The organism is Chitinophaga pinensis DSM 2588, from assembly GCF_000024005.1.
Lineage (GTDB): Bacteria > Bacteroidota > Bacteroidia > Chitinophagales > Chitinophagaceae > Chitinophaga > Chitinophaga pinensis.
This window is the reverse complement of record NC_013132.1, coordinates 2,018,358-2,076,028: the sequence shown is the minus strand read 5'-3', so window position 1 is coordinate 2,076,028 and position 57,671 is coordinate 2,018,358. Positions and strand designations below refer to the sequence as shown.

Here is a 57,671-nt window from a genome sequence, read left to right as displayed (position 1 = left end):
ATTTTGGGTAAGACAAAAAAAATGTAAGATTGCCGTATCAACTTAATGCGAACTAAACATGGAAAATATTTTTTCCGCTGAGGGCCTGTTTACTATAGACTCGCTGATCAGCCTTTTGACTTTAAGCGTACTTGAAATTGTACTGGGCATTGACAACATTGTTTTCATTTCTATCCTGGCAGGCAAACTTCCTGCAGAAAAACAGAAAAAAGCACGTCGTCTTGGTCTGACACTGGCGATGTTTGTGCGCATCCTGCTGTTATTGTCTATCAGCTGGATCATGTCTCTCACCACCCCTCTTTTTAATGCCGGCGAATGGATAGGTATTCATTCCGAAAAATGGCTGGAAGCAACGGCTATTTCCGGCAGGGATCTTATCCTGTTGATAGGCGGCCTGTTCCTGATCTATAAAAGCACTGCGGAGATCCATGAAAAGCTGGAGGGAGGAGAACACAGCTCCGGACCAGTTAAACCTGCGAGTTTTACCCGTACGATCATCCAGATCCTGCTGCTGGATATTGTATTTTCCCTTGATTCTGTGATCACGGCGGTGGGTATGGCCGATCATATCCAGATCATGATCGTTGCGGTTATTATTGCTGTAGGCGTCATGGTGGTAGCGGCGGAAGGCATCAGTAATTTTGTGAATAAACACCCTACGGTGAAAATGCTGGCGCTTTCGTTCCTCTTACTGATCGGTGTTTCACTGATCGCAGAAAGCTTTGAGCAGCATATCCCTAAAGGGTATATCTATTTTGCCATGGCATTCTCTGTATTTATTGAGATGCTGAATCTGAAGATGAAATCAAAAAGTACAAAACCTGTACAGTTGCATCAGCCAAGGCTGAAAGACAGCGATCAGTAGCACTGGCCTCCGGTCTCATCTCCCGGAATTTGCTTACATTTAGCGCGTTATTCTTATACCCTACAACCTGAGAATAGTCCTGCTGTAAGCGGATTGGAGTGCAACGAACATTATGAGGTACCTGTTATATTTTATTTACGTCGGATGGCATTGGGGCATTGACCTGGCTATTTTCATTATCAGGCATGAAATCCGTGGAGAGAAGAAATATGGCATCCGTACGATTGGCACAGAAAGTCTGGCGACAGAAGTATCAGCAGAAGACAGGAAACATGTAGCCATGTATGAACCTGTGAATTATTATACTGCCACCTGGCTGCTTGATCATGTACAGGCGACAGACCTGTCCACCACACTGCTCGATGTAGGTTGTGGCAGAGGAAGGGTGCTCGCGATGGGTGCTGCATATGGCTTCCGGGCGCTGGCGGGCATTGACTTCTCTCCCCGCCTCTATCAGGCATCTATCCGGATGCGTGACACCTTGTATGACCGATATAAAAACATCCAGATCAATATAGCCTGTGAAGATGCCCGGGAGTACACCATTCCTGAGCATGTAGGCGTTATTTTTATGTTTAACCCCTTCGATGAAACCATCATGGAGGCATTCATAGGTAAGGTGAAAGAAAGTCTTCAGCGGCGGCAGCGCCCCCTGAAAATACTCTATGCCAATCCCCAGTGTAAGCAGCTATGGTTGGATGCCGGTTTCCAGGAAACCGACTCCTTTGTCAAGATGGAGATTCTTAAAGGTTGTATATTGGTAAATACACTTTCCTAACACTATTCATCTTCGCGCAGGCGCTCATCTGTATAGGTGATCTTCGTACGACCGTGCGGCCATGGCGTACCGTTTTCATCTACGCTGACAAATACCATTTTATCCACAGTCAGAATCACTTTCTGTGTGATCTTATTCCTGACCTGGCAGGCCAATGTCAGGGAAGTTCTGCCAAAATGAGTCGCCTTTATCCCCAGCTCTACAATATCGCCCTGTTTGGCTGAGCTTACGAAGTTGATCTCCGACATGTATTTTGTTACACATCTGTTGGTACCCAGCTGAATGATACTGTAAATAGCTGCCTCTTCGTCTATCCAACGCAGCAGACTGCCTCCAAATAAAGTTCCGTGTGCATTCAGGTCTTCAGGTTTTACCCATTTACGTGTATAGAAATTCATTGCTCAATAATTTAACCGTCCCCGGATATTAAGCGCAAAATTAAAATACAACGAGACAAATTACGAATGAATTTCAGGGCAGGTCTGCTGGCGAAGAAAATACGCGCATAAAAAAAACCGCTGCGAGAGCGGTTTTTTTCGTTGTCCTACCAGGATTCGAACCTAGACAGTCTGAACCAAAATCAGATGTACTACCATTATACTATAGGACAAACTATATCTTTAAAATATCTTCTTTCCTTTTAGCCACAAACCGATGTTTTCGTTTCCTGAAGAGATAAACAGATCAATATCTGTCTTAGTCCCTTTGTACTGCGGCTCACCGTGTTTTGGGATGGCGAAATTAGTATTTTTTCCTAATCTACAAAAAAAAGTTTTAAAAAATTAGGATTCGCCGACCACTTTTGTCACTTTCTCAGTGATTGCAGCAGGTGGAATCCACTCCATACAGGCATGATCACCGCGAAAACAGGGCTTATTACCAAATATGGAACAAGGACGACAGGAAAGGCTTTCCAGTTGTACGGCATTGTCCTCTGTTTGTCCGAAACCCATAAAGCCGGCAAAAGGATGCGTAGCACCCCAGACGGAAACGACCGGTACGCCAAAAAGAGAAGCCAGGTGCATATTGGCGGAGTCCATGCTGATCATGGTATCCATATTGCTGATGGTAGCCATTTCTTCCGGCAGACGGAACCTGCCTGCTACGATGATTGCTTCCGGATACTTTACAGCCAATGTGGTCAGTTGTGTGACTTCTGCGGCGCCCCCTCCCATCAGCAGTACTTTTGTCTGCTTCTTTTTCACGAGTGCCGCCAGCACTTCCTCCATTTTAGCCAGGGGATATGTTTTCTCCTTATAGGTGGCAAATGGCGCCAATCCGATCCACTTATCTCCGTTTTTGGGTCCGGTGACTTCCTGTATGGCCGCTGTTAACTCCTGACGGCCAAATACAGGCTGTTTTGGATAAATAGTAACCGGGAGCCCCAATTGCCTGAAAACGGTCGCATATCGCTCTATAGTGCTGGTTAAAGGTATCAGTACTTTTTCTTCCGGACGGGCAAGTGCTTTCTTTTCGGCCCTGCCTTTATCGATCGCAGCTACTTTACGGCCACTCAGCCGGAAAAAGGAACGTACGATCTGTGAGCGCAATACATGGTGAAGGTCAGCAACGGCGTCAATTTTATGCGCCTTGCTGATTTCCCGGAAAAGCCGGTACAGACCTTTAAATCCCTTGTGTGTGCCTTTCAGATCGGCCGGAAAAAAAGTCAGCCGGGGAATACCGGCACAAAGTGCACCCCAGTTCCTGTTTGATACGAAAATGATCTGTGTACCAGGGTTTTGTTCCAATACCTGCTGCATCACGGGAATTGTCATTGCTACGTCTCCCATGGCAGAAAACCGGATCGCCAGTATTGTTCTCAGTTTTTCAGGCATAAGTTATTTCCCCTTGTAGAGCACCGGATTTAAGGTAGGATCGTTGTACATCTTCATCTGCTTGTACACTTTCATATATTTTTTGCCGGCAGCAATGTCTTCCAGCAGCTGTGTAATAGCACCTCCCAGATCCTGACGTTGTTCCAGCAGAATATCCAGTTTACGCTGACAGGTATCCCGGTGTTCCGGTGTAGCATCCGGACGGGTCGCCTCTTCACGCATGTGGTAGATTTTGAGTGCCAGGATAGACAGTCTGTCGATGGCCCATGCCGGACTTTCCGTATTCATGGTAGCGCCGGCACCAGGAGTTATATTTTTATATTGATCGAGGAAATAGCTGTCGATATACTCCACTACATCAGTACGTTCCTGGTTGGAACGGTCAATCCAACGCTTGATTTCCAGTGCTCTTGCCGGGTCAATCAATGGATCACGGATGATATCTTCCAGGTGCCACTGCACGGTGTCAATCCAGTTTTTCAGATACAGCAGGTATTCAAAAGCTGATTTTCCATAAGGATTGTGGATAGGATGATGCACACTATTGTGCACATGATAATCAGCAATACACTGATCAAATATTTTATTGTACAATTCTGTAGACATGAGGCAAATGTATATAAATTGATGAAATTGTTTATAATAGACACTCAGACTACCGTTTCCATCCGCTGAAATCCGCTGCTGTTCAACCTTAACATTCAAGTAACATGTACTGCTTACATTTATTTTCCATTATAGCAACCATATATCAAACTCTATGTCTGATAACCCATCCAGGATACTCTTTGGTCAATTATTTGAAGCCAACAGGGAAAAGGTGTACCGGTTCGCATTCAAACTTACCGACGACCGGCAACGGGCGGAGGAAGTGACACAACAATGTTTCATCAAACTATGGGAAAACATCCATAAGGTGCATAAAGACCAGGATGTATTCCCCCTCCTATTCGTATTTGTAAAACATATTGTGATTGATGAAACGAGAAAACTATACCGTGAGAGAAAATCATTATCACAACTGTCATCCAACCAGGTCTCTTCTGACAGGGGGGATGAAGATACGCTGATGCGCAAAGAATTCACTGAACAGGTTCACAAACTGATCGAACAGATGCCGGAACAACGCCGGAACATTTATCTGCTTAGCCGCGACAAAGGGAAAAGTCACAAAGAGATTGCAGACCAGTTAAGTCTGTCGCCCACCACCGTAAGAAATCACCTCAACCTCGCCCTGCAATATATCAGGCGGGAAATGATGGCCCATTACGATATGTAAGTCAATCAACCCATTCCGATATGTACCGTAAACCCCTTACTGCCCTGACCTTATCTTTACTGCTCATTGCCTGTAAAAAAGATGATGTGGTCAAGCCAGAGGCCCCTACCGGACCTGTTACCCGGCAGGAGATCAATACCTGGATACTGGATAGTATGCGATATTTCTATTTGTGGAATAACGGACTGCCAGCCCTGGCGGATAGTCAGCCTGCTGCCGCAGCATTCTTTGCCGGACTGAAAGACAAGACAGACCGTTTTTCTGTCATCTATCAGCAGGATGATCCTTCCAGTCTTCCCAAATCCATGCTCTACTCCTTTGGCATTACCTTCAATGTCATCAGTTACCCGGCAGCGCCTGGCGGTGCAATCGGAGTGACCGGGCTGGTCGTACCAGGTTCCGGCGCAGCTATACTGGGTATAAAAAGAGGAGATTTTTTTACGGCCATCAACGGCACTACCCTGACAATTGCCAATGCGGCTTCGCTCAGTGAGGAGATATTGAATAGCGGCAATGCAGTACTCGGCATGGCCACCATCAATGGCAATACCGTACAGAAAGGAGCAGATATCCCCCTCACCGCACGGACCATCCGCGAACAACCGATCTACAAACAAAGTATACGGCACATCAACGGAAAGACCCTTGCTTATCTGTTTTACAATGCTTTTGACGATTATTACAATGCGAATGTGCTGAGTGCTTTTAAACAGTTTAAAGATGCAGGCGCAACAGAGCTCATACTGGATCTGCGTTATAATGCCGGAGGCAGCGTAGCCGGAGCTGCTTTACTGAATGCCCTGATCGCACCAGGGATTAATGAGAACAGTGTGTTTGCAAAATACAGCGGAAATAACAACATGGGACAGCGTACGGTTTCCTATAAATCAGCGCTTTCTGTGCCTGAAAGTGGTGGTCCTTTAGCCTTCAGCGGGCTATCATCCGGCAGACTGTCTCTACAACGTGTATTTATTCTTACTGGTCCGCAAACAGCTTCTGCTGCAGAACTGACGATCAACACCCTGAAGTCTTATATGCAAGTAGTCCAGATCGGATTGGGCACATTAGGAAAAGATAAAGCCGCAGTTATTATCACGGACATGCGTTCTCCACAACGCATCCCTTATACCATGCTGCCACTTACCTACAATCTTGCCAATGCAAAAGGCGAAGGCGGTTATGTCAATGGTATTACACCAGATTATCGCATAGATGAATTATCCGTATTACCACTATCACCCGTAGGAGATCCAGGAGATCCGTTGATTGCAAAAGCAGTTTCGATCATATCAGGAGGTGGCAGAGAAGGGGGATATCCGAAGACAGTGGTGCAAAGATACTTTGATGCACAAGCGACAGTTGCTGATAAAAATATGTTGAAAATACCAACAGCGATCAGATAAAAAAAGGTATGCTGTAGATACAACATACCACTTCGTGAAACATTCTAGGAGATGTTATCAGCGGATAACATCATATTGTATAAAGGGGTTAATGTCCGTCTTTAAAGTCGAGCTTTTTACCCGCATTGATTTTAGTAAGCTGCTGCTTCAGAATAGAAACGCCATTTGCCTCTCGTTTGTCTTCCTTTTACAGATACGATCTGACGCTGTCCTGGCAGGAAGGTGGTAGAAATATCTGTGAGCGCAAGTGCATCGCCCAGGTATTCACCTGTAGCTCTGTTTTTAAGTCTGATGATATATTGAATCGGCACTTCATTTTCAGTAACCGCAATTGTTTTCTGTTCAGGGTGTAGCTTATTCTTCTCCAGATTATCCCAGGATACCCCTGTGTCTTCATACTCTGCTCCGTTGAATCTGAATAAGAGTGCATCTACATATACATCATCTGCCTGTAATTCAACGGGCAGCTGATTAAAGAGAAAAAATACGCCTGAGTCGGCAGGTATATTTTCAGCACTACCGGTAATAAAACTCTGAATACCCAGTTCTGCACTGTATGCCAGTTTTAACGGCACACGATCGCCGGGAGCAGCAGTCAGCACAGTATCCAGTAAAAGGATATCAGTGCCTGCTTTTTTAAATGATATTGTACTTGGCAGGTTGGCGGCGAGCATCAACGGAGATGTCAGTCCTTTGGTTGTGCCTGCGGTAAGAGAATCTATTATTTTGTCCCCAACATAAATATCAACAGTAGTGGTACCAGGCAATGCGAGTAATTCTGCTGTAAAAGAAGCAAAATAAAATTCATTAACAGGTTCCCCTTTTCTGCAGGCTGCCAGTAACACAACGGCAGCTAATAAAATTACCTTTGAAATTCTCAGCATGTTTTTGTTTATTTTAAAGAAAGTGTGGAGAGCAATGCTCTCCACACTTATAACGAGATGACTATATCTTAGTTTCCGAAACGAGAGAAACCAACAGTCCAGTCAGCACCACCAAAGGTGAATGCACCTGCGTTGTACGTGAAAGCTTCGCCAGTAGACTGAGGGAAGAAACCAGCAGCAGTAGTTCCGAATGGAGCAACCAGTTTGATGTCAGTGTTAGGATCAGCAGATACGTAACCACCGTTCAGGTTTGTAGCCAGTGCATACAGTGTAGCTGAAGTCAGACATGCACTTGAACCTTCGATAGTGAAAGGACCATATGGGCTTGTGAAAGCGTGTACCAGGTTGTTGTCCAGTACAGACAGACCTCTGAAGTAAGCACATGGAGTGTTGCTCGCTGGAGCACCTGAACCAGAACCTACGCTGGCATCCAGGGAGATACCAGTGTTGAAACCCATGAAGATTGAATTTCTCACGTCAAAACGGGAGCTTCTTCTGAAATGAGCACCACGACCGTATCTACCAGTACCAGATGGAGCACCTGTTGTAGTAGAAGCCAATGTAGCGTTAGGCAGACCGATGATGGTCATGTGGTTAATAACTGGTTTAGTGATCGGAGTTTTGGTTGAATCACCTGTAGCCAGGTTATCACACTCGATACCGTTAGACTGGCTCTTGTCAGCGCGAGTCTGGTCAGACAGACCTAATGCATAGTTGATAGTACCGCTGTAGCTATTATCGAAATCGTACATGTCATCCAGTGGATAAGCAGCGATCAGATAAGAAGCGTTAACAGAACCACCGAAGAATTCGAATGCATCATCTTTTGATTTGTAAACCTCAACATGGTGAACTGTAGTACCGGAACCAACACCAGCAAGTGTCAGACCGTTCAGTTCGTTGTCAGTAGACAGTTCGTAACCAGCATACTCGATTCTAACATAAGTCAGCACACCTGAGTTGTCGTTAGTAACTGTACCACCATAATAAGCACTAGCAGGAGGTGTACCACCGATACCTTCTACGAGCGCAGAATCACCCTGGTTGATGTTAGCTTTACCTAAAACTACTACACCACCCCAGTCACCAGAAACAGGAGATGCCTGGTCAGAAGTGAAGAGAATTGGAGCTGTCTGAGTACCAGCAGCGTTGATTTTAGCACCACGGGTGATAACCAGTGTACCACCTGGAGCGCCTTTAATACCCTGAACCAGCGCACCTGGAGCGATAGTCAGTGTAGCGTTGTTAGAAACGTACACGATGCCGCTCAGTTTGTAGATCTTACAGTCACCGAGATACAGGTTAGAAGTGATTACACCTGAGATGGTACTGTCACCACAAGTGTGGGCTGCAGCAGCAGCAGTCAATGGACGATCGTTTACGACATTGTTTTCTTTCTTACAAGCAGTGCTGAAAGCGATCAGCGCTACTGCAACGGAAAGAATCAGAGATTGTTTTCTCATGGGTTCTCGTTTTGAGTTTGTTTGTTTTTTGGTTTGTGTCTGAGTTTTACCTGATCAGGGTTTTATCTCGGGTTTACGCGTATGCAAAAGACTTAAAAATTATATGTCAAGGTTGCACTGAAAGTCCTGCCTGGCTTAGCCTGATAATCTATACGGTCTGTGTCTTTCTGATAAAGCAGGTCTTTAATGCCGGGGTCTTTTTTATAGTTGCTGATGGCTTCGTCTTTATAAAAGTTGCGATATACGATGGAGTAGCTATTTAACAGATTCGAAACATTCAGGCGCAACAGCATTTTCTGTTTCAGCAGTTTAATTCCCAGCTGTGCATCCAGTGCTTCCAGCGGGCGTTCAAACAATGACTCACTGTAGTACTGCGCAGGTCTGAACATTCTGTTACTCACATAATTGTATACGAGACTGAACGAAGCCGGTTTTACATCATAATAGAATCCTGCATTCACCATGTAGTTGCTTGCTCCCGTCTGTGGTCTTTTCTCTTCTCTTCTGACAGCTTCCGTAGGCAGTACCTTATTTGGATTGTTTGGATCCAGTCTGTTGAAATCTATATCCAGCGGTGTAACACGTGCATCCAGTGCTGTAAAGTTTCCATATAGCGTGATGTTTTTAATCACTGGTACCTGTGTAAATGCCAGGTTTTTTCTTACCTCTATTTCCAGTCCATAGTTTTTGGCAGTTTTATTATTCTTCAGATGGTATAACCTGATATCTCCCTGTTTGTAGATTTCCATCGGATCTCTGAAATTCTTGTAGAAAAGAGATACGGAAATGATTTCACCAGGACCAGGATACCATTCGTAACGAAAATCAAAATGCTGTACGGTTGTTGATTTTACCAATGCACTTTCATATGCGCCACCCAGCTCAAAGTCATATTCGCGGAAGAAGGACAGTTCTCTCAGGTCAGGACGAATAATGCTTTTCGCATAGGACAAGCGCAGATTCATTGCTGGAGTCAGGCTATAGGTCAGATTCGCTGAAGGGAACAAATGCCAGTTTGGTTCGCGGTTTGTCAGTGAGCTATAGTCCAGTTGTGCGCCAGGTCTTGAAGCATTGATCTCTCTGAACACAGAATCAAGTACACCGTTGATGCCATTGAGGTTAAAATACTCTGCTCTTACCCCCCACACCAATCTCCATTTTTCGTTGATCTTATTGTCCAGCATTGCATACATACTATGCAGTGCGGCTGTTTTATGAAAATCATCTCCGAAGCGGCCCATGTAAATTTCACCAGCTCTTTCAGGTGAGAACGCTTCAGACAATGGTGGAAAATCATCTGTTTTAAATCCTTTGGTACCGGTGTTCAATACATAGAACAATCTGTTTTTACTCCATCCTGCATATCCGGCTTTAAATGTATTGTCCGTCTGGAAGTTTCCTGTACCCAATTTAAATGGTGCCGATACTGATATATCCCAGTTATAATCCTTTTCATATGCACGACTCCACCACCGGAGTACACCTTCACTGATACCACTACTGATAGGCGCTCTTACATTGAATTCATTGGAAGGCAACTTTGAATCTGTGATTGTTTCAGCTAACAGCTGGTGATTGTCTGGTCTTGATTTGTCAAGAGAAACATAACTTCCCAGCCATTTTAATTTGACACCATGTTTTCCCAATGCCTGTTCACCTTTGAACTGCGTTTGCCAGAGAGAGGTCTGATTAGTCAGATCATAGTAACCTAACATGTGTCCACTAGGATCAACGTGATCACCAACACCTATCAGCAACTGCTGGTCCAGTGTACGGATGTATAAACTTTGTAAACTCAGTTTAGTCCGCTCACTTCTGTAACCTACACCCAGTAATCCACCCAGGTTGGTTGTAAAACCATAGCGTTTTCCGGTGAATCCATTATCAAAACCATCTCTGGTCATGACGATGTCCTGTGTCTGAAAAGTGTTTCTGTAACTGGCTGAAGCAACAATACCCAGTTGTTTCGAACCTGAAAGCTTCATTACTTTTCCACCTGACAACTGATAGTTCTGGGAAACTGGTGCTTTCATTTCATATACACCCCAGTTATTGCTGAATTGTTTAAAATCCTTATTGCTGGCGTCAAATTTATTGATGATGTCTGTTGTATTATTCCATTTGGTTTGACCCAGCAGATTGCGATGATCAGCAGCTTTTCCCCAGTATTCTTTTCCTTCCAGTTTTAGTGTGCGGAAATTCTCACCGGTAGTCAGGTTATTCACACTACCACCAACACCTATATTCAGAAAATTCTGTGTAGGCATATCAAGTGTATTCACCTCTACCAGACCACCACCAAATTCTGCACTACGATCGGGTGTTAATGTTTTCACTACCACCACATTTTCCACAATATTGGCGGGCACGATATCAAAGCTGAAGTTCTTTCTGTTCAACTCTGTGCTTGGCATAATCTGGCCATTCAATACAGCCTGATTATAACGTTCACTTAATCCGCGAACAACAACATATTTATTATCTACAGTAGAGAGACCAGTTACACGTTTCAATACTTCGCCGATGTTCTTATCCGGCGTACGGCTGATCTGCTCAGAACTGATACCATCAGTGATGGCGGCGTTATTTTTCTGTATAGCATATAAGCCTTCTACAGATGCGCGTTTATAAGTTCCGGTAACAGTCACCTCTTTCAGGCGGGAACTACTACTTTTAAGAATGATATCCAATGGGGTGATATCACCTTCTTTTACGATCACCTCTGTTACCTTACGCGTATCGTAGGACACAAAGCTGAATGTAACAGTATAAGTACCAGGCGTCAGGTTCAGTTCATAAGAACCATCAACATTGGACACTACTCCTGATCCTCCATCTACCTGAATAGTTACACCCGGTAATGCTTCATTTTTATTATCAACGATCTTTCCTTTCACACGTCCTTTCTCTTTCACAGCAGACTTTTCCTGCTTCCCTTGTTTCAGGGCGACGGTATTGTTAGCAAATGCGATATCGATAGGCGCATAGGCGTCCAGGTAACTTAATACCTGCGATAATGGCTGTCCATTGAACTTCACTGCATCCAGTGAACAATGTGCCAGATAATCCGGATCGTAAGCGAACGTATAAGATGTTTGTTGTTCAAGCGATTTAACAACAGCTGCTGCATTTGTGTGTTGCAGATTCACAGACACTTTATCCCCTAATGATTGATAAGATTGTCCCACCAGTACAGCAGGGAAACCCGCTGCACTAAAACATAACAGGAAAGCTTTCCAACTGTGCATAACTCCCCCATTACAAAATCTGTTTGTAGATTTTTGCATACTTTAGAAATTGCTATTTGATAGTAAATAAATACAGGCTAGGGTATCCCCGATAAATTATGTTGTGACCTTTTAATTTTTTCCCGTAGTTATCTCATACGTGTTATCATCTTTTTTAATCACCTGAAAACCGTGCACATATTGTATGGCTTCCAATATGTTCTGTACCGGTGCCCCTGCTCGGAATACGCCGGATACCTTGTGCGATCCTGCTACTTTTTTACTGACTACGATCTTACATCCATAGCGGGCTTTTAATTTTGCGAATACATCTTCCAGTGCAGCTTTATCAAATACGAGTTTACCATTTCTCCAGTCCATTACTTCTCTGATACTGAATGCTGCGGGATGGGATAAGTGAGTTCCATCATAACGCACCATTTCTCCGGGTTTTAATATCAGGGAGAAAGATTGGCTGGTAACGGCCACCTTTCCCTGTACCAGGCTGACCTGGATACTGCCATCTGCGTAGTTGCCGGTGGAGATATTAAAGGAAGTACCGAGCGCTATCGTTTTCAGGTCACCGGTGTGTACACTGAAGGACCTTGTCGGATCCTGCGCTACTTCAAAGAACGCCTCACCCTTCAGCCAGACTTCCCTGCTGGTATCATTATAGTTATTGGGATAAATTACTGTCGAATGGGGTGCGAGCCATACGCGGGACCCATCGGTCATTGTCATCAGCTTGATACTTTTATCATTGTTGGCAAGGGTATCCCATGTAAGCGCCAGGGTCGCTTTTCCACCGTTACGCTGTCTCGTCTGGAACAACCAGGTGCAAACGCCCAGCAACATCACAACGGCTGCTGCGATACTATACCATCTGTTATATATTAATGTGCCTTTCTTTTCTTTTATGGTAATCTGCGGTACGGATACTTCTCTTTCCTGCGGGATTTCATTTTCTACTTCCGCATACATTGCCTGAAACCATTCATCTGCTTCCGGCGTCTCTGACTGATCAAGATAAGCCGCGACCTGTTCAGCCTCCGCAGCTGTACAGTCACCTTTGAAGTATTTTTCCAGTAATTGCTTATCTATTTTCATTTCCGGTATTCGTAGTCCTGATTATTTCAATTTACAAAGAGAGTACGCCGGAAAAAAGGGGATGTACCAATCTCAAAACCGGACTTCATAATTCCTTAACATTGACCGGATTTAAGCCCTTTAAGGGCATAAAAAAAGCGTATGGTAGATACCATACGCTTGTTGTTAAGATTGTCATGTGAATGTTCGAGAATGCAAATCGTATAGGCTTTTAATGGTCATTAAAGAGTTGAAAGATTTCTTCAAATCTTCTTCACCTCACCTAATGAGAAATAATCGCCTTATAATTATTTATGATGAATGTCTTTTTTGATGTCGTTTGTCGGCATATAGTCTTCTAATGTTAACCTTCGTTTTTCTGTACGCGATACCTATCTTCAAACAATGTTGACGAACAATCATTCTTACATGCCCTTATCTGGATGTCTGAACTTATATTCTTCCTAACTACTCCTATGCTAAACGGGCTTCCAATTGTAGTGTTAATATGATAGGTTCCCTCCCCATTTTTCACTGCTTCCTGTGGTAAAGCAGCGCTCTCAGTTGACAAAGGGTTTTCTATTCATACGTGTCGTTGCGTCAAGGGTTACACACAAATCAATCCTCTAATTCGGAAGTCTTCCTGCAAATTACATCAATTCACTGAAAGTTCCACAGCAGTAAGATAAATTTTCAACCATTTTACATACAACTTTTGTGTAAGAAAGGACTATTTATTGTCCATTCTAGTTTTCCGTTGTCTGCTAGGCGGTTTTTTGTGTCTTCATGGCCAGATAATACAACGGGAAACCAATAACAATGATCAGCAAACCTAACAAAGCGTAGCTACTTTCAAACATCAGCAGTAATAATGCCAGTGCAGAAGCTACTACAATATAGATCATAGGTAATACAGGATAACCAAATGCCTTATAAGGACGCGGAATATCCGGACGCTTACTACGTAACACAAATATACCAGCAATTGTGATAACATAAAATATAAGTACGCCAAATATTACCATTGCCAGCAAATCATTGTATTTACCGGTCAGGCAAAGCAATGAAGCCCATAAACATTGTATCCACAGACCATTTGCCGGCACGTTGTATTCATTTAATGCGCCTGATTTTTTAAAGAACAGTCCATCCTGCGCCATTGTGTAATAAATGCGCGCGCCTGCCAGTATCAGTCCATTGTTACAACCGAAAGTAGATACCATGATCATCACAGCGATCACATATGCACCGCTGTCACCAAAGATCTGTTTTGCAGCAACGACAGCTACACGATCTTTTGCAGCAAAAGCGATGTCATGCATAGGTACTACCGCCAGGTACATCAGATTAGCGCTGACATATACGATGGTCACCAGCAATGTGCCAAGGAACAATGCTCTGCCGATATTCTTCTGTGGATTTTTAATTTCTGCTGCGATGAATGTGATATTATTCCAGGCGTCGCTGCTGAACAATGAGCCTTTCATTGAGATAGCTACTGCACCACATAAAGCCAGTCCGGAGAGTAAGGTAGTAGTTACCTGTCCGCCGTCCTGCGTAAGGCTTACAGCCTGCCAGGCGTTAGTCCAGTTAGCGTTCCAGATCTCCTGTTTAGCTCCCAGCAGAAACCCGAAAATGATCAGTCCGAAGAGCGATAAGAGTTTCGCCAGTGTAAACACCGTCTGAATAATCTTGCCATTTTTGATACCACGTGTATTGATCCACGTTAGTAATATAATAGATATGATCGCCACGACCTGTGCCGCGGAAATCTTCAGAAAACCAAGGTCCAGCAGATAATTCTCCTCGCTGAATGCGGGAATAATATAAGAGGAAAACTTTGCAAAGGCAACCGCTACAGCAGCGATTGTACCCGTCTGAATCACACTGAACTGTGTCCAGCCAAAAAGAAATGCGACTAAAGGATTATAAGCCTCGCGCAGGTAGACGTACTGCCCTCCTGCTTTAGGGTACATACCAGACAGCTCTCCGTAGCTTACGGCTGCAATAATGGTAACTAGACCACCCAGCACCCACATCAGGGTCAGCCAGCCGGCGGAGCCAACATTACGCGTGATTTCCGCAGATACGAGGAATACGCCAGAGCCAATCATAGAACCGGCAACGATCATGGTTGCGTCCAGCAGACTAAGGCTGGGACGAAAAGCTGTGTTTTGGTTGTCCATACATCGAGGATTACAAAAAATCCCGCCTCAGTTTATGAGACGGGATTCCAAGATATATTATTTTTTAATGTTTTTGCTATAGCAACTATTATTTTTTCTCAGTTGCTTCTTTGTTGGCGTCATTTAAGCCCTTAATTACTTCAGTAGTAATGTCATACTTATCATCCTTGTATAAAACGTTGCTGGCGCCTGTACGGTATGACAGGATATAGGCATAACGTTTATCAGCGTTATATTTAGCTAGGAAGTCATTCAGTCTCTTCTGCAGCTCTTCATTGAACTTATTCTCCTGTTCAGCATACTCAGAACGCATGTTCTGTGCTTTACTTTCCAGTTGCTGCTGTTTGTTGTACAAAGCACGCTGTGTTGATTCGCCTTCCGCCTGTGTTACGGAGTTAGCATTTACACGACGTTGGAAATCAGCCGCCTCGTTCTGTAATGCGCGTACGTTAGCATTTAATTCATTGTCGATCGCCTGTTGCTTCTTCTCAAGTTCTGCTTTCTTTACTTTAAAATAGTCGTAGTGAGCTTCAACGGTATCGATATCCACATAAGCAATGATAAAGGCGCTATTAGAAGCAGCACCGCCATCTTTTGCAGCAGCCGCCGGGCTACTGTTACCCTCTTTTTTAGTCTGCTGACAAGCAATAAATGTTCCGGCTGTTAATACCGCTAATAATCCGCTTTTCACAAATTGTTTAGTAGTGCGCATGTTGTTGAGTGGATTTTGAATCCTTGAATACGTTTTAAAATTTGAACGGCTAAAATAAGGTTTTTAGATGATTATACTTAGTCCCTATCTATCTTAACAACACTTTCACATATGAATTTTACTACAGCCATGATTATCAGGCGAACTAATGTATAAATGTGGCGATTTTAAACGAATCTGCCTTCAACGCATTCCCGTAGCCGATAATGGTATATTGTTTCTGGTCGTCCACCTGGAAGGCTTGTCCATTGCCATTGAGCGACAGCGTAGAATCCGGGTAAGTCACGACCAGAAAATGTGGTCCGATAGGCACATCCACGAAATCAGTGGCCGCCAGATAACTGAGACGGCGGAAATAGCGGGCGGTATCCTGCCTGGTATCTGAAGTCGTAAAAGTTTTGATATCAATTGTCAGTCTGCTGGCCCGATTGATATAGGAATCACTCAGATTGATATAACGCATTCTGCCAAAGCCGGCACGGGTGCCGCCTAAAGCGTCTTCCACCAGGAGTGCCTGTGGGTTATTGCCATTATCGAGTGACAGGAATACGGAATAATAATGCCCGTTGCGGAGACTGATCTGCCCACCTACAAAGGGTGAGTCAGGTCTACCAGCCACACGTACCAACAGGTTATAGCGTCTGGCCTCAAATGCATGATAACCAGAACTTTCACCATAGGCAAGGTCCGTGGTCATGGTCGTAGTATCGATCAGCACATCAAACAGTTTTCCTGGTACTGCCTGAAATACGTTGATATTGGAACTGGTAACAGGTATAGATTCGTCACCATTCTTATTGCAGGCGAAAATACCTGCGGTGACGAGTATTAACAATAAACAATAACGCCAGTGCTTCATAATAATCATCCGGTGATTTTAATTGCCGAAAGTTACACGTAAAAAAAATGTCCCGACGTAGTGCCGGGACATTTTTTTTATACATGTGTGTATGTGTTCTATTCTTCTTCGTCAAACTGGAACACTTCTTTAGAAGAGGCCAGGATGTCGTATTCTTCTTTGGAACCTACGATCATGTTTTCGAACTCACGCAGACCAGTACCTGCAGGGATCAGGTGACCGGTGATCACATTCTCTTTCAGGCCAAGCATGTCATCGATCTTACCGTTGATGGCAGCAGAAGACAGTACTTTGGTTGTTTCCTGGAAGGATGCGGCAGAGATCCAGCTGTGAGTACCCAGGGACGCTTTCGTGATACCCTGTAACAGCGGGCTGGAGGTAGCCGGTTTTGCATCGCGGAATTCCACCAGTTTTTTATCTGCACGGCGCAGCAGGGAGTTTTCTTCCCTTACCTGACGCAGGGTAACGATCTGACCAGCTTTCAGCACACCAGAGTCACCTGCTTCGGTAACTACCTTCTTATCGAAGATGTTATCGTTTTCTTCAAAGAATTCGAATTTATCGGTAGTGTCACCTTCCAGGAAGCGGGTATCGCCCGGATCCTCGATGTTCACTTTACGCATCATCTGACGTACGATTACCTCGATGTGCTTGTCGTTGATCTTCACACCCTGTAAACGGTATACCTCCTGGATCTCATTTACCAGGTATTCCTGTACTGCAAACGGTCCTTTGATGGACAGGATGTCAGCTGGAGTGATAGAACCGTCAGACAGTGCAGTACCTGCTTTCACGAAGTCACCGTCCTGTACCAGGATGTGACGCGTCAATGGCACCAGGTATTTCTTGATGTGACCTTCACGGCTTTCGATGATAATCTCACGGTTACCACGTTTGATGTTACCGAATGCTACCACACCATCAATCTCAGATACGATAGCAGGGTTGCTTGGGTTACGTGCTTCAAACAGTTCAGTTACACGTGGCAGACCACCCGTGATATCTCTCAGTTTACCGAGGATACGTGGGATCTTCACGATTACCTGACCAGCTCTTACTGCTTCACCTTCTTCGATAACGATGTGGGAACCTACTGGTAAGTTGTAGGATTTCACCTCTTTATTACCATCTACATAGATAGACGGGATCTTGTTCTTGTCTTTGGTTTCGATAACCACTTTCTCACGGTGACCAGTCTGTTCGTCAGCCTCTTCACGGAAGGTGATACCTTCGATGATGCTATCGAAACGGATGTTACCAGCGATTTCAGATACGATAACGGCATTGTATGGATCCCATGTACAGATCATGTCACCTTTTGCAACTTTCTGTCCGTCTTTCACCAGCAGTGTAGAACCGTAAGGAATGTTGTTAGTGATCAGTAATCTGTCATTTTTCACGTCCACGATACGTAACTCACCGGTACGGCCAATTACCACCTGAACTTTTTCACCTTCGTTGTTTTCGTATGTAGTGGTACGCAGACCGTCGAACTGAATAGTACCATCGAATTTAGCCTGTAAGCCGGTTTCAACAGATGTAGAACCAGCCACACCACCTACGTGGAAGGTACGGAGTGTCAACTGAGTACCAGGTTCACCGATGGACTGTGCAGCGATGATACCTACAGCATCACCACGCTGGGTAATATAACCCGTAGCGAGGTTTTTACCGTAACATTTCACGCACACACCTCTGCGGCTTTCGCAGGTCAGTACGGAACGGATTTCAACGGTATCGATCGCGCTGTCTTCGATACGGTGAGCGATATCTTCAGTGATCTGAGCACCTGCTTCAACGATTATTTCCTCTGTATGAGGATCGAATACGTCGTGCAGGGAAGTACGGCCGAGGATACGGTCATACAGTGGCTCAACCACCTCTTCATTATCTTTCAGTGCGGAAGTCGCAATACCACGCAGGGTACCACAATCTTCTTCATTGATTACAACATCCTGTGCAACGTCCACCAGACGACGGGTCAGGTAACCTGCATCCGCCGTTTTCAGTGCCGTATCCGCAAGACCCTTACGGGCACCGTGCGTAGAGATGAAGTATTCCAATACGTTCAGACCATCTTTAAAGTTAGACAGGATCGGGTTTTCGATGATCTCTGAACCGGTAGATCCACTCTTACGCGGTTTAGCCATCAGACCTCTCAGACCAGCCAGCTGTTTAATCTGCTGTTTGGAACCACGCGCACCGGAGTCAAGCATCATGTACACAGAGTTGAAGCCCTGTTTGTCATTTGCCAGTTCACGGATCAGCGTTTCTGTTACTTTGGTATCCACACGAGACCAGATATCGATGATCTGGTTATAACGTTCGTTATTCGTGATCAGACCCATGTTATAGTTATCCCATACTTCGTCAACTTCGCTGGCAGCGCCATCGATCATGTGCTGTTTCACCTCTGGGATGATCAGGTCATTGATGTTGAAGGACAGACCACCACGGAATGCTGTACGGAAACCAAGCTGTTTGATATCATCCAGGAACTTCGCAGTTTTAGGGATATCAGTATACTTGATGATGTCACCGATGATTTCACGCAGTGATTTCTTTGTCAGCAGTGCGTTCACATAACCAGCTTCTTTTGGAACGTGCTGGTTAAAGATTACACGACCTACGGTTGTTTCGATCAGTTTATTCACCAGCTCACCTTTCTCGTCACGAACATTTGCTTTTACGCGGATGTTCGCATGCAGATTTACTCTCTGCTCGTTGTAAGCGATGATTACTTCTTCCGCAGAATAGAAGGCTTTACCTTCACCTTCTACTTTTTCAGTAGGGGTAGATTTCTTGCCTTTGGTGATGTAGTACAGACCCAAGACCATGTCCTGTGAAGGCAGGGTGATCGGCGTACCGTTCTGCGGGTTAAGAATGTTATGTGAAGACAGCATCAGCAACTGTGCTTCCAGTATCGCAGCATTGCTCAGCGGTACGTGCACAGCCATCTGGTCACCGTCAAAGTCGGCGTTGAACGCAGAACACACCAGCGGGTGAAGCTGAATCGCTTTACCTTCTACCAGTTTAGGCTGGAATGCCTGAATAGACAGACGGTGCAGGGTCGGAGCACGGTTAAGCATTACCGGGTGTCCTTTCAGTACGTTTTCCAGGATATCCCAAACTACTGCTTCTTTTCTGTCAACCAGCTTTTTCGCTGATTTCACCGTTTTCACGATACCTCTTTCGATCAGTTTACGGATGATGAACGGTTTGAACAGTTCAGCAGCCATATCTTTCGGCAGACCGCACTCGTGCAGTTTCAGTTCAGGACCTACCACGATAACGGAACGACCGGAGTAGTCCACACGTTTACCTAACAGGTTCTGACGGAAACGACCTTGTTTACCTTTCAGTACGTCAGACAGGGATTTCAGTGCGCGACCACCTTCTGCTTTCACCGCATTTGATTTACGGGAGTTATCGAAGAGGGAGTCAACTGCTTCCTGCAGCATACGTTTTTCGTTACGTAAGATCACTTCTGGCGCCTTGATCTCGATCAGACGTTTCAGACGGTTGTTACGGATGATCACCCTGCGGTACAGGTCGTTCAGGTCAGAAGACGCGAAACGGCCACCATCCAATGGAACTAACGGACGCAGTTCTGGTGGTACTACAGGGATGTATTGCATTACCATCCATTCAGGACGGTTTTCAACACGACCATTTGCTTCACGGAAAGCTTCCACCACGCTCAGACGTTTCAGCGCTTCCGCTTTACGTTGCTGGCTGGTTTCAGTTGCCGCCTGGTTACGTAGCTGGTAAGAAAGGCTATCCAGATCGATTCTGGCCAGCATCATTTCTACCGCTTCAGCACCCATTTTAGCAATGAACTTGTTTGGATCCTCGTCAGGCAACAGCTGGTTGTCTTTCGGCAGGGTATCCAGTATATCAAGATATTCTTCTTCAGTTAACAGATCGCCGTAGTTCAGGCCTTTCTCCTGTTTAGCGCCTGCCTGTATGATCACGTACCTTTCGTAGTAAACGATGGTTTCGAGTTTTTTAGAACTCATACCCAGCAGGTAACCGATCTTATTTGGCAATGATTTGAAGTACCAGATGTGAACAACAGGCACAACCAGACGGATGTGACCCATTCTTTCGCGACGTACTTTTTTCTCAGTTACCTCCACACCGCAACGGTCGCACACGATACCCTTATAACGGATACGTTTGTATTTTCCGCAATAGCACTCATAGTCCTTTACGGGGCCGAAGATCCTTTCACAGAATAAACCATCACGCTCCGGCTTGTAAGTACGGTAGTTGATGGTTTCCGGCTTCAGCACTTCCCCGTATGAGCGCTCCAGGATTGAATCCGGAGAAGCCAGACTGATGGTAATGCTGCTAAAGTTTGATTTAGGACGATTTTCTTTCTTGATGGCCATTGTATGTTGTTTAAAGAAAATTCACATGTAATTCAGTGCGCGGGTCATAGACTAGTCCATGGACCGTGTCTGACTATCTAAAGCCTAAGGCCCATAGTCCCAGGCGGCTGCCAGGGACTATGGACCATCACTTATGGACAAATATTAATCAAATTTCAAATCCAGACCCAGACCGCGAAGTTCATGTATCAATACATTGAAGGACTCCGGTACGCCTGCTTTTGGTATGTTATCGCCTTTAACGATAGACTCATATGCTTTGGCACGGCCTACAATGTCATCAGACTTAATGGTTAACAGTTCCTGCAGGATATTGGATGCACCATATGCTTCCAGTGCCCACACCTCCATCTCACCAAAACGCTGACCACCGAACTGCGCCTTACCACCCAACGGCTGTTGTGTAATGAGACTGTACGGTCCGATAGAACGGGCGTGCATTTTGTCATCAACCATGTGGCTCAGTTTCAGCATGTAGATAACACCCACGGTAGCTTTCTGGTGGAAACGCTCACCGGTTTCGCCATCATACAGATAAGTATGGCCAAAGCTTGGTAAACCAGCTTCGTCGATATATTCAGCTATTTCTTCAGTAGTAGCACCGTCGAAGATAGGTGTCGCAAATCTTACACCCAGTTTCAGACCAGCCCAACCCAGTACAGTTTCGTAAATCTGACCAAGGTTCATACGGGAAGGTACGCCCAATGGGTTCAGTACGATATCTACCGGTGTACCGTCTTCCAGGAATGGCATATCTTCATCACGAACGATCTTCGCAACGATACCCTTGTTACCGTGACGACCCGCCATCTTATCACCCACTTTCAGCTTACGTTTGCTAGCCAGGTAAACCTTAGCCAGTTTCAGTACGCCAGCTGGTAACTCATCACCAATTGAGATGTTGAACTTCTCACGTTTGTAACGTCCGAGTTCTTCATTGTACTTGATGTTGTAGTTGTGCAACAGTGTGTTGATCTGATCGTTGGTTACCTCGTCGGTAGTCCAGCCGAGCGGATTCACGTTCTGGAAGTCGATGTTCGCCAGGTTCTTGGAAGAGAATTTAGATCCTTTGGAGATCAGTACTTCACCGTAAGTGTTGGTGATACCCTGAGAAGTTTTATCCTTCAGGAGTGTCAGCAATTTACCCATGAGTACTTCCAGCAGGTCTTCTTCATTCTTCTGGTGTACTTTTTCCAGTTTCTCCAGCGCCGCTTTTTCACGGGTCTTAGAGTTTTTATCTTTCTTAGCGCGGCTGAACAATTTCTTGTCGATTACCACACCTTCTGTGCTTGGAGGTGCCTTCAGGGATGCATCTTTCGCATCAGAAGCCTTGTCACCGAAGATCGCACGGAGCAGTTTTTCTTCAGGAGAAGGATCAGATTCACCACGAGGAGTGATCTTACCGATCAGGATGTCACCTTCTTTGATGTGTGCACCAACACGGATGATACCGTTCTGATCCAGATCTTTCGTTGCTTCCTCACTTACGTTTGGAATATCTGGTGTCAGTTCTTCTTCACCCAGTTTAGTATCACGTACTTCCAGTTCGTATTCATCGATGTGGATAGAGGTGAAGAGGTCTTCACGTCCTACACGCTCAGAGATTACGATCGCATCCTCGAAGTTGTAACCTTTCCATGGCATGAACGCCACTTTCATGTTACGACCCAGTGCCAATTCACCACCACGTGTAGCGTAACCTTCTGTCAGGAAGTCGCCAAACACGAGCTGCTGCCCTTTCTTCACTGCTGGACGCAGGTTGATACAGGTGCTCTGGTTGGTTTTAACGAATTTGGTCAGCTGGTATATTTTCAGGTCATCCTCAAAGGAAACCAGTTTCTGCATTTCATCACGCTCGTAACGAACATGAATTTCGTTTGCATCCACGAATTCAACCACACCTTTACCTTCAGAAGTGATCTGCAGACGGGAGTCGCGTGCAGCCTTTCCTTCCAGACCAGTACCTACGATAGGCACCTGTGGGTTGATCAATGGTACTGCCTGACGTTGCATGTTCGATCCCATCAACGCACGGTTGGCGTCATCATGCTCGAGGAACGGAATCAGGGAAGCACTCAGACCTACGATCTGGTTAGGTGCAACGTCCATGTATTCCACTTCTTCTCTGTCCAGGATAGGGAAGTCACCGGTTTCACGGGATTTCACCTTATCATTTACAAAGTGACCTTCTTCATCGAGTGGTGCGTTCGCCTGTGCGATCTTCACGGAATCTTCTTCTTCAGCGCTCAGGAATCGTACATTATCCATGTCTACTTTACCTTCATTCACCTTACGGTAAGGTGTTTCGATAAAGCCCATGTCGTTTACTTTCGCGTGTACGCAAAGAGTAGAGATCAGACCGATGTTCGGACCTTCCGGTGTTTCGATCGTACAGAGACGGCCGTAGTGGCTATAGTGTACGTCACGCACCTCGAAACCTGCTCTTTCACGGCTAAGACCGCCGGGACCGAGGGCGGAGATACGACGCTTGTGCGTGATCTCAGACAGCGGGTTAGTCTGATCCAGGAACTGGCTCAGCTGGCTGGTACCGAAGAAGGAGTTGATTACAGAAGAAAGTGTTCTTGCATTGATCAGATCTACCGGCGTAAATACCTCGTTATCGCGAACGTTCATTCTCTCACGGATGGTACGGGCCATACGAGCCAGACCAACACCAAACTGCGCATATAACTGTTCGCCCACGGTACGCACCCTACGGTTACTCAGGTGATCGATATCATCGATCTCCGCTTTACTGTTGGTGAGCTGTACCAGGTACTTAATGATCGCGATGATGTCTTCTTTGGTCAACACTTTCATGTTGAGAGGCGTAGGCAGACCGAGTTTTCTGTTGATCTTATAACGACCAACATCCCCGAGGTCATAACGCTTGTCAGAGAAGAACAATTTATCGATGATACCCCTTGCTGTTTCATCATCCGGCGCATCGGCACCACGCAATTGGCGGTAGATGTGCTGAACAGCTTCCAGTTCGGAGTTAGATGTATCTTTATTTAAAGTATTGTAGATAATTGAGAAGTCGCCGCTCACCTCTTCTTTCTGCACGAACACACTTTTCACGCCCATATCCACGATGGTTTCGATATTCGCTTCATCGAGGATACTATCACGCTCAAGCATGATCTCATTACGTTCAATGCTCACCACCTCACCGGTATCTTCATCTACGAAATCTTCCACCCAGCTTCTGAGTACACGTGCACCCAGCTTCTTACCGGCGTATTTTTCCAGGCTCTTCTTATCTGCTTTCACCTCGTCAGCCATTCCGAAGAGCTGGAGGATATCTTTATCTGTCTCGTAGCCGATCGCACGCAGAAGGGTAGTTACAGGGAACTTCTTCTTACGGTCGATGTAAGCGTACATTACATTGTTAATGTCGGTTGCAAACTCCATCCAGGCCCCTTTGAACGGAATCACCCTTGCAGAGTAGATTTTCGTACCGTTTGGATGTATGGATTGTCCGAAGAATACACCAGGAGAACGGTGGAGCTGCGATACTACCACGCGCTCTGCGCCGTTAATCACGAATGTACCTCTAGGCGTCATGTAGGGTATATTCCCGAGGAATACATCCTGCACAATCGTCTGGAAGTCAACGTGTTCCTCATCGTTACAGCTCAGGCGCAATTTAGCCTTCAGCGGTACAGAATAGGTAAGCCCACGTTCAATACATTCCTCTATCGTATATCGCGGAGGGTCTACAAAGTAGTCCAGAAACTCCAGATTGAAGATATTGCGGGTATCTGTAATCGGGAAGTTCTCCTTGAATACTTTAAAAAGGCCTTCATTGTTACGTTTGTCTGGTGTGGTTTCTAACTGGAAGAAATCCTTGAAAGATTGGATTTGGATAGCCAACAGATCCGGTGTCTCAGTAACTTGTTTGATCTTTCCAAAATTTACTCTTTCGTTTGCTTGGGCTTTTTTTAGAGACATATTCGAAGTTAGCAGTTATATTAACTTATATAATATTGTGAAGTAAATCACAACATGAATCGGGGAAATTAAGACATCTTTGTCAAATACCCTCAAAATTTCTGTCTTCGCTTGTTGTGTCAGATCCACCGACCTGGTGATTCCCTCTTATTGACGCTCCAAAAAGACACTTTCCCAAAGGGAAGAAGGCCAAAAGTGCCAGAAGCACTTTTGACCTTTATAAAGAGGTATCTTTAAGCAAAGATTACTGAATTTCAACTTCAGCACCAGCTTCTGTCAGCTTAGCTTTCAGATCTTCTGCTTCAGCTTTGGAAACGCCTTCTTTCAGTGACTTAGGAGCACCGTCTACCAGTTCCTTAGCTTCTTTCAGACCAAGACCAGTCAGGTCTTTAACGATCTTAACTACGTTCAGTTTGCTAGCACCTGCATTTTTCAGGATAACGTTGAAGGCAGTTTTTTCTTCAGCAGCAGCTGCGCCACTACCGTTGTCACCAGAAACTACAACTGCAGCAGCAGCTGGTTCGATGCCATATTCGCTTTTCAGAAAATCTGCGAGTTCCTGAACTTCCTTAACAGTTAAACCTACTAATTGTTCGGCTAATGCTTTAACGTCTGCCATTGTATAGTGTTTTTAAGAATTTTAAGTATTGTAATTATTTATATTGTGACTTGGAAGCCATTGTTGTTATTTAAGCCGGTAAGGGCTTTTAGCTGATTACTCAGCAGCAGGTGCTTCAACTTCTGCACCAGCGCCTTCTTTCTTAGCTTTTTCAAGCAAGCCAGAGAGTACGCGTTTTGCAGGAGATTGCAACAGACCAATAACGTCTCCGATGAGTTCGTTTTTGGTTTTGATTTTAACCAGGTTAGCCAGTTGAGCGTCGCCAGTGTAAATTTCATCACCTACGAAAGCAGCTTTCAGCTCAGGTTTCTCAGTTTTCTTGTTTTCTTTACGGAAAGCAGAAATGATCAGAGCAGGCTCTTTCGGGCTGTCAGAGAACATCAGGGCAGTTACACCGTTCAGTGCATCATAGATACCTGTATATTTCTCAGCATCCAGAGATTCCAGCGCCTTGCGGATCAGGGTGTTTTTAGCCACCTTCATTTCCACGTTCTTGTCGAAACAAACCCTTCTCAGGTTGTTCACCTGTGCAACGGTCAGAGACTCGGTGTTGGTGATGTAGAAGTTGTTATATTGAGAGAACTTACCTTTCAGCAGTTCAATCACTTCATTTTTTTGATCTTTGTTCATAGCTTTTTGTCAGTTTGTTGATCTGCCAACCGGCCAATCATTAGTTTTGAACTGATTTTGTGTCAACTGTAATGCTCGGGCTCATTGTGCTCGCCATTGACAGTCCTTTCAGGTAAGTACCTTTCGCTGTAGCTGGTTTCAGCTTGATGATAGCGTTGATCAGCTCCTGGGAGTTCTGCTCAAGTTTATCAGAAGCGAAAGAAACGCGACCAATAGAAGCGTGAATGATACCTGCCTTATCCACTTTAAAGGTGATTTTACCACCTTTAACCTCATTAACAGCTGCCGCTACATCATTAGTAACAGTACCTGTTTTAGGGTTAGGCATCAGGTTACGAGGCCCCAGGATCTTACCCAGTTTACCGATCTTCGGCATTACAGCAGGCGTAGCTACGATAACGTCGATATCAGTCCAACCAGCTTCGATTTTCTGGATAAACTCGTCCAGACCAACATGATCAGCACCAGCCTCTTTTGCAGCAGCTTCTTTATCAGGAGTGCAAAGAACCAGTACACGTTTAGTTTTACCAGTACCGTGGGGAAGCGTTACGGAACCACGGATAGCCTGGTCTGCTTTCTTGGGATCAACGCCCAGACGGATATGAATATCGACAGAACTGTCGAATTTGGTGCAGTTAATATCTTTTACAAGTGCGGAAGCTTCTTTCAGGCTGTAAACCTTGTTTTTGTCCACCTTTGTATCGGCTGCTTTTCTTTTCTTAGTTGCCATTGCAAAATGTTTTAAAAGTTAACCTGCTTGTACAGGGTGACACAATTAGTTACTCCAAGGAGCGTTACCTTCAACAGTAATACCCATAGAACGGGCAGTACCAGCGACCATTTTCATAGCGCTTTCTTTGGTGAAGCAGTTCAGGTCAGGCATCTTGTCTGTCGCGATTGCTTCTACCTGTGCCCAGGTAACTTTACCCACCTTGTTACGGTTAGGTTCTTTAGAACCACTCTGCAATTTGGCAGCTTCCAGCAGCTGTACAGCAGCAGGAGGCGTCTTGATTACGAAATCAAATGATTTGTCAGTGTAAACTGTCAGCAACACAGGCAATACCTTACCCATTTTATCCTGAGTACGGGCATTGAACTGCTTACAGAACTCCATGATGTTCACACCTTTGGAACCCAGCGCTGGACCAATTGGAGGAGCCGGGTTGGCCGCGCCACCCTTTACCTGCAATTTCACGTACGTAGCGATCTCTTTTGCCATGTTATAAAGTTTAATTTGGTTAGAACGTCTCGTTTCTGGCGAAACTCCCAAAACTAAAAGGAGAAAATTTACCTTTTAAAGGGGATGCAAAGGTATACAATAATGTATTAAATCTCAAAAAGAATTTGCTTTCGGGCATTCTTTTTGCTATTATAATCAGTTCGGGGTAAAAATTTTACAATTCTATAACAAAACTATTTTATCTTAACCCTGTTCGGTAAAAACCAGAGGGCAGCATTCCGTCTTAATGGTTAGCAACAAATCTAATTTAATTTAATGGAATTCCCATCCATGTCGTCTTATAAAATAAAGATTTTCTGAACAGCTTGCCGGTCCTGATATATTTCTCCACAAAAGCCTGTTCCTCCTCCACTCTCTTCTGTAATACCGACAACGACTCCTCCAGCTCCGTAATGTTATGCTTCAGCGAAGGCTCCTCCCTGTTCAATCCCGCCAGCCCCTGCTTACTCTCCGACAATTTCTTACTGATCGCATCCACCATTTGCTTTATTGCCTGATCCGCCTTCGCCGGCTTAAACTGGTTATTCTTGAACTGCACATATTCATTAAACAGGTTTACCGCCCTGTTATACCTGCTGCTACTCGCGTTGAATTCATCCACCGCCCTGTTCTGCGCCACCACCTTCCGGTTATCCGCAATAAACGTTACCAGGTTCTTATAATATACCAGCTCGTGACTGATCATCTGATTGGTAATTCCCATCCCCTCTATCCTGTTAATCACCAGCTGGTATTTCAACAGATCATCTTTCATCGTGTTATAAGTCTCCAGCGAGTCCTTATAATGAAAGATACTTCTGCCTGCCGCAGCCGTCCAGCTGTTATCTCTGAACTCTTCATTCCGTACCGGATGCTCCAGTAACTGCCACAGCGGGTCAAAAGGCATGTGTGTTCTGATAAACGCAGCAGGCGCCACCAGGAAATAGCTGTCTACCGGCTTGCGGACGAACTTATTATTATTCACCACACCAGCCCCCCAGGTCGGATCGCTCATATACCACACACTGTCTGGCTTTACCGCTACCCACGCATGACTCGCATTATCTATCCTTCCCTGTGTTTTGGTATAACCGCCGATCAACTGTACAGGAATACCTGCTTCTTTACAAGTCAGATAATAAAGGTTTGCATACCCCTGGCAAACTCCGGTCCTGGTAGCCAATGTCTTATTGGCTGCATCAAGGGTATCTTTATAATAACCGGGATTGTACATGTTTGCTATATCATAACTGATATTCCATACGATCCAGCTATAGAGATGACGTACAAATTCTTTGTTAGAAGCAGTATGCGCTCTCAGGTACTGACTAAGTGCTGCAGGTGTACGACTATCTCCTTCCGGAATATTCAGTGAAGCAGATGCAGGGGGTTCAGTGCTGACTCTTTCTTTAGGCTGGGCGGATACGGAAACAGAAAATGATATAATAACAGCTAACAATAGGTATACAGATCTCATATATATAACGAAAGTAGTCACGAAGGTAGGGATAATCAATGATTTAGCGCCTTCAAACAGCAACCTTCTCCGTTTTTAAGCGTTATTTCTAAATAAAAAAACTCCACCAATTATGAGACGTCTATTGTTATTTTCAGCCTCAGCTATCGCCATCTGCCTTTCTCTCAACACGAAGGTACAGGCACAATCTGCCGAAGAAAAAGCCTGGATGGAATATATGAAGCCAGGCCCTGTTCACGAGATGATTGCAAAATCAGATGGTGATTGGACTTATGAAATGTCTATGTGGATGGACCCAAATCAGCCACCCACAAAAGGCAATGGTACAACCACCAACAAAATGGTCCTGGGTGGTCGCTACCAGGAATCTGTACACAAAAGCACAATCATGGGTATGCCATTCGAAGGACATGGACTGATGGCGTACGACAATGCAAAGAAAATATTTCAGAGTAGCTGGATTGACAACATGGGCACTGGTATCATGAACATGGAAGGTACCTGGGATGATGCCACCAAATCCATCACTTTCACGGGTAAAATGTATGAGCCTATGAGTGGCAAAGACATGGGCGTAAAAGAAATATTCAAGATTATTGATGACGACCATCACCATATGGAGATGTACATGGTGAATGATGGCAAAGAAGTGAAGACAATGGAAATCGACTTTACCAGAAAGAAATAACTGATCGGTTTATAGCAATAAAAAAACGCCTCGTTTAAAACGAGGCGTTTTTAATATGATTACTGAAATAGTTAGCTGATTTTTTCTACCTGCATGAAGTTCAGTTCTACAGGAGTTGCACGACCGAAGATCTTTACAGTTACTTTCAGTTTCTTCTTGTCTTCGATTACCTCTTCGATAATACCGTTGAAGTCGTTGAAAGGACCATCAATGATCTTGATTGTTTCACCAACGATGAAAGGTTCGCTCATGGTCAGTCCATTATCAGACATTTCATCTACTTTACCTAACATCTTGTTCACTTCAGCCTTACGGAGGGCGATTGGCTTATCTTTACCCAGGAAATGAATAACGCCTGATACGTTGCGGATGGATTGGATAACTTCGTCAGTCATTTTACCATCGATCGCTTCGATCATTACGTACCCTGGGTAGAAGTTTTTCTCGCGCATCACCTTTTTACCTGCCTGCACTTTGTAGACTTTCTCTACTGGTAAAAATATCTGGGTGATCACGTTACCCCAATCGGAGCGGCGTACTTCGATATCCAGGTATTCTTTAACCTTTTTCTCTTTACCACTCACTACGCGCAGAACGTACCACTTGGTGTCCTGGGTCGGAATGTTTGTTTCTTCTGCAGGGTTATTGGATGCATCGATCATTATGAAATTATTTTATAGCATTTTATAGTACTGAGTCATCACGAGATGCGATAGGGCATCCATACCCCAGACAAGCGCAGTGATAACTACAGTAGCGATTAATACGATCATTGTGGAAGACTGCAGTTCCTGCCATGTTGGCCAGGATACTTTATGCACCAGCTCGTGATAGGACTCCCGGAAGTATGCTCTAACCTTGTTCATTGGTTTTAAAAATTAACCGTTTGAAAACATGAAAGGTGAAAAGCCTTCACTTTTCACCATTTTTTAGCACGGGCACTAGGATTCGAACCCAGATCAAAGGTTTTGGAGACCTCTATTCTACCATTGAACTATGCCCGTGTATAAGACCATTAGCTTTTAGCCTAATGAAATCCGGAGAACAAATTTACAAAATTTAAATCTATTATCCAGCTGCAATTTACTAATTGCTAATGGCCTTTAATTATATCAAAGTGATTACTTGATGATTTCAGTAACCTGACCAGCACCTACGGTACGTCCACCTTCGCGGATAGCGAATTTCAGACCTTTTTCCATAGCGATTGGAGCGATCAGTTTAACGATCAGACCTACGTTATCACCAGGCATTACCATTTCAACACCAGCTGGTAATTCAACTTCACCTGTTACGTCAGTTGTACGGAAGTAGAACTGAGGACGGTATTTGTTGAAGAACGGAGTGTGACGGCCACCTTCTTCTTTGCTCAGTACGTATACTTCACATTTGAATTCAGTGTGCGGAGTGATGGAACCAGGTTTAACGATAACCATACCACGACGGATCTGAGATTTTTCAATACCGCGGAGGAGCAGACCAGCGTTGTCACCAGCTTCACCTTCATCCAGTAATTTTTTGAACATCTCAACACCAGTACATGTAGAAGTCAGTGGTTTTTCGATCAGACCAACGATTTCAACTGGCTCACCAACTTTAATCTTACCACGCTCGATACGACCTGTAGCAACAGTACCACGACCAGTGATAGAGAATACGTCTTCTACAGACATCAGGAACGGCAGATCAACCGGACGAGGAGGCAGTGGGATGTATTCATCTACTGCGTTCATCAGTTCATCAACTGCAGATACCCATTTTTCTTCACCAGCCAGAGCGCCGGTTGCAGAACCTTTGATGATTGGTGTGTTATCACCATCGTAGTTATATTTGCTCAGCAGTTCGCGGATTTCCAGTTCAACCAGTTCCAGCAGCTCAGGATCATCAACCAGGTCTACTTTGTTCATGAACACAACGATACGAGGAACGCCTACCTGACGAGCCAGGAGGATGTGTTCTTTAGTTTGTGGCATCGGACCATCTGTAGCGGCAACCACCAGGATAGCACCGTCCATCTGCGCAGCACCAGTGATCATGTTTTTCACATAGTCAGCGTGACCAGGACAGTCAACGTGCGCGTAGTGGCGGTTAGCTGTCTGATACTCAACGTGTGCTGTATTGATGGTAATACCTCTTTCTTTTTCTTCAGGAGCGGCATCGATCTCATCATAACCTTTCTTCTCTGCCAGACCTTTGCTTGCCAAAATGTTGGTAATGGCAGCAGTCAAGGTAGTCTTACCGTGGTCAACGTGGCCGATGGTACCAATGTTTACGTGGGGTTTATCCCGCTTAAAGGTTTCTTTTGCCATTGTATTTTTTTTAGATGGTTTGTAAAGATTGTATTGATAGTTGTTTTTAAAAAACGGTTTTACAAACTTGTATCGCTGATGAGAATTGAACCCACGACCTTCCCGGTATCGACCGGTACGCTCTGCCACTGAGCTACAACGAAATCCGGATCCCGGATGTTTGGAAATCCGTTGAGCTGTTGATGAGAATTGAACTCACGACCTCTTCCTTACCAAGGAAGTGCTCTACCCCTGAGCTACAACAGCATTGAAAATCTTATTAAGAACTTTCATCTCACATAATACTAATGAACAAAGTCCTTCAGTATTATTAGTGAGCGGGAGACGAGGTTCGAACCCGCGACCTACAGCTTGGAAGGCTGTCGCTCTACCAACTGAGCTACTCCCGCATATAATTATATAATGGTAAACATTAAAAAGAACTTCTCACCCTACACTTCCTCTCCTCTATTTATGGAGAACCTGCACTTAACAGACAAGTTCCGCCTTTGCGAGGGGCAAAGGCGGAACATTTGCGCTACGTGGGCAGGAGAGGATTCGAACCTCTGAAGTCGTAGACAGCGGATTTACAGTCCGCCCCATTTGGCCGCTCTGGAACCTGCCCATTTTTCCTTAAACTCCTTTCCCAAATCTCGTCCGTCCGGACCATTTTTGCTTCGGAATTTATCCGGAGCCAGCAGAGGGATTCGAACCCCCGACCCACTGATTACAAATCAGTAGCTCTGGCCAACTGAGCTATGCTGGCTTATCTTATATAAGAATCTTATAAATGATATCCGTTATAAGAGGGTGCAAAGATAGTTGATTTATTTTAACTTCCAAATCTTTTTTTATCTTTTTTTCAGCACCTGGATACAACCTTTTTGAGACTTGTATATTCGGCTAAAACACCCTACTGTAAAGAACTTTACTACCTTCGCCGATCCCTTTTTTCGATCGGGATGGCAAAGGTAGTAATCAGATATTTAATTCCAAAATATTTTTAAGATTTTATTGAAATTTTTTCTCTTTCGTTTTCTTAATCTGGTTAACAACCGAGTCAAAGGCGAGATCAAATGACTCCTCGAAAGATTTAGATTCGTGCTTTACAAATAAGTCTTGGCGCGGGATGTGGACTTTTATTTCGGCTATTTTATCCTTCACCTGATGAGCTATTCCATCAAGCTTTAAAAATACCTCCACGCTGATGATCCGATCATAAAAAGTGTTGAGTTTCTGAAGTTTTTTACTCACATGGTCAATCAATTTGGAGTCAGCGTCGAAGTGTACTGTTTGAATTTGAACGTTCATAGCACTAATTTTTAGTTTTAACAATCTTGTACATGCTCGTAACATTACGTCCATAGGCTTTCATTGCATTAATGGTCATGAATATCGACTAATGAAAAAAGTATACAAAGAACTCATTACTAATTTAATGAACTTTCAACTCTTTTGCATAACCATTTAGTAATATTTTGTTAAAGCTGCCCGAACTCCTCCTACTCTCCCTTAGGATGCGCTTTCCTGTACGCGTCCTTCAGCTTCTCAATACTGTTATGCGTATACACCTGCGTGGACGCCAGACTGGCATGCCCCAGCAACTCCTTCACTGCATTCAGGTCTGCACCATTGTTCGTAAGATGGGTGGCAAATGTATGCCGCAGTATATGCGGACTCCTGCGACTGATCGTCGTAATCTCGTGATCAGTGAGGTAACCTTTCACAACGTTATATACATAACGGGGGTATAACTTCTTTCCGCTACGGGGATTCACCAGCAAAACCTCCTTATCGGGCATCTCCAGCGCTTTATCGCGCATGACCCGGTATCCCTTTATTTCGTCCCGCAGATTTTTACTGATGGGAATAATACGCTCCTTATTCCCTTTTCCCAACACTTTCAATGTCAGATTGGAGATATCAACATGCCGCTCCTGTAAACCGATCAGCTCCGATAAACGTATGCCGGTATGATATAATAATTCAAATATCAACCGGTGCGTCTTGCCCTCCAGGTCATCCGCAAAAATCGGCCTGCCCTCCTGCCCACGGCGCATACTCCGGTTGTCCTCTACCGCTTCCATCCCCTTTTCATCAATAAACCCGGGCAACCGCTTCCCCGTTTTGGGCGCAGTCACTTTCGTCATCGGTGAAGTCACTACTACACCATGACGCATCGCATATTTGAAAAAAGATTTGAGCGTGGAGATCTTGCGGTTAACACTTTTAGCAACAATGCCCTCCTCCATCAGCCAGGCCAGCCAGGTACGGACATGCAAATGCGATATGCCCTGTAGGGACACATCGCCATATTGTGATCTGAGAAAAATAAAGAATTGTGTAAGATCCTGCTGATATGCAGTGAAAGTATGCGCAGAATAGCGCTTCTCCAGTTGAATATAAGCCAGAAATTGATTGGCTACCGGGTGTAAGACTTCACTCAAAATAAAAAAGTTGATGATTGTAAAGTTAAAACAAACCTTACAATCATCAGATATTTTGCGCGGGGAATTACTCCCGATAGAATCAATCTAATTTACCACTGGCCAACTGCTGTTTGTAAACAGCTTTCAGCACTTCAGTACGACGCTTAACGGATGGTTTTGTGAAAGACTGACGTGACCTGAGTTGAAGCAGGATGCGGGCTTTCTCAAATTTCTTTTTGTATTTTTTGAGCGCCTTGTCAATGTTTTCGCAATCTTTGGAATCGATGATCAACATAATTAATAGCCTTTTTTTTCAGGAAGGCAAAAGTAAAACATTCTTTTTAATTATCAAAATAATGTGAACCTACCCCTGTCATACCCGTATCCTCATTATTACTTAAATTAGCCCCATGTTTACAGGAATAATAGAATCATTAGGAGAAGTAATAGCTACCAGGCAGGAAGGCAGCAATATGGTCATCACCATCCGCTCTTCCCTCGCACCTGAACTGAAAATTGACCAGAGTGTCGCCCATAACGGTGTTTGCCTGACCGTCACCCGTGTCGACAACGAGTCCTACGACATCGTCGCCGTGGCCGAAACGCTGATTAAAAGTAATATCGGGCAACTGACCCCCGGCCAGAAAGTCAACCTCGAAAGAGCCATGATCTTCAACGGCCGGATTGACGGACACCTCGTACAGGGCCACGTCGACAGCACCGGCGAATGCGTGTCCGTAACGCCACAGAACGGCAGCTGGGAATTCCGCTTCCGCTACCCGGAACAGTTCGCCGGCCTGATCGTTGAAAAAGGCTCCATCTGCCTCAACGGTATCAGTCTGACCATATATAATGTAACCAATACGGAATTCACCATCGCCGTGATTCCTTACACATACGAACACACAAATATCTCAGCCGTTCAACCCGGGAATACCATTAACCTGGAATTTGATATCCTGGGTAAGTTCGTGGCCAGGCAGCTTGCCGTCAGATCATAGCTCAAACATCCACTTATGCAATTAACCTCCGCCCTTGCCATCCGCCATCCGGTTATTATGGCGCCCATGTTCCTCGTCAGTAATGAAAAAATGGTCCGGGCAGCCATGGACAGCGGGATCGCCGGTACCTTCCCTACTCTCAACTACCGAAAGGAAGGGGAACTGAAACAGGTACTGGACCAGCTGAACCAATACCGGGCACAATTGCCCGCCGGACAAGGCACCTATGGCGTTAACCTGATCGTTCAAAAGACGAATCCGCTCTATGCAAAACACCTGAAAGAATGTGTAGCTGCCGAAGTACCTTTCTATATTACCTCACTGGGCAATCCCCGGGAAGTAATTGCCGCCGCCCATAGCTACGGCGCAAAAGTACTCTGCGACGTCACCAATATTCAGCACGCAGAAAAAGCGGCCCAGGAAGGGTGTGATGGATTTATTGCCGTCTGCGTAGGCGCAGGTGGCCATGCCGGTCCCTACCCTATGCATATTCTCATACCAGCTTTACAAAAAGCCTTTCCGGATAAACTGCTGGTTGCCGCAGGGGGTATCGCTACCGGACAACAACTCGCCAGTGCCATGGTGCTCGGCGCACACGGCGCCTCCATCGGTACCCGTTTCATCGCGAGTGAAGAAGCCAGCGTCAGCGATGCCTATAAAAATGCTATCCTCGACTACGGCATGGAAGATATTGTACTGACTGAACGCCTTTCCGGTACGCCCTGCAATGTCATCAACACACCAGCCGCAAAGAAAATGGGCTATAAGCAGAACTGGCTGGAGAAACAGCTGAATAAAAATGCCAGTACCCGCAAATACTTTAAAATGCTGGTACAACTAAAAGGCATGAAAAAACTGGAACAGGCCATCAAACCTGGTAATTATCAACAACTGTGGACAGCCGGCCAGAGCGTAGAAATGGTGGAAGATATCAGCCAGATAAGCGATATCGTAGGCCGACTGGTACAGGAACTGGAAGAAACACTGGAAAAAACCAGCCAGTTACTTACCCGGTAATAACAAACAGTTTCTTTACTCTCATAAAAAGAGCTTGTCCGCCATCATAGCGGATAAGCCCTTTTTCATTTACTTATATGATCTACTGCTTCACCGATAGTTTGAAACTGCTGCGCAGCAATACCACCCGTATTATGAATGATACAGATAGTTCTTTCTGAATTCAGCGGGCGTCAGACCAGTATTCTTCTTAAAGAAAGCATTAAAGTTGGGCTGCTCCGCAAAACCAATACTGTAACCGATCTCCTGCAAAGACCAGTCGGTCTGTAACAGGAATACCTTGGTTTCGTCCAGCAACCTGTTTTTGATATGGGTACTCACATTCTGCCCCGTATGCTTCTTTAACAAAGCATTCAGGTGATTGGGATGTACCGAAAGATCTGCCGCAAATTCCTTGGCGGTCCTGATTCTGATAGGATGTTCCCTGTTGATACCGCCGGTTTCTTCTTCCAGCAGTCTGAAAAATTCATGCACATGCCGGTATTCCTCTGATACGTTGTCCGGTGGCGGGAAACTGGCCCTTTTCACACTTTCCACCATAATCAGTTGCAGGTAAGCCTGCATCGAATCTCCACTCAGTTTCCCCCCTGTTACTTCTTCCGCTTTCATCCTGGCGAAAAGTTGTTCCAGCACGGGTACCTCCGCTGCGGGAATACGGATCACACTCTTCGATTTATCTGTAAACAGGCTGAATTTATCCATACCGGCTTTCAGTGCGGGAAATTCTGTCAGAAAAGAACGCCTGAACAAACAATAATACCCTCCGGACTCCTCAGAAAGATTCCGCCAGGAAATAATGTCATTAGGATGTATAAATAAGATAGATGGCTCGTCCAGGTAATAAGTATTCAATCCCATCGTAAACACGCCCGCCCCTTTTGTCGTAAACAGGATCTTGTAAAAATCACGGCGATTAGGGGATAGATAGTTCCGGCATTCATGTATCTCCCGGTCGAATACCCTTATAGTCCAGTCCTCAAAATATTCTCTGAATACAGGGATAAGATCGGGAAGATCTCTTAATGTATCTATCGTGCGGCTATCCAGTGTCTGAGATGGCATAACTATATGGTGTTGAATACGAATTTACGCTGTTTGTCACAAATACCCCCCATAAATGGCGGCTTCACCGACCCCTTGCTATACCCAAATGAGCTACCTTGGACTACACCAATACTATTAACGATGGAAGTACAAACAGTTAGCAGCAGAACCTATGGCTTCATGGTATTGTACGACATGCATACCACGTTTTTCTCCAATGTTATCGTAGACATTTCAGAAAAAGATGCCGGCGAACGTTTGGGTACAAAAGCCAACCATATGGCATGGCTGGCCGGCAGCCTGGTACAGGAAAGATTTGAGCTGGCGAAATCTTTCGGCTTAGATAAACAGCAGCAGGCGCATGATTTATTCAAAGATCACAAAGGCATACAGGAAGGCGTGCAATATCCTGCGCTACAAACATTTGAGCAGGACTGGAAGATCATCTCTCCACTGCTGAGAAAAGCACTGCTGGAGGCCGATGATGAAAAACTGGATGAACCTTTTGAAATGCCTGGTATGAAAATGACCCTGTTTGAACTCATTTCCTTCCAGATTTACCGGGAAGCCAATTGTATCGGGCAATTAGCTTTATGGAGAAGATTGTTAGGCTACCCCGCCATGAAATACATGTAAACAGCTTACCCATCAAATAAATAGTCCCGGAAAAACTCCGGGACTCTACATTCGCCATTCTAAAAACGCTGTATCGCAAAAAAGGCTCCTTACGGAGCCCTTTTTTATTATGCAGCGGAAGTATTTATGCAATAACAACCTGCTCCAATCCTTTCTGTACTGCTGTATCCTGTAAACCAGGAATGCTGCAACCTTCTGCTCTCACCAGCTGTACGTCTGTCAGACCAATGAAGCCCAGCATACCCAGGAGATATGGAGAAGCAAAATCAAATGCCTGTGCAGGTCCTTCGGAGTAAACACCACCTGAAGCCAGCGCGATATATACTTTTTTATCCTTTAACAGACCTTCCGGTTTACCGGTGGCATAAGAGAAAGTTCTGCCGGCACGTACGACGTGATCCAGCCACGCTTTCAGCGTAGACGGAATATGGAAATTATACAGCGCTACTCCCAAAATGATGATATCCGCTTCTTCCACCTCCTTAATAGCCGCTTCTGATAACTTATCAGCAATCGCTGCTGCTTCTGCTGTCGCATCTCCTGCGCCACGGAATGCCAACAGGTGAGATGCATCAAAATGACCTAAAGGATCTTTTGCAAGATCTTTTACAGTCACTGTGCTGCCCGGATAACGTTCCTGTAACTGAGCAATAATTCCATCTGCCAGCTGTGTACTCTTTGACGCAGCGCCACTCACACTGGATACAACTTTCAATATCTTTTTCATACGATTATTTTTATTTTTTAAGCTTGTGATAAGTAAAATAAGAGGCTGCCAGTATTCCCAGGAATACAACCGGTACTACCGGATTAGGCATCGGATCGCCGGAAGCGGCATGTGCAATGGCTGCTGACACAAATGTGAAGGTAAAACCTGCATAAGTCCATTCTTTCAGGCGACCTTTTACAAGAGGAAGCACCAAAAGCACCACTCCGATCAGTTTGGCGATAGCCAGTTCAATCCTGAAATATGCGGGATACCCGATATGCTGGAAAGCCTGGTCCATCTCTGGTTTTGTTAAATAGGCATAGGCGGAATAGGTCATCATTAACGCAATGATTGCAGTAGTGACCCAATAAGTAATACGGATTGCTTTCATCTGAAAAAATTGATGAAGCAAAACTATTCACAATTGATAGCAAATGGTTAGTAGTATACTAAAGGTTAGTAGTAACCTGTTGGATAGTTATTTACCTTCGGGATATGGAAACACAGGTAGCTGAAAAAACAAAAAGAAATGCGAGAGAGTGCGCCGCGAGGTTATCAGCCATTCACGACGCCCTTTATGCCATTGGTGGCAAATGGAAGCTGAAAATCATCATTGTGCTCCGCGAAGACGGCAATAAAAGATTTAACGAACTGCAGCGATCGGTATCAGGTATTTCTGCAAGGGTATTGTCCAATGAACTGCGCGAACTGGAACTGAACGGCTTTGTCAGAAGAAAGGTATATGAAGGACGTCCTGTCGTGGTGGAATACGAACTGACAGAATACAGCGATACACTTGGCGCAGTGTTACATTCACTGAATGACTGGGGTACTATGCACAGGGAAAAGATCCGCAAGGAAATATCCTCCTCTTCACAGGGCTGATCCGCAATCAGGTATTGCGCCTTGCTTTAAAAAAGCAGGTTAACGGGACATATACTGATCGTCCCGCTGAGCATATCTTATCCGTAGAATTGTGTACTTCACAGAAAGCAGCAATAACATCATCACCGGATTCCACAAATCAGTCATCACAGCATCCGGTTTATCGAGAAAGGGATGTATGAGCGATACAAGCGGCATACTGGCAGTGTAAATGAATACATCAATGCCCAAATGCAGCACCCATATGCGGTTAGACTCTCTTTTTACAGAGTTGAAAGTTTTCTTATTTCCCCAAAAGAAACCAAGTGTACACAACAACATAAAAATGATAAGCACCCATGACCGCTCACTCAGATTATCACGATAAATACCACCTCCCATGGTACCCGCAATCAGCCGGATATAAGGCACCGTAAACAGGTTGATAAGTGTGAAAAAAGTAATGCAGTACAGCACACGGGAAAGGTGCGCAGGAGTGCTTTTAATGTATTGAAGTTGTTTTGCCATAAGGGGAATGTTTCATTACAATGAATGGTTCCCTAATTTAACATTTTTTTATGGCATTATTTGCCGTTTTCCCGTATATAACGAAACTATCTGCGCCATCAGCCGGCAACCACTCCCAGCCGTATTCCCAGCAACAAATTTGAGCGAAACCCAAACCAGTCCTACACCTGATCAGCCAGAAAATAGTAGCGACCGCGAATAAATCTACTATATACCGCTACCTGTCAGCCATTTACAGATCGACTGAAAACAAATACCTGCAATATATCATTCGAACAACTTTTCCACATTTTCTGACTAACATATGCTGCCCTCCTAAAAAGCAAATACAAATCTTCAAACGGCACTGTTAATATCTGTTAAGAATTAATTAAAGCCTGCAAGACTTGTAAATGTGGAATGATTTTTTCAGCTTTCAGGTAAAAAAGACATTGAGAGCTTTCTTAATCATCGCGCTGTTATTCCTATTCACACAAACAAAGGCGCAACAAAACAACATCAACAGCATTAAAGCCAGCTACGATCCGGATGCTATTGCAGAGCTGTATGACCGTATACCACTAGGTCTTGTATTCAGATATGAAAATGGACAGACAAGAAAAACTGAAGGATATTTACAAGGCGTCTACAGGTGGAAAAATATAAAAATCAGCAGCTCTAATGGAAGTGTACAGAATGGTTATTTACTGGTTAACAGACAACAACTGGCCAGTCAGCAATTCATTGTTGAACTGACTATATCCGTTCCTGAGTCAGCTACGCCCATCACGACTAAACTCGAATTACCTCACCTGACCGGTATTCGTTTTAATCATTATGCAGATAGTCTTAAAAGAGGCTTTCGCTTTTATCTGAATGTGGAAGGTACTTTTACGAGTGGCAAGGTATATCCGCTGGATACAGCCACTATAAAATTTGAAACAGATGCAGGCAAACTACTGGGGCAGGATCTGCTGTTAAACAGTAATGATGGTACTACCCGTTCCATTACTGTTACAGCTGTCAATAAAAATGATCCCGGTATGTCTGTCTCCAGTACCATACCGGTAAAACAATTATCAGATCAATGATCTCGATTTCAACTCAAGATACTTATTCACCACATTCAATGTCAACTGCTCTGGTGTAGTCAGCAATGACAAAATACCATAGCGGGTCAGTTCCCTTACCATCAGTTTCTTTTCATAAGCAAACTTCTGCGCAATCACCTGACGATAGATGTCTTCCACTGTATGCACATTGTCTTTCGTAAACTTCTTCAGTTCCGTATTCTCAAAAAATACAACGAGCAATAAATGATATTTTGCCAGTTTACGCAGATAAGGCAGTTGTCTTTGCAGCCCTGTCATGGATTCGAAGTTGGTAAACAGGATCAGCAGGGAACGCTGTGAGAACAGACTACGCAATGATACGCTCAATCGCTCGTAATCACTTTCCTCCCATCGCGTTTCCTGCGCATACAGGCGCTCCAGTAACAGGTTCATCTGCGTTTTTTTACCTGAAGCAGGTAATACATCTACCTGCTGCGCAGCCAGCGTTACCAGCCCGGTTTTATCGCCTTTCTGCAAAGCAATATTGCTGAACACCAGGGATGCATTAATCGCATAATCCAGCAGCGAAAGACCATTAAACGGCATCTTCATCGCACGTCCCTTGTCAATCACACAATATACCTGTTGCGATTTTTCTTCAACATAGTTATTCACCATGAATGTACCTCTTCTCGCTGTCGCCTTCCAGTTTAAAGTGCGTACATCATCTCCACGCGTATATTCCTTGATATGATCGAACTCCATACTGTGTCCTATCACACGTTTTTTATGCACCCCCAGTTCTGCGAGGCGATTATTAAAAGAAAAGAATTCATAGTTATGCAAAGCAGCAAAAGAAGGATATACCTTGATGATTGTTTCCTCCGCACCTACTACATGACGTTGCGCTAATCCCAGCAGACTACGTACAAATGCATTGGTTTTTCCAAAGTTATACTCCCCTCTCTCTACCGGACGCAAAGTATAACTTATGTCCTGCTCCTCTCCCGGTTTCATTTGCACTTTCTTACGAAAATCACGAACCTGAAACTGTACAGGCAACTCTTCCAGTACTATCACTGTAACGGGAAAACGATAATTGTTCTTTAGTTTCAGATGGATATCATTTTCCTCTCCGTTACTAAAGCGACCCGCCATATTACGGGAGATCAGCAAAGGCTGTTTCCCTGCCACATACAGAAAGAAAAGATCCAGCAGTAACAGGAATAATAAAGCTGCTGTAACCAGTTGCGCCACCATATACAACGATGGGAAAAAGAAGCTGACCACAAAAAAGATAGCCATGCTTCCCATCAATGTATAAAAGCGGGTCGTAAAGAATAAAGAGAGAAAAAAACGTTTCAACATAACCTTGTGTTTACCTTGGTACTTCCACTGCTTTCACGATCTGCGCAATCACTTCATCAGTTGTAATACCTTCCATTTCACGTTCAGGCGTCAGTACGATACGATGACGCAATACATGCGGCAGCATATTCACGATATCGTCAGGTGTTACAAAATCACGGCCTGTCATAGCAGCAGTCGCCTTCGCACAATTCATCACTGCCAGTGATGCACGCGGAGAAGCACCGAGATACAAAGAAGCATTATTACGTGTTTCGTGTATCAATGCAGCTATGAAGTGTAACAGTTTATCTTCGATATGTACTTTACGTACCAGTGCCTGATACTCGATGATCTGTGTAGCTGTCACTACCCTTTGTATCAGTTGGGTAAGATCTGAAAGACCATTGTACTGATGCATGGCCTGCAGCATGGCTACCTCTTCTGTCAGTGAAGGATATTTCACTTCTATTTTAAACAGAAAGCGGTCCAGCTGTGCTTCAGGTAAACGATAAGTACCTTCCTGCTCAATCGGGTTCTGCGTAGCAACTACCATAAAAGGCGCCGGCAGCGGATGTGTAATACCATCGTTGGTGATCTGTCTTTCTTCCATCACTTCAAACAATGCCGCCTGTGTTTTTGCAGGTGCACGGTTGATCTCATCTATCAGCACCAGGTTACCGAATACCGGTCCGCGTTTATATTCAAACTCTCTTTTTTCAGGATTGAATACAGATGTACCCACCACGTCGGCCGGCATGATATCCGGTGTAAACTGCAACCTGGAAAAGTCTGCATCAATGCAACGCGCCAGTAATTTGGCAGTCAGTGTTTTTGCCACACCTGGTACACCCTCTATCAGTACGTGACCATGCGTAAGCAGGCCCGCTATTAAAAGGTCAATCATTTCATGCTGACCAACAATTACTTTTCCTATCTGTTGACGGATCGCATTTACTGCTTCATGCAGTGCTGTAAAGTCCGTGCGATGCTGGAATGTAGTTTCTTCCATTATTTCGTATTTATATAAAACGCCTGTATTTTCTTATAGAACTGTTGCAGAAAATCATCTGACACAGTCATTGTGTCCCGCATGTGTTGTATATCATGCAATATTTCTTTTACATGCTCCACCGGCATAGCCGCCTTGCGCGACAACGCATCTGCAAATGCATGATCCATGTTATTTGTATTCAGATAATAACGGGTACGTATAAACTCCTGCCATTGCAGAATGATCTTTTGTACCAGGTTACGGTTATCATGCTGCTGATAATAAAGCTGCCCCAGCGCATCCACAAACTCCAGTGAGTTATTCTCCAGTGGAGGTCTTTCGGGAACGATCCGCTGTCTGCGTTTACTTTCAAATATGATATAGAGCAGTAATAAGCCCACTCCCAGCCACAGCGCCCATCTCATAGCAGGATAGCGCATCAGCACCTGCCATTCACTGAAATCGGATGATTGACGGGCATACTGGTATTTGTAAAATTCATCCCAGTATACATGATCCATGTAATGATTGGTATAAGACAACTGACTTTCCAGCGATACCATGTTACGGTCATGCATCAGAAAATAGTTCGTCAGTGTAGATGGTTGTAACAGGACAAATACCGCGCCTTCGCTTACGTTTATTTTCACAAAATTCGGCCGGTTAAAGGCATCTGTTCCCAGGATAGTAGTAGCGCTGGAATCCATGCCGGTGATATAGCTGCCACCCCTGATACCTTTGCGTGAAAAGGCGGTATCAGGCGCCAGGTTTTTATTCACATAACGCTGGTCTGCATTTGTCATAGACTGGAAAAATCCTTCATCATCTACGTGGAGATGCAGGAGATCCAGCAGTATACTGTCGGGTTTGTTCACTGCAATAAACAACTGATTACCGGCGGCCGCGAATTTTATCATATTAGCGGCATCTTCCGGAGACGTGTATAAAACATCTGCTACCAGTACATACAGATTATAATCTGTTGAGGACAGCGTAGCATCTTTTGTATAAGTACGTGTGAATGGTTTCGTAACGACCTGTGGTTTGATCTCATAATAAAACAATTCTGACATTGCTTTAAACATGGCATAACATCCCCCTGGCCGCTTGTCCTTATGGGAAAAACTCTGACGCGCCAGCTCCTGTTCGTCGATATTTTTATTATCAATCGTTCCCCCTCCTGCTGAAAAGATCAACAGGCCCAGAAAAATCAGGACGAAAACGATGATAACTACTATTGCTACTGTTTTTGATTTCACCGGGTATAGCCTAATTCGTTCATAAATTGACGGAACTCTTTGTGCAGATCACCAAACTGCTGACCATTCACCGGAGTTTCTCCGTACCAGATGTATTCATAATTCAATGTCAGCACGGCAAATTTCTTATACCACGGTGTTGACAACATACTACGCAGATAAGCGGCATTTGTTTTCTCCCTGCTAAAGGTAACCACTTCTTTATCGATCAGTACACGTAGTGTTTGCAAATAAAGCAGTCTTACGGCCTGTCTGAATCTGGCGGCAGCGATCGCTTCTTCTATCTGCTGCTGATAGGTTTCAACATCCAGTTCTTCTTCTGTCAGTTTTACCTCATTCCCTGCCTCCTGTGCCGTTTTCTTAAACAGATAACCATTCTGTTTAAGATAAAGAAAGAGCAACCAGCCCAAAAAGGCCACGACAACCACAATGATCAGTTTGTGTATGGCCCGGATGAAGTTAAAAACAGCGTTCAGAAAGCTATCCCAGCCAGCGCTGCGGCGAGGCGGCTCTTTCTTTTTAAGTGTGTATTGCAGCTTTTTATCCTTTTGCAGCACTTTCATCATCGTATCCGGTACGCTACGTACAACAAGCGGATAATCCGCATAAGTTTCTATTGTATCTGCGATGACCGGCGCGACCTGGTCCCACAGGTAATGTTCCTGCACAACTTTATCCGTTGTGGCTGCCAGTGCCGAATCATCGGCTACCTCGTCCGCTTCTTTTTGTGTAACCGTCTGCTCCATATCTGCTGCTACCATAGAATCCCATTTCTCAGCCGGTACAGATTGCTGTGCGTTTGCATATAATGGCAGGATCAATATTATCAGGATATAATAAACACGTATTTTCCTCATTTCACCGGCTTTATAATATTTGCTTTCGGACCGAGCTTATATCCCTTTTTGTGCAGGTAGATCGGGTAAACAATAAAATAACCAATAATAAATGTCAGTGATATCACCAGGATACTGATGCTGGCGGATAAAGGCATGGCAGTATGCCGGGTAACAAAGCCTTCCAGAAACGCCGCCACTGTGAATATAGGTACTAGTGTGATCATGATCTTAATACCATCACGGGCTGTTTTCTTCAGCGCATCCAGCCGCTTTCTTGTACCGGGAAATATAAATCCGCTGATTAATACCAGACCGGCACAACCAGCGATAACAATCGCCGATATTTCCAGGGTACCATGAATCCATATGACCAGTACAGATTTAAAACCCAGTCCTTTGGCAAAGAAATAATATTGAAAGGATCCTACCATTACACCGGTATCCACCATGTACCAGAGTGTGCCAATGCCAAAGAAGATACCTCCTATGAAAGTCCTCATCGCCACCGTGATATTATTCAGTGCAATCCGTAAAAACATAACGAGTTCGTTCTCCTGTTTATAGACACCAAAAGGATCCCCGTTATTGATATTCTGCTCTGTCATACTCACGTATTCATCACCCATTATACCACGAACGAATGTTTCATCATGCGCAGCAGAAAAGGCACCAATGATAAAGAAGAGCAGGAAGAATAAGAATGTAAAAAGGAACAAGCCGTGATATTTCCGAAACAGCAGCGGCAGTTCATATTTAAAGAAATTGCGGAATCTGCCATCCTGTTCTTTACGATTACCGTAGATGCTGTGATAAATAGTGGCTGCCAGACTGTTTATATAGCTCGTTACTTTACTGAAACTATAAAAGGTTTTGGCATACGCCAGATCATCCAGGAGGCTTGTAAAGCGCTCTGCCATTTCATCCGGATCTTCCGCAGGTTGATCCTGGTACTTTTTCCAGCGCTGGAGGTTTTTTTTTATAAAGGTTGATTCACGCATGGGCTATCTGTTAGTCCGTCATCATGGTGCAGGGCCATAAATCCAAAGTCTGCAATGCCTGTTTACCGGAAGTCACTGTGCGACATTCTGCTCATCAGTCGGATATTCATTTAGATATACAAAAAAATATGCCGATTAATTTTATATTAAGAAAATGTAGCTAGATTAGTCTGTTATCTGTGTGGAACAGACTGCTTACAAACTTATCGATTAATCACTAAATTTATACATGGCCAATATAAAAATACCTACTTCCTTCAATATAGATCTGGAGTTTGAAACAGCTAATATTTTCCAGCGACTGATGGGCTGGCTGATCGATGGGTTTATTAAGGTCCTGTATATTACTGTATTAGGCTACACTGTCAATAACCTGCAATTAGGAGAAGTAGCCAGCTATGTTATTTATTTCTTCCTCGGCGTTCTGCCAATGGTCTGCTACTTCCCTGTGCTGGAAATCATTATGAACGGACAAACGCCTGGTAAGCTGCTGATGAATATCAGGGTCAGGAATATGCAGGGTGGACAACCCAGTATGAGCCAACACCTGATCCGCTGGTTATTCCGGATCATCGAAACCCCCTATATCATTATCAACGGACTTATCCCACTGATCGCTATGTTAAGGTCTCCTTATTATCAACGACTGGGAGATGTAGTCGCAGGAACGATTGTCGTAAGTACGAAAACCAAGGCCAGTCTGAGCGGTACGATCTTCAGGGATATGTCGGCAGTAGATTATACACCCCGTTTTCCCCAGATTCTGCGGCTGTCAGACAGAGATATGAATAAGATCAAAAACCTGATGGACCAGGCAGTCAAATCCAACAATCCCGAGCTGACAGCACGCGTCGCTTACCGGGTAAGAGATGTATTGGAGATTCAGACGGACATGATGCCGGGAGAATTTCTCGAAACAATCTTAAACGATTATAACTACTATACCACGCGGTAATTATCTCTTGATCACCATGGTATTGGTCCATTGGTCATGCCAGGGTGTATCCGCAAATCCTGAAAATCGCATAAAAGGTACAAGACGGGATAATGAACGCAGGAATGCATCCTGTAAAGTCAGCGGACTTCCATCTGTACGCACCGCATAGGTAGCCGTGATCATTTTACCGATAGTACGGCCCCCGTTACCATACTCAAAGCCTGTATAATAGGCCACAAAACCCGTTCCCATCGTAAAGTAAAACAAGAACACAAGACCACCGGATTCGTCAAATTTAGCATCACTTAACGCTGTTATAATCAGCACTACTCCCAGTGAAAACATCACGCCAAGAGAGATCGCAATGATATAATCCACTACATAATTCACGAAGCGCTGGGTCTTTTCAGCCTTCCTTGTATACTGAATAGCGTGCAGATCTTCTATCAGTCCTTTTTCAGGGATATTGTCTCCAAATCGGTTTTGCATATAGAAAGTAAAAATTAATGAACAACGCTTAAAAAAAACTGCCGGTTGCTTTTGAATCACAACCGGCAGGTAACTAATTATGGCAAAAAGTTTTCAGACGGCCGGCGTACCGATACTTCCTATCTGATTATCCAGGGACGAGCCTGAAGGGCGACCTCCCGGACCGATATATCGTATATCACTGCTGAACGCCATGATAGGAATAAAGATGGGGCTCAGAAAAAGAAGACCAAGTGTAAACCCGATATCCTTTCCAAAGCTTTTGCTGAACTCATGCGTAAGCATGATCGGCAAAATGAACCATCCATAAATAGGAATTAAGAACATAAATATATACCACCAGGGCTTGCCGATAATCTCCAGCATGACGATAGTGCTATATATCGGGACGATACTTGCCCACCCCGGTTTACCTGCTTTCTCGAATATTCTCCAGCTACAGTAGATGTAAAATACGACAAAGGCCAACCAAATTAAAATAAATACAGCAGAAACTCCGGCAAGTATGCCTCCGGAAGAATCATACGACGAATAGTCTTGCATAATTAAAAGGTTTAGGTGAAAAATTGAGGTATGTAAAACAATTAGAATGTCCCATAGTTTTTCGATAACAGATAACTTTTCCCGGAAAATGGAGCTCAACAGGGGCCAACAATCACATTATATAGCTTTTATAACATCATAAATTACAGAATTGATCACAGTTAATCACATTTTTATTTACTTTTTTTGAAAAAAACTAAAATTTCCCTGAATAATATTTGTTAGTTATTTCAAATGGTGTACATTTGCACCCGGCAAGTCTTATACGACCAGCTCCTACTGAACTCCCCCAGGACAGGAATGTAGCAAGGGTAGGTGGTTGTAGCGGTGCGATGTAAGTAACTTGCCGTTTTTTTTTCTTTTTTATTCCAGGTCATCAGGCGTCTATCGATCATTCAGACACTATTTAACTCTCTTTATAATACGATGACCAGAGAATCTGCCCAATGCTTTCCAACTGTTTATTTCGCGTGATTGTCCGGTTTCTGTATTCATTAAAAGATGAATAGTTGAATACTGTTGATTATGTATTATTTGTTGCGTACTATTGTACCGGCAATTTTATTTAAAAAGGACTAAATCATTTCACAATGAAATTCTTCATAGATACTGCAAACCTTGCACAGATAAAAGAAGCAAACGACCTTGGCGTTCTTGACGGTGTTACCACCAACCCTTCCCTGATGGCTAAAGAAGGCATCAAAGGAGAAGCTAACATCCTCAAGCATTATGAAACAATTTGCGAGCTGGTAGATGGTCCTATCAGTGCAGAAGTACTGTCCACCGACTTCAATTCAATCATCGAAGAAGGTAAGAAACTGGCGGCTATCCACCCGAACATCGTGGTGAAAGTGCCAATGATCAGAGACGGTGTGAAAGCGCTGAAATGGTTCACTGACAACGGTATCAAAACAAACTGTACACTGGTATTCTCTGCTGGTCAGGCTATCCTGGCTGCTAAAGCAGGCGCCAGCTTTGTATCTCCGTTCATCGGTCGTATCGATGACAGCAACTGGGATGGCGTTGACCTGATCGCCCAGATCGCTCAGATCTATAGCCTGCAGGGCTTCAAAACCGAAATCCTGGCGGCTTCTATCCGTACTCCACTGCACATCATCAAATGTGCTGAAGTTGGTGCTGATGTTTGTACCTGCCCGCTGGATTCAATCCTGGGTCTGCTCAAACACCCGCTGACCGACATCGGTCTTGCCAAATTCCTGGAAGACGCGAAAAAAATGTAATCGTACTTTTAGATGGTATACTCCCCGGTGCACGCCATGCATCGGGGATTTTTTTTGCCCCGAAATCCTCTTTTCCTCCCTATTTTTGCACATTCTTTATCTCTTTCACAATAAACTTTCATTCTTTTCTGAAAGTATTGTAAATTTGATATGCATTTATAACTTCCGGCGTTTGAATACATAGTGTTGCAAAGAGAACAACACGATCATTTTTGATTTATTTCTCTGACTGCTAAATGATTGTATTATGATTCAACCGAATATTCCGGAAACTGGTCAACCTCGTGTAGTAATTGTTGGTGGTGGCTTTGGTGGTATCAACCTCGCTAAAAAACTCAAACACGCCCCTGTTCAGGTAGTAATGCTCGACAGGAATAACTATCACCTTTTCCAACCTCTCCTCTACCAGGTATCTACAGCCGGTCTTGAAACTGATAGTATTGCATTCCCCCTGCGCGGTATCTTTAAAAACCAATCCAATTTCATTTTCAGAATGGCGGAAGTAACTGGTGTACGTCCGGCGGAAAACATACTGGAAACAGGTATCGGCGAACTGAAATACGATTACCTCATATTTGCCACTGGTAGTAATACCAACTTCTTTGGCAATAAGGTGATTGAAGAACATGCGATCGGTATGAAATCTCTCATAGAGGCGGTACAGATCCGTAACTATGTGATCAAACAGTTTGAAGAAAGTCTGCTGCTGAAAGATGAAGCACAGATCAAGGCAAAACTGAGCTTCGTCATGGTGGGTGGCGGTCCTACCGGCGTTGAGCTGGCTGGCGCATTCGCTGAATTACGCAAATATATCATGCCGAAAGATTATCCGGAACTGCCGGTATCTCTCATGAATATCTATCTCATTGAAGGTAGTAACCGTATTCTGAACGGTATGAGTGAACACTCTTCTCAGAAATCACTGGAAAGCTTACAGAAACTGGGCGTAAACGTACTGTGCAATGCCGTTGTAAAAGAATACGATGGTAAAACACTGGTATTAAGCAATGGCGAAACCCTCAGTACACAGTCTCTGCTGTGGGCTGCAGGCGTAAAAGGCGTTCCTGTAGCAGGTATTCCGGCAGAAGTTATTCTGCCAAACGGCCGTATCCAGGTCAATGAATTCAACCTGGTAAATGGTACACAGAATATCTATGCCATCGGCGATATCGCCCAGATGGTGAATGATCCTAAATTCCCGAGAGGTTATCCGATGGTGGCTCAGGTAGCTATTCAGCAGGGTGCGAACCTTGCTGAGAACCTGCTGAAAACCATCAAATCTTCCGGACGGAGCCCGAAACCTTTTAAATACAAGGATCTTGGTAGCATGGCGACTATCGGTCGTAACCACGCCGTAGCTGAATTCGCAGGAATGAAACTGAGCGGATTTATGGCCTGGATGGTATGGATGGCCGTGCACCTGATGAGCCTTTTAGGCTTCAGGAATAAGCTCGTGGTATTCAGTAACTGGTTCTACCGTTACTTTACATTTGATCGTGGTACACGTATTATTATTAAACGTGGAGCGGCAAATATTGTGAAGTTGCGCCAGACGGTCAACTAGAAATTAGGAATTAGGAATTGACGAGGTAGTTTCTGAAGTGAGGATTTCCTGATTGAAGCAATAAAATACAAAGGCCAGTTGGTGTATACCGACTGGCCTTCGTATTTTTATTGCTGTTGATAATGATTTATTTACGGCTTAATATAGAATTCAGTGTGGTAGTCGTCACCAGTTCATCTGCACGACCACCTAATGCACGATAGTACACGAGAATCGTATAATTGTTCTCTGTTTCCCACCAGTCGCCTTCCGTGAGTTTTGTATCAGCTTTACTGCCGGCAATAGTATTATCCACTAACGCATATACGTAGTTATAAAAACCCTGTTTCAGGAACAACGAACCTTCATATGCTTTAGTAGCAGGATTGAATACCAGCCGTGTATTATCATTACACTCATAGTTGGTCAGCTCTCCCAATATGTACATGTTATAGCCTGCATATGGTTCTGGTACCGGGTAAGAGAAATGTACAGTCGCATAATCCCCTTCAAAGAAAGGATTGTAATCATCCAGCGTAGCCAGATAATACAGGCCATTGATGTCTTTGATAAACTGATACATCTTCCCTCCTCTTTCAAAATCCGGCATCGCAAAAATATCTGTATGATCTTTCGCGTACTCTGTATTTCTCACACGTTCCGTTTGTAAACGAAAGCTCCGCAGATCTATCCAGCGCCACTCTTTGCCGGCAGGCATCACACAATCCACTTCCCAGTTATATTCAAGTATATTTCCCTTGATGAACAGCGGACGAGGAAACTTAATCGCATTATCCCAACGGTAATTTTGCAGGATCACGACTTTCATCTGATCGAAAGGATTCACCACATTCAGACCGCCCATATTTACAGAGAAATTAATCTTCTGGTGAGTACGGAAAATCTTTGGTGTAACCGGCTGCTGAATAAAACCGCTTACGCCGGCCTTATTACCAACCACCAGCATACGACGGGTGAATGCCAGCTGACTGGTATCACTGTCCATATACACTTTTAAAAGATAGTTACCTGATCTTGTAGGATAACAGTTCTGATTGGGAATTTGTACCGTCCAGTGTGTATATTTCTGTAAAGCAATACTGGAAAAGCGATAATCCTGTATCCTGTTTTCTGAGAAACCGCGCAGGTATTCTACCTGTGTGATCTGTGCAGGCGTCCAGTCAGCATTGCATAAAACGAATGTATAGAAGTAGTTCTTTACATCATTGTCCAGGTCATCAAAGCTGAGCTCCAGTTTTTCATCGCCATTCAGCGTAATAATAGGATAACTCAGCTGGTCGCCGGCCTGATTCAGTTTAACCGACTGAATATTATTATAGTATACGTGGTCAGGCCCAATGGTATTTTCCTGCGCCGCTACAGGCAGCATGTACACCAGCAAACACATTACAGATATACAGAAGAGGGATTTTAACTTCATAATCGCATTTCAAGTAAGCATTAAGGTACTATTTTTTCAACTTGTACAACGCGATGGTCCTGTTCTTTCGTATGATGCGGGTAGCAACGGTTCCCTTTGTGCGAGGGGGCAATAGAACTGTTTAGGATTATATTCAATACATTTGTCGCATGCGTTTATCTCTATTTGTCGCCAGACGGATCGCATTTAACCGGTCCTCTTCCTTTTCGAGGTTTATCATCAACATAGCAGTGGTGGCTACTGCTATCAGCGTGGCGGTCATGATACTGGCGGTGGCACTGGTAAACGGTTTTCAGCAGGTAATCCAGCAGAAAATATTCAGTTTCTGGGGACATATCCACATTACCCAGTATCAGCCTAATGCAGGGCCGCTGACAGAGCAGGTCCCTTTTATAGGTGACAGCTCCATTGTGGAAAAGTTGAAAAATATCAAAGGCATCACCACGGTCAACGCATATGCTACCAAATCTGCGATTGTGAAAGCGGAAAAGGACCTGGAAGGCGTTATTTTCAAAGGTGTGGACCGTCATTACGACTGGAACCATTTGCAGCAATTCCTGCAGGAAGGTCACGCTATCCGGTATAATGACAGTAGCTATGCACCCGAAGTTATGATCTCTGTGAGCCTGGCGAAAGAATTAAAGCTGAAACTCAATGATCCGCTGATTGTTTACTTCATCCAGGGGGCAGGTCAGCCGCCAAGGGCACGTAAACTGATAGTAGGCGGCATTTTTAAAACAGGGATTGAAGAATACGATAAAACGTACATTCTGGGCGACCTGGAACTGATACGCAAGCTGAATGACTGGAAACCAGGCAGTATTGCCGGATATGAGATATTCACAAATGATTACCGTAACATCCAGCAGATTGCCACCAAGGCATATGATGTGATTCCGGAAACCTTATTCATGCGTTCCATTGAGGAAATCTACCCTAATATCTTCGCCTGGCTACGTTTGCAGAATAAAAATGAAATTATCATCCTCGTGATCATGTCTATCGTAGCAGTGATTAACATGATCACCGCCATCCTCATACTGATACTTGAGCGCACAAATATGATCGGTATTGTAAAGGCATTGGGAATGCGCAGCTTCAATATTCAGAAAATCTTTATTTATCAGGCGGGTTATATTGTGCTGGCGGGTATTATCCTGGGTAATATCCTGGGTATAGGCATTGCTGTCCTGCAACAAACGACCGGTTTCTTTAAACTACCGGAAGAATCCTATTATATGTCAGTAGCCGCAATATCCCTGCACTGGTGGGAAGTTTTGGCGATTGATGCAGGTACACTGCTGATATGCCTGCTGGTACTTATTATACCTTCACGGGTGATCCGGAGAATTACCCCTGTAAAAGCCATTCAGTTCAAATAAAGCTCTTTTCCGGATGGCAGATCTTTGTTTAGATAAGGCTTAGATATTTGTTATCCTACGTTCATCTTACGTTCATGAACGTAGGATGAACGTAGGATAACAAATACCTAAACGGCATCAAACCGGATATAAAAAGGCGGCTGATCTTTTAAGGATCAGCCGCCTTTTTTGCTATGAAAAAATAGGTTTATATCAGTAATCTGCCACAGATAATGCCTGCTGCCACACCTGCATTCAGTGACTCCGCACCGCCCAGCCGGGGAATCGTAATTTTATGGGTGCTGGCACTTATCACCGCCTCACTGAGTCCGCGGGACTCATTTCCAATCAGGATAATCCCCTCTTCCAGCTTCGAAAATTCAGTAATATCACGCCCATGCAGTGTGGCTGCATAGGATGGCACACCAGCTTCTTTGATCAGGGTACTGATATCGCTCTCCAGTATCTTTACACGGGCAATACTTCCCATCGTGGCCTGGATGGTTTTAGGATTATAGGCATCTACACAGTCAGGCGTACAAATGATCTGACGGATACCGAACCAGTCGGCTATACGAATGATAGTCCCCAGGTTACCGGGATCCTGGATCGTTTCCAGTGCCAGCGATACCGTACCTTTCAGTGATCCGGGGGCTATAGCAGCCGATCCGGGGATATCCAGCAGGGCAATCGCCTGATTAGGCGTAGTGAGTGCAGACAGCTGTCTTAAGACATTTTCGTCTACTTCCGTTACATTCACGTCTTTCGTACGATCCAGTAACGCCCTGTGAGCAGCGATCCAGGCTGAAGTTGCATATACTTCTTTTACCGGAACGCCCTCCTGTAGCAGCTCAGGAACGATCTTATCGCCCTCTGCCATGAACTGGCTGGATTTTTGACGGTATTTTTTATGCTGTAATGATTGAATATACTTAATTTGCGCCTTCGACAACATAGAGCCAAACCTACATGAATTCTTTTAATCGGCAAAGCCACCCGGATCTGGTCTCTATGGAAATAAACTGAAAACAAAGCTTCTAACTATTAATAATTGTATTGACTCTGATGCAGCAGCGGCCACATAGTTCCCTTTTTATTTACCTGAACTATTCAATCATCCTGATGATTTCACTCGCGCTGGCTGGATGTTCCAATACAAAATACCTGCAGAAAAATCAGCTCTTATATATCGATGCGGATGTAGACGTCAAAGGGGAAGCCTCTTCCATTGACAAACAGGATATCCGTAGTTCTCTTTACTCCAAACAGCTGATGCTGCAACAGCCGAACACACTCTTTGTCGGTACCCGTTTTAAAGTGTGGCTCTATAACCAGAAACACAACGAGAAAAAATCCAACTGGTTCTGGAACCTGATGTTGTCTCCCCGCAACCTGGAAGATCCTGTGATCTATGATTCTACTAAAACAAAAGAATCGATCAAACGCATGGTCAGCTACCTGAATAATCAGGGTTATTTCTATGCCACCATCGATCGCGTGGAATCCATCAAAAGGCAGAAAGTCAGCGTGACCTACAAGGTAAATACCGGCAAAAACTTCGTGATCAATAAGATCTATTACGAAATACCGGATACCAATCTGCTGAAAATCGTAAAAGACAACGAAAAGCTGTCGCTGATCAAAACCGGCGTGCCTTATAAACAGGAAATACTGGGTAGTGAAAGAGAGCGACTGATGCGTGTGATACGTAACGGTGGTTACTATAAATTTGACCGCGACGCTATTGAATTTGAGATAGATACCCTTCATAAAAGCCTGTTCAGAAACCTCATGAATCCATTTGAGGGTATCGTGAACGTGTACAATGAACGTAAAGGACAGGACAGACCTAAAATGGATATTTCCGTACGTATCTGGCATCCGGAAGATTCCTCTATCCGTTATCAGCAATATGTACTGGACAGCATCATTGCCTATCCTGATTACCCGGTGTATGGTAATAATGCAGACTCTATTTTCAAAACCACACAGCGGAAAGAACTGACGATCCGCTTCCGCCAGAATATTCTGAAACCCTCCGTTTTATACAGGTCCATCCTGTTAAAAAGCGGTGATATGTTCTCTCAGCAACGTACCAATGATGCGATCAACAGGTTGTATGACCTGGGTGCATGGCAGTTTGTAACGCTGCAATACCGCGAAAGAAAGGATACGCCCAATACACTCAATACCTACATTTACCTGACGCCAAAACGCCGCCAGGAAATAGGGGCCAACTTTGAGGTCAGTACGAGCTCGGACTATCTTGTGGGTAGTGGTATCAGTTTGAACTATAAACACCTGAATATCGGCCACTCCGCCACACAGTTAAATGTGAGTCTGAATACAGGTATTGAACTGATCCGTTCACAAGGTACCTGGATGCTGCAATCACAGGAGATCGGCGGACAGGTCAGTCTGATATTCCCAAGGTTTATCACACCTTTCCATATTGCGCAGGGTACACGTTCGGCAGTAAGAACCCGACTCACAGCGGGGGTTGACTATCTTACCCGTTCTTCGAAGTTTTACATTTCCAACGTAAATGCATCCTTTGGTTATGAGTGGAATGCTTCTCCTTATAAACGCTGGATCGTAAAACCTATCTCCCTGAACTATGTAGGTGTAAACCTGAATGAGGTATTCCGGGAAACAGTGGTGAACCTGAACCCTTATCTGAAACGTAGTTTTGAACCGGCATTTATCGGCGGAGAAAACGTCACTTACATCTACAGCAATAACGATGCACTGCATAAGAATCATTACTCTTACTTCCGTGCAAACGTAGAAGAGTCCGGCGCATGGCTGAACGGTATCAACAGTTTGTGGGGTGCTGTAGCCAGCAACGGGAATGACCTGGAGACGATGACCAATATGCCGATCGCGAACTTCCTCAAACTGGAAGCGGATTACAGACATTACTGGTCACTGACCAGCCACACCGTACTTGCCACCCGTGCTTATGGCGGTGTGGGCATTCCTTATGGCAAATCGGATGTAATGCCTTATATCCGTCAGTTTACAGCCGGCGGTCCTAACAGTATCCGTGCGTGGCGACTGCGTACGCTGGGTCCTGGTGTATTTAAAGACAGTTCGTTAACAGCCAGTACATTCCCTGATCAGACGGGTGATATGAAGCTGGAAGCTAATATTGAATACCGTTTTGACCTGTTACGTCTTTTTGATGGCAGCATTAACCTGAAAGGCGCTACTTTCCTGGATATAGGTAATATCTGGATGCTGAAGAAAGATACCACCCGTCCCGGTGGTGAATTCAGATTACAAAACCTCTACAGAGATCTGGCGGTGGGTACCGGCGCCGGTTTGAGACTGGATTTCTCCTTCTTCCTGATCAGGCTTGACTGGGGTGTGCCTGTTAAAGTACCTTATTTCAAAGGCAACAAGAGCGGCTGGTACCTGGGAGAATGGCAACTGGGTAATGCAGAGTGGCGCAGGAATAACATTATCTGGAACATTGCGATCGGTTATCCCTTCTGATCATTTTCTTTTTTCAATAGAAAAAGCCTGATCAGACGATCAGGCTTTTTTTATACACACTAATGCACAATTGCCT

At 44.4% G+C, this 57,671-nt stretch carries 52 protein-coding genes, 6 tRNA genes and 1 other RNA gene (1 of these 59 only partly in view); 17 read left to right on the top strand and 42 right to left on the bottom strand.

What is annotated here, in order from left to right:
- From CPIN_RS08695 to CPIN_RS08685, 3 genes are all read left to right on the top strand, one after another.
- Positions 1-27 carry the final stretch of an SDR family oxidoreductase gene (locus CPIN_RS08695; protein ID WP_012789398.1) on the top strand. 1,422 nt of this gene lie to the left of the window's left edge, so 27 of the gene's 1,449 nt are visible here — the last part of the coding sequence; the start codon falls outside the window, past its left edge; its stop codon occupies positions 25-27.
- 31 nt (positions 28-58) lie between these two features.
- Entirely contained in the window at positions 59-865 is an 807-nt protein-coding gene (locus tag CPIN_RS08690) for a TerC family protein (RefSeq protein ID WP_012789397.1), read from the top strand.
- 112 nt (positions 866-977) lie between these two features.
- Positions 978-1,643 carry a class I SAM-dependent methyltransferase gene (locus tag CPIN_RS08685; RefSeq protein WP_012789396.1) on the top strand — a complete coding sequence of 222 codons (666 nt, stop codon included), beginning with the start codon at positions 978-980 and terminating at the stop codon, positions 1,641-1,643.
- Between the two features lie 2 nt (positions 1,644-1,645).
- Here the strand turns inward: CPIN_RS08685 and CPIN_RS08680 are convergent, their stop codons facing one another.
- From CPIN_RS08680 to CPIN_RS08665, 4 genes are all read right to left on the bottom strand, one after another.
- On the bottom strand, positions 1,646-2,041 hold the full coding sequence (locus tag CPIN_RS08680; RefSeq protein ID WP_012789395.1) for an acyl-CoA thioesterase: 396 nt from the start codon (positions 2,039-2,041) through the stop codon (positions 1,646-1,648).
- A 141-nt stretch (positions 2,042-2,182) separates the two neighbouring features.
- A tRNA-Gln gene (locus tag CPIN_RS08675) sits at positions 2,183-2,253 on the bottom strand.
- A 172-nt stretch (positions 2,254-2,425) separates the two neighbouring features.
- Positions 2,426-3,478, bottom strand: a complete 1,053-nt coding sequence (locus CPIN_RS08670) for a glycosyltransferase family 9 protein (protein WP_012789394.1) — start codon at positions 3,476-3,478, stop codon at positions 2,426-2,428.
- Positions 3,479-3,481: 3 nt separating this feature from the next.
- A complete protein-coding gene (locus CPIN_RS08665) occupies positions 3,482-4,084 on the bottom strand; it encodes a DUF4254 domain-containing protein (RefSeq protein WP_012789393.1) in 603 nt (200 codons plus the stop codon).
- Positions 4,085-4,238: 154 nt separating this feature from the next.
- On the opposite strand from CPIN_RS08665, the gene CPIN_RS08660 reads away from it, so the two are divergent.
- Positions 4,239-4,757: an RNA polymerase sigma-70 factor gene (locus CPIN_RS08660; protein WP_012789392.1), complete on the top strand. Its 519-nt coding sequence runs from the start codon at positions 4,239-4,241 to the stop codon at positions 4,755-4,757.
- Between the two features lie 20 nt (positions 4,758-4,777).
- Complete coding sequence (locus CPIN_RS08655; RefSeq protein ID WP_012789391.1) at positions 4,778-6,160, top strand: S41 family peptidase; 1,383 nt, start codon at positions 4,778-4,780, stop codon at positions 6,158-6,160.
- Between the two features lie 131 nt (positions 6,161-6,291).
- Here CPIN_RS08655 and CPIN_RS08650 read toward each other — a convergent pair whose 3' ends face one another.
- From CPIN_RS08650 to CPIN_RS08585, 14 genes are all read right to left on the bottom strand, one after another.
- Positions 6,292-7,044: a DUF4397 domain-containing protein gene (locus tag CPIN_RS08650; RefSeq protein ID WP_012789390.1), complete on the bottom strand. Its 753-nt coding sequence runs from the start codon at positions 7,042-7,044 to the stop codon at positions 6,292-6,294.
- A 68-nt stretch (positions 7,045-7,112) separates the two neighbouring features.
- Positions 7,113-8,507 (bottom strand): beta-helix domain-containing protein, encoded by a 1,395-nt coding sequence (locus CPIN_RS08645; RefSeq protein WP_012789389.1) that lies wholly within the window; start codon positions 8,505-8,507, stop codon positions 7,113-7,115.
- Positions 8,508-8,599: 92 nt separating this feature from the next.
- The gene (locus CPIN_RS08640) at positions 8,600-11,755 is read right to left on the bottom strand and encodes a TonB-dependent receptor (RefSeq protein WP_012789388.1); all 3,156 of its coding nucleotides are present in this window, start codon (positions 11,753-11,755) and stop codon (positions 8,600-8,602) included.
- 111 nt (positions 11,756-11,866) lie between these two features.
- Complete coding sequence (locus tag CPIN_RS08635) at positions 11,867-12,841, bottom strand: FecR family protein (protein ID WP_012789387.1); 975 nt, start codon at positions 12,839-12,841, stop codon at positions 11,867-11,869.
- A 743-nt stretch (positions 12,842-13,584) separates the two neighbouring features.
- Entirely contained in the window at positions 13,585-15,006 is a 1,422-nt protein-coding gene (locus tag CPIN_RS08630) for an APC family permease (protein ID WP_012789386.1), read from the bottom strand.
- Positions 15,007-15,094: 88 nt separating this feature from the next.
- The gene (locus CPIN_RS08625) at positions 15,095-15,718 is read right to left on the bottom strand and encodes an OmpH/Skp family outer membrane protein (RefSeq protein ID WP_012789385.1); all 624 of its coding nucleotides are present in this window, start codon (positions 15,716-15,718) and stop codon (positions 15,095-15,097) included.
- 145 nt (positions 15,719-15,863) lie between these two features.
- On the bottom strand, positions 15,864-16,577 hold the full coding sequence (locus CPIN_RS08620; RefSeq protein WP_187294747.1) for a DUF4397 domain-containing protein: 714 nt from the start codon (positions 16,575-16,577) through the stop codon (positions 15,864-15,866).
- Positions 16,578-16,675: 98 nt separating this feature from the next.
- A complete protein-coding gene (gene rpoC, locus CPIN_RS08615; protein ID WP_012789383.1) occupies positions 16,676-20,971 on the bottom strand; it encodes a DNA-directed RNA polymerase subunit beta' in 4,296 nt (1,431 codons plus the stop codon).
- Between the two features lie 144 nt (positions 20,972-21,115).
- On the bottom strand, positions 21,116-24,925 hold the full coding sequence (gene rpoB, locus CPIN_RS08610) for a DNA-directed RNA polymerase subunit beta (protein WP_012789382.1): 3,810 nt from the start codon (positions 24,923-24,925) through the stop codon (positions 21,116-21,118).
- A 244-nt stretch (positions 24,926-25,169) separates the two neighbouring features.
- The gene (gene rplL / locus CPIN_RS08605) at positions 25,170-25,544 is read right to left on the bottom strand and encodes a 50S ribosomal protein L7/L12 (RefSeq protein ID WP_012789381.1); all 375 of its coding nucleotides are present in this window, start codon (positions 25,542-25,544) and stop codon (positions 25,170-25,172) included.
- Positions 25,545-25,640: 96 nt separating this feature from the next.
- Positions 25,641-26,174: a 50S ribosomal protein L10 gene (rplJ, locus tag CPIN_RS08600; protein WP_012789380.1), complete on the bottom strand. Its 534-nt coding sequence runs from the start codon at positions 26,172-26,174 to the stop codon at positions 25,641-25,643.
- A 40-nt stretch (positions 26,175-26,214) separates the two neighbouring features.
- Entirely contained in the window at positions 26,215-26,904 is a 690-nt protein-coding gene (gene rplA / locus CPIN_RS08595) for a 50S ribosomal protein L1 (protein WP_012789379.1), read from the bottom strand.
- 45 nt (positions 26,905-26,949) lie between these two features.
- A complete protein-coding gene (gene rplK, locus CPIN_RS08590; protein ID WP_012789378.1) occupies positions 26,950-27,393 on the bottom strand; it encodes a 50S ribosomal protein L11 in 444 nt (147 codons plus the stop codon).
- Positions 27,394-27,661: 268 nt separating this feature from the next.
- Complete coding sequence (locus CPIN_RS08585; RefSeq protein ID WP_148230525.1) at positions 27,662-28,870, bottom strand: transglutaminase domain-containing protein; 1,209 nt, start codon at positions 28,868-28,870, stop codon at positions 27,662-27,664.
- Positions 28,871-28,982: 112 nt separating this feature from the next.
- On the opposite strand from CPIN_RS08585, the gene CPIN_RS08580 reads away from it, so the two are divergent.
- Positions 28,983-29,558 carry a DUF1579 domain-containing protein gene (locus CPIN_RS08580; RefSeq protein ID WP_012789375.1) on the top strand — a complete coding sequence of 192 codons (576 nt, stop codon included), beginning with the start codon at positions 28,983-28,985 and terminating at the stop codon, positions 29,556-29,558.
- A gap of 71 nt (positions 29,559-29,629) precedes the next feature.
- Here CPIN_RS08580 and nusG read toward each other — a convergent pair whose 3' ends face one another.
- The 11 genes from nusG to rpsU form a co-directional block, all read right to left on the bottom strand.
- Entirely contained in the window at positions 29,630-30,220 is a 591-nt protein-coding gene (gene nusG, locus CPIN_RS08575) for a transcription termination/antitermination protein NusG (RefSeq protein WP_012789374.1), read from the bottom strand.
- Positions 30,221-30,232: 12 nt separating this feature from the next.
- Positions 30,233-30,424, bottom strand: a complete 192-nt coding sequence (gene secE, locus CPIN_RS08570) for a preprotein translocase subunit SecE (protein ID WP_012789373.1) — start codon at positions 30,422-30,424, stop codon at positions 30,233-30,235.
- Between the two features lie 67 nt (positions 30,425-30,491).
- Positions 30,492-30,562 (bottom strand) — tRNA-Trp (locus tag CPIN_RS08565).
- A 117-nt stretch (positions 30,563-30,679) separates the two neighbouring features.
- Complete coding sequence (gene tuf / locus CPIN_RS08560; protein ID WP_012789372.1) at positions 30,680-31,867, bottom strand: elongation factor Tu; 1,188 nt, start codon at positions 31,865-31,867, stop codon at positions 30,680-30,682.
- A gap of 174 nt (positions 31,868-32,041) precedes the next feature.
- Positions 32,042-32,113, bottom strand: a tRNA-Thr gene (locus CPIN_RS08550).
- Positions 32,114-32,183: 70 nt separating this feature from the next.
- A tRNA-Gly gene (locus tag CPIN_RS08545) sits at positions 32,184-32,256 on the bottom strand.
- 133 nt (positions 32,257-32,389) lie between these two features.
- Positions 32,390-32,471, bottom strand: a tRNA-Tyr gene (locus CPIN_RS08540).
- A 67-nt stretch (positions 32,472-32,538) separates the two neighbouring features.
- Positions 32,539-32,612, bottom strand: a tRNA-Thr gene (locus CPIN_RS08535).
- Between the two features lie 245 nt (positions 32,613-32,857).
- Complete coding sequence (gene hpf, locus CPIN_RS08530; protein ID WP_012789371.1) at positions 32,858-33,157, bottom strand: ribosome hibernation-promoting factor, HPF/YfiA family; 300 nt, start codon at positions 33,155-33,157, stop codon at positions 32,858-32,860.
- A 191-nt stretch (positions 33,158-33,348) separates the two neighbouring features.
- Positions 33,349-34,293, bottom strand: a complete 945-nt coding sequence (locus tag CPIN_RS08525; RefSeq protein WP_012789370.1) for a tyrosine-type recombinase/integrase — start codon at positions 34,291-34,293, stop codon at positions 33,349-33,351.
- An 82-nt stretch (positions 34,294-34,375) separates the two neighbouring features.
- Complete coding sequence (gene rpsU, locus CPIN_RS08520) at positions 34,376-34,570, bottom strand: 30S ribosomal protein S21 (RefSeq protein ID WP_012789369.1); 195 nt, start codon at positions 34,568-34,570, stop codon at positions 34,376-34,378.
- A gap of 115 nt (positions 34,571-34,685) precedes the next feature.
- On the opposite strand from rpsU, the gene CPIN_RS08515 reads away from it, so the two are divergent.
- The gene (locus CPIN_RS08515) at positions 34,686-35,276 is read left to right on the top strand and encodes a riboflavin synthase (protein ID WP_012789368.1); all 591 of its coding nucleotides are present in this window, start codon (positions 34,686-34,688) and stop codon (positions 35,274-35,276) included.
- A 15-nt stretch (positions 35,277-35,291) separates the two neighbouring features.
- Positions 35,292-36,293 carry an NAD(P)H-dependent flavin oxidoreductase gene (locus CPIN_RS08510; RefSeq protein ID WP_012789367.1) on the top strand — a complete coding sequence of 334 codons (1,002 nt, stop codon included), beginning with the start codon at positions 35,292-35,294 and terminating at the stop codon, positions 36,291-36,293.
- 132 nt (positions 36,294-36,425) lie between these two features.
- Here the strand turns inward: CPIN_RS08510 and CPIN_RS08505 are convergent, their stop codons facing one another.
- Positions 36,426-37,355, bottom strand: a complete 930-nt coding sequence (locus CPIN_RS08505; RefSeq protein WP_012789366.1) for an AraC family transcriptional regulator — start codon at positions 37,353-37,355, stop codon at positions 36,426-36,428.
- Between the two features lie 123 nt (positions 37,356-37,478).
- Between CPIN_RS08505 and CPIN_RS08500 the strand changes: the two genes are divergently transcribed.
- Positions 37,479-37,973, top strand: coding sequence for a DinB family protein (locus tag CPIN_RS08500; protein ID WP_044218164.1), 495 nt, complete (start codon positions 37,479-37,481; stop codon positions 37,971-37,973).
- 124 nt (positions 37,974-38,097) lie between these two features.
- Here CPIN_RS08500 and CPIN_RS08495 read toward each other — a convergent pair whose 3' ends face one another.
- Together CPIN_RS08495 and CPIN_RS08490 are read right to left on the bottom strand one after the other, a co-directional pair.
- Positions 38,098-38,700 carry an FMN-dependent NADH-azoreductase gene (locus CPIN_RS08495; RefSeq protein ID WP_012789364.1) on the bottom strand — a complete coding sequence of 201 codons (603 nt, stop codon included), beginning with the start codon at positions 38,698-38,700 and terminating at the stop codon, positions 38,098-38,100.
- A 10-nt stretch (positions 38,701-38,710) separates the two neighbouring features.
- Entirely contained in the window at positions 38,711-39,073 is a 363-nt protein-coding gene (locus CPIN_RS08490; protein ID WP_012789363.1) for a DoxX family protein, read from the bottom strand.
- A gap of 104 nt (positions 39,074-39,177) precedes the next feature.
- Here CPIN_RS08490 and CPIN_RS08485 point away from each other — a divergent pair, with 104 nt between their 5' ends.
- Complete coding sequence (locus tag CPIN_RS08485) at positions 39,178-39,567, top strand: winged helix-turn-helix transcriptional regulator (RefSeq protein ID WP_012789362.1); 390 nt, start codon at positions 39,178-39,180, stop codon at positions 39,565-39,567.
- A 39-nt stretch (positions 39,568-39,606) separates the two neighbouring features.
- Here CPIN_RS08485 and CPIN_RS08480 read toward each other — a convergent pair whose 3' ends face one another.
- Positions 39,607-40,074: a hypothetical protein gene (locus CPIN_RS08480; protein WP_012789361.1), complete on the bottom strand. Its 468-nt coding sequence runs from the start codon at positions 40,072-40,074 to the stop codon at positions 39,607-39,609.
- Positions 40,075-40,505: 431 nt separating this feature from the next.
- Between CPIN_RS08480 and CPIN_RS08475 the strand changes: the two genes are divergently transcribed.
- The gene (locus tag CPIN_RS08475; protein WP_148230524.1) at positions 40,506-41,144 is read left to right on the top strand and encodes a hypothetical protein; all 639 of its coding nucleotides are present in this window, start codon (positions 40,506-40,508) and stop codon (positions 41,142-41,144) included.
- Here CPIN_RS08475 and CPIN_RS08470 read toward each other — a convergent pair.
- Genes CPIN_RS08470 through CPIN_RS08450 form a run of 5 tightly spaced genes read right to left on the bottom strand, consistent with a single transcriptional unit; the run spans position 41,133 to position 46,542 of the window.
- Positions 41,133-42,473 (bottom strand): DUF58 domain-containing protein, encoded by a 1,341-nt coding sequence (locus tag CPIN_RS08470; protein WP_012789359.1) that lies wholly within the window; start codon positions 42,471-42,473, stop codon positions 41,133-41,135. The two genes, CPIN_RS08475 and CPIN_RS08470, sit on opposite strands and share 12 nt — an antisense overlap.
- A 10-nt stretch (positions 42,474-42,483) precedes the next feature.
- The gene (locus tag CPIN_RS08465; protein WP_012789358.1) at positions 42,484-43,464 is read right to left on the bottom strand and encodes an AAA family ATPase; all 981 of its coding nucleotides are present in this window, start codon (positions 43,462-43,464) and stop codon (positions 42,484-42,486) included.
- On the bottom strand, positions 43,464-44,705 hold the full coding sequence (locus tag CPIN_RS08460) for a DUF4350 domain-containing protein (protein ID WP_012789357.1): 1,242 nt from the start codon (positions 44,703-44,705) through the stop codon (positions 43,464-43,466). The genes CPIN_RS08465 and CPIN_RS08460 overlap by 1 nt, the downstream gene beginning before the upstream one ends.
- Positions 44,702-45,562: a hypothetical protein gene (locus CPIN_RS08455; RefSeq protein WP_012789356.1), complete on the bottom strand. Its 861-nt coding sequence runs from the start codon at positions 45,560-45,562 to the stop codon at positions 44,702-44,704. Before CPIN_RS08455 ends, CPIN_RS08460 begins: the two co-directional genes overlap by 4 nt.
- Entirely contained in the window at positions 45,559-46,542 is a 984-nt protein-coding gene (locus CPIN_RS08450) for a stage II sporulation protein M (RefSeq protein ID WP_012789355.1), read from the bottom strand. The genes CPIN_RS08455 and CPIN_RS08450 overlap by 4 nt, the downstream gene beginning before the upstream one ends.
- A gap of 229 nt (positions 46,543-46,771) precedes the next feature.
- On the opposite strand from CPIN_RS08450, the gene CPIN_RS08445 reads away from it, so the two are divergent.
- Complete coding sequence (locus tag CPIN_RS08445; protein ID WP_012789354.1) at positions 46,772-47,497, top strand: RDD family protein; 726 nt, start codon at positions 46,772-46,774, stop codon at positions 47,495-47,497.
- Here CPIN_RS08445 and CPIN_RS36440 read toward each other — a convergent pair whose 3' ends face one another.
- Together CPIN_RS36440 and CPIN_RS08435 are read right to left on the bottom strand one after the other, a co-directional pair.
- Positions 47,498-47,968: an RDD family protein gene (locus tag CPIN_RS36440; protein ID WP_012789353.1), complete on the bottom strand. Its 471-nt coding sequence runs from the start codon at positions 47,966-47,968 to the stop codon at positions 47,498-47,500. It abuts the gene before it with no gap.
- Positions 47,969-48,061: 93 nt separating this feature from the next.
- Positions 48,062-48,511, bottom strand: coding sequence for a DUF5684 domain-containing protein (locus CPIN_RS08435; protein ID WP_012789352.1), 450 nt, complete (start codon positions 48,509-48,511; stop codon positions 48,062-48,064).
- Between the two features lie 252 nt (positions 48,512-48,763).
- On the opposite strand from CPIN_RS08435, the gene ffs reads away from it, so the two are divergent.
- The 3 genes from ffs (at position 48,764) to CPIN_RS08425 (ending at position 51,316) form a co-directional block, all read left to right on the top strand.
- An RNA gene (gene ffs, locus CPIN_RS37405) (signal recognition particle sRNA small type) lies at positions 48,764-48,863 on the top strand.
- A gap of 238 nt (positions 48,864-49,101) precedes the next feature.
- Complete coding sequence (gene fsa, locus CPIN_RS08430; RefSeq protein ID WP_012789351.1) at positions 49,102-49,752, top strand: fructose-6-phosphate aldolase; 651 nt, start codon at positions 49,102-49,104, stop codon at positions 49,750-49,752.
- 247 nt (positions 49,753-49,999) lie between these two features.
- Positions 50,000-51,316 (top strand): NAD(P)/FAD-dependent oxidoreductase, encoded by a 1,317-nt coding sequence (locus CPIN_RS08425; protein WP_012789350.1) that lies wholly within the window; start codon positions 50,000-50,002, stop codon positions 51,314-51,316.
- 127 nt (positions 51,317-51,443) lie between these two features.
- Here CPIN_RS08425 and CPIN_RS08420 read toward each other — a convergent pair whose 3' ends face one another.
- Positions 51,444-52,736, bottom strand: a complete 1,293-nt coding sequence (locus tag CPIN_RS08420; protein WP_012789349.1) for a type IX secretion system plug protein — start codon at positions 52,734-52,736, stop codon at positions 51,444-51,446.
- A 149-nt stretch (positions 52,737-52,885) separates the two neighbouring features.
- Between CPIN_RS08420 and CPIN_RS08415 the strand changes: the two genes are divergently transcribed.
- Positions 52,886-54,118: an ABC transporter permease gene (locus tag CPIN_RS08415; RefSeq protein WP_012789348.1), complete on the top strand. Its 1,233-nt coding sequence runs from the start codon at positions 52,886-52,888 to the stop codon at positions 54,116-54,118.
- A 187-nt stretch (positions 54,119-54,305) separates the two neighbouring features.
- Here CPIN_RS08415 and CPIN_RS08410 read toward each other — a convergent pair whose 3' ends face one another.
- Positions 54,306-55,052, bottom strand: coding sequence for a TrmH family RNA methyltransferase (locus CPIN_RS08410; protein ID WP_012789347.1), 747 nt, complete (start codon positions 55,050-55,052; stop codon positions 54,306-54,308).
- Between the two features lie 110 nt (positions 55,053-55,162).
- On the opposite strand from CPIN_RS08410, the gene tamL reads away from it, so the two are divergent.
- Positions 55,163-57,595 (top strand): translocation and assembly module lipoprotein TamL, encoded by a 2,433-nt coding sequence (gene tamL / locus CPIN_RS08405; RefSeq protein ID WP_012789346.1) that lies wholly within the window; start codon positions 55,163-55,165, stop codon positions 57,593-57,595.
- The last annotated feature ends 76 nt before the right edge of the window (positions 57,596-57,671 follow it).

Excerpts from the sequence above, each read along its gene's own strand:
- rpoC (WP_012789383.1), bottom strand. The coding sequence starts at position 20,971 with ATGGCCATCAAGAAAGAAAATCGTCCTAAATCAAACTTTAGCAGCATT.
- CPIN_RS08465 (WP_012789358.1), bottom strand. The coding sequence starts at position 43,464 with ATGGAAGAAACTACATTCCAGCATCGCACGGACTTTACAGCACTGCAT.
- hpf (WP_012789371.1), bottom strand. The coding sequence starts at position 33,157 with ATGAACGTTCAAATTCAAACAGTACACTTCGACGCTGACTCCAAATTG.
- CPIN_RS08500 (WP_044218164.1), top strand. The coding sequence starts at position 37,479 with ATGGAAGTACAAACAGTTAGCAGCAGAACCTATGGCTTCATGGTATTG.
- CPIN_RS08485 (WP_012789362.1), top strand. The coding sequence starts at position 39,178 with ATGGAAACACAGGTAGCTGAAAAAACAAAAAGAAATGCGAGAGAGTGC.
- CPIN_RS08435 (WP_012789352.1), bottom strand. The coding sequence starts at position 48,511 with ATGCAAGACTATTCGTCGTATGATTCTTCCGGAGGCATACTTGCCGGA.
- CPIN_RS08580 (WP_012789375.1), top strand. The coding sequence starts at position 28,983 with ATGAGACGTCTATTGTTATTTTCAGCCTCAGCTATCGCCATCTGCCTT.
- CPIN_RS08690 (WP_012789397.1), top strand. The coding sequence starts at position 59 with ATGGAAAATATTTTTTCCGCTGAGGGCCTGTTTACTATAGACTCGCTG.
- CPIN_RS08510 (WP_012789367.1), top strand. The coding sequence starts at position 35,292 with ATGCAATTAACCTCCGCCCTTGCCATCCGCCATCCGGTTATTATGGCG.
- tuf (WP_012789372.1), bottom strand. The coding sequence starts at position 31,867 with ATGGCAAAAGAAACCTTTAAGCGGGATAAACCCCACGTAAACATTGGT.
- rplK (WP_012789378.1), bottom strand. The coding sequence starts at position 27,393 with ATGGCAAAAGAGATCGCTACGTACGTGAAATTGCAGGTAAAGGGTGGC.
- CPIN_RS08660 (WP_012789392.1), top strand. The coding sequence starts at position 4,239 with ATGTCTGATAACCCATCCAGGATACTCTTTGGTCAATTATTTGAAGCC.
- CPIN_RS36440 (WP_012789353.1), bottom strand. The coding sequence starts at position 47,968 with ATGCAAAACCGATTTGGAGACAATATCCCTGAAAAAGGACTGATAGAA.
- nusG (WP_012789374.1), bottom strand. The coding sequence starts at position 30,220 with ATGATCGATGCATCCAATAACCCTGCAGAAGAAACAAACATTCCGACC.
- rplA (WP_012789379.1), bottom strand. The coding sequence starts at position 26,904 with ATGGCAACTAAGAAAAGAAAAGCAGCCGATACAAAGGTGGACAAAAAC.
- CPIN_RS08625 (WP_012789385.1), bottom strand. The coding sequence starts at position 15,718 with ATGCGCACTACTAAACAATTTGTGAAAAGCGGATTATTAGCGGTATTA.
- CPIN_RS08505 (WP_012789366.1), bottom strand. The coding sequence starts at position 37,355 with ATGCCATCTCAGACACTGGATAGCCGCACGATAGATACATTAAGAGAT.
- CPIN_RS08415 (WP_012789348.1), top strand. The coding sequence starts at position 52,886 with ATGCGTTTATCTCTATTTGTCGCCAGACGGATCGCATTTAACCGGTCC.
- fsa (WP_012789351.1), top strand. The coding sequence starts at position 49,102 with ATGAAATTCTTCATAGATACTGCAAACCTTGCACAGATAAAAGAAGCA.
- CPIN_RS08490 (WP_012789363.1), bottom strand. The coding sequence starts at position 39,073 with ATGAAAGCAATCCGTATTACTTATTGGGTCACTACTGCAATCATTGCG.
- CPIN_RS08680 (WP_012789395.1), bottom strand. The coding sequence starts at position 2,041 with ATGAATTTCTATACACGTAAATGGGTAAAACCTGAAGACCTGAATGCA.
- CPIN_RS08685 (WP_012789396.1), top strand. The coding sequence starts at position 978 with ATGAGGTACCTGTTATATTTTATTTACGTCGGATGGCATTGGGGCATT.
- CPIN_RS08640 (WP_012789388.1), bottom strand. The coding sequence starts at position 11,755 with ATGCACAGTTGGAAAGCTTTCCTGTTATGTTTTAGTGCAGCGGGTTTC.
- CPIN_RS08665 (WP_012789393.1), bottom strand. The coding sequence starts at position 4,084 with ATGTCTACAGAATTGTACAATAAAATATTTGATCAGTGTATTGCTGAT.
- CPIN_RS08425 (WP_012789350.1), top strand. The coding sequence starts at position 50,000 with ATGATTCAACCGAATATTCCGGAAACTGGTCAACCTCGTGTAGTAATT.
- CPIN_RS08655 (WP_012789391.1), top strand. The coding sequence starts at position 4,778 with ATGTACCGTAAACCCCTTACTGCCCTGACCTTATCTTTACTGCTCATT.
- CPIN_RS08410 (WP_012789347.1), bottom strand. The coding sequence starts at position 55,052 with ATGTTGTCGAAGGCGCAAATTAAGTATATTCAATCATTACAGCATAAA.
- CPIN_RS08650 (WP_012789390.1), bottom strand. The coding sequence starts at position 7,044 with ATGCTGAGAATTTCAAAGGTAATTTTATTAGCTGCCGTTGTGTTACTG.
- CPIN_RS08450 (WP_012789355.1), bottom strand. The coding sequence starts at position 46,542 with ATGCGTGAATCAACCTTTATAAAAAAAAACCTCCAGCGCTGGAAAAAG.
- rpsU (WP_012789369.1), bottom strand. The coding sequence starts at position 34,570 with ATGTTGATCATCGATTCCAAAGATTGCGAAAACATTGACAAGGCGCTC.
- CPIN_RS08645 (WP_012789389.1), bottom strand. The coding sequence starts at position 8,507 with ATGAGAAAACAATCTCTGATTCTTTCCGTTGCAGTAGCGCTGATCGCT.
- CPIN_RS08620 (WP_187294747.1), bottom strand. The coding sequence starts at position 16,577 with ATGAAGCACTGGCGTTATTGTTTATTGTTAATACTCGTCACCGCAGGT.
- CPIN_RS08480 (WP_012789361.1), bottom strand. The coding sequence starts at position 40,074 with ATGGCAAAACAACTTCAATACATTAAAAGCACTCCTGCGCACCTTTCC.
- CPIN_RS08585 (WP_148230525.1), bottom strand. The coding sequence starts at position 28,870 with ATGAGATCTGTATACCTATTGTTAGCTGTTATTATATCATTTTCTGTT.
- CPIN_RS08445 (WP_012789354.1), top strand. The coding sequence starts at position 46,772 with ATGGCCAATATAAAAATACCTACTTCCTTCAATATAGATCTGGAGTTT.
- CPIN_RS08630 (WP_012789386.1), bottom strand. The coding sequence starts at position 15,006 with ATGGACAACCAAAACACAGCTTTTCGTCCCAGCCTTAGTCTGCTGGAC.
- CPIN_RS08420 (WP_012789349.1), bottom strand. The coding sequence starts at position 52,736 with ATGAAGTTAAAATCCCTCTTCTGTATATCTGTAATGTGTTTGCTGGTG.
- CPIN_RS08495 (WP_012789364.1), bottom strand. The coding sequence starts at position 38,700 with ATGAAAAAGATATTGAAAGTTGTATCCAGTGTGAGTGGCGCTGCGTCA.
- rplJ (WP_012789380.1), bottom strand. The coding sequence starts at position 26,174 with ATGAACAAAGATCAAAAAAATGAAGTGATTGAACTGCTGAAAGGTAAG.
- rplL (WP_012789381.1), bottom strand. The coding sequence starts at position 25,544 with ATGGCAGACGTTAAAGCATTAGCCGAACAATTAGTAGGTTTAACTGTT.
- CPIN_RS08455 (WP_012789356.1), bottom strand. The coding sequence starts at position 45,562 with ATGAGGAAAATACGTGTTTATTATATCCTGATAATATTGATCCTGCCA.
- CPIN_RS08670 (WP_012789394.1), bottom strand. The coding sequence starts at position 3,478 with ATGCCTGAAAAACTGAGAACAATACTGGCGATCCGGTTTTCTGCCATG.
- CPIN_RS08635 (WP_012789387.1), bottom strand. The coding sequence starts at position 12,841 with ATGAAAATAGATAAGCAATTACTGGAAAAATACTTCAAAGGTGACTGT.
- rpoB (WP_012789382.1), bottom strand. The coding sequence starts at position 24,925 with ATGTCTCTAAAAAAAGCCCAAGCAAACGAAAGAGTAAATTTTGGAAAG.
- CPIN_RS08515 (WP_012789368.1), top strand. The coding sequence starts at position 34,686 with ATGTTTACAGGAATAATAGAATCATTAGGAGAAGTAATAGCTACCAGG.
- secE (WP_012789373.1), bottom strand. The coding sequence starts at position 30,424 with ATGAACAAGGTTAGAGCATACTTCCGGGAGTCCTATCACGAGCTGGTG.
- CPIN_RS08470 (WP_012789359.1), bottom strand. The coding sequence starts at position 42,473 with ATGTTGAAACGTTTTTTTCTCTCTTTATTCTTTACGACCCGCTTTTAT.
- tamL (WP_012789346.1), top strand. The coding sequence starts at position 55,163 with ATGCAGCAGCGGCCACATAGTTCCCTTTTTATTTACCTGAACTATTCA.